The sequence below is a fragment of the Pseudomonas sp. Root562 genome (genome assembly GCF_001427125.1).
Classification (GTDB): domain Bacteria; phylum Pseudomonadota; class Gammaproteobacteria; order Pseudomonadales; family Pseudomonadaceae; genus Aquipseudomonas.
This window is the reverse complement of the sequence record NZ_LMGK01000023.1, coordinates 56,745-114,415: the sequence shown is the minus strand read 5'-3', so window position 1 is coordinate 114,415 and position 57,671 is coordinate 56,745. Positions and strand designations below refer to the sequence as shown.

At 58.2% G+C, this 57,671-nt stretch carries 50 protein-coding genes (2 of these 50 cut by a window edge); 32 read left to right on the top strand and 18 right to left on the bottom strand.

Annotated features, from left to right (window positions below):
* Positions 1 to 723 carry the 5' portion of a helix-turn-helix transcriptional regulator gene (locus tag ASD60_RS20085; protein ID WP_056855691.1) on the bottom strand. Its footprint begins 9 nt before the window's first position, so 723 of the gene's 732 nt are visible here — the first part of the coding sequence; it begins with the start codon at positions 721 to 723; the stop codon falls past the left edge of the window.
* Positions 724 to 1,044: 321 nt separating this feature from the next.
* Here ASD60_RS20085 and ASD60_RS20080 point away from each other — a divergent pair, with 321 nt between their 5' ends.
* A complete protein-coding gene (locus tag ASD60_RS20080) occupies positions 1,045 to 1,821 on the top strand; it encodes a ferredoxin--NADP reductase (RefSeq protein WP_056855690.1) in 777 nt (258 codons plus the stop codon).
* A 44-nt stretch (positions 1,822 to 1,865) separates the two neighbouring features.
* Here ASD60_RS20080 and mscL read toward each other — a convergent pair whose 3' ends face one another.
* Complete coding sequence (gene mscL, locus ASD60_RS20075) at positions 1,866 to 2,279, bottom strand: large-conductance mechanosensitive channel protein MscL (protein ID WP_056855689.1); 414 nt, start codon at positions 2,277 to 2,279, stop codon at positions 1,866 to 1,868.
* 666 nt (positions 2,280 to 2,945) lie between these two features.
* Between mscL and radA the strand changes: the two genes are divergently transcribed.
* The gene (gene radA / locus ASD60_RS20070) at positions 2,946 to 4,313 is read left to right on the top strand and encodes a DNA repair protein RadA (RefSeq protein WP_056855688.1); all 1,368 of its coding nucleotides are present in this window, start codon (positions 2,946 to 2,948) and stop codon (positions 4,311 to 4,313) included.
* 46 nt (positions 4,314 to 4,359) lie between these two features.
* Here radA and ASD60_RS20065 read toward each other — a convergent pair whose 3' ends face one another.
* Positions 4,360 to 4,728, bottom strand: coding sequence for a PilZ domain-containing protein (locus ASD60_RS20065; protein ID WP_056855687.1), 369 nt, complete (start codon positions 4,726 to 4,728; stop codon positions 4,360 to 4,362).
* A gap of 159 nt (positions 4,729 to 4,887) precedes the next feature.
* On the opposite strand from ASD60_RS20065, the gene ASD60_RS20060 reads away from it, so the two are divergent.
* The 4 genes from ASD60_RS20060 (at position 4,888) to lanM (ending at position 11,859) form a co-directional block, all read left to right on the top strand.
* Entirely contained in the window at positions 4,888 to 6,954 is a 2,067-nt protein-coding gene (locus ASD60_RS20060) for a carbon starvation CstA family protein (RefSeq protein WP_056855686.1), read from the top strand.
* A gap of 15 nt (positions 6,955 to 6,969) precedes the next feature.
* On the top strand, positions 6,970 to 7,167 hold the full coding sequence (locus tag ASD60_RS20055) for a YbdD/YjiX family protein (RefSeq protein ID WP_007895266.1): 198 nt from the start codon (positions 6,970 to 6,972) through the stop codon (positions 7,165 to 7,167).
* Between the two features lie 122 nt (positions 7,168 to 7,289).
* Positions 7,290 to 8,261, top strand: coding sequence for a GTPase (gene yjiA / locus ASD60_RS20050; RefSeq protein WP_130905854.1), 972 nt, complete (start codon positions 7,290 to 7,292; stop codon positions 8,259 to 8,261).
* A gap of 523 nt (positions 8,262 to 8,784) precedes the next feature.
* Entirely contained in the window at positions 8,785 to 11,859 is a 3,075-nt protein-coding gene (lanM, locus tag ASD60_RS20045; protein WP_082557626.1) for a type 2 lanthipeptide synthetase LanM, read from the top strand.
* A 117-nt stretch (positions 11,860 to 11,976) separates the two neighbouring features.
* Here lanM and glyA read toward each other — a convergent pair whose 3' ends face one another.
* Positions 11,977 to 13,230: a serine hydroxymethyltransferase gene (gene glyA / locus ASD60_RS20040; protein WP_056855683.1), complete on the bottom strand. Its 1,254-nt coding sequence runs from the start codon at positions 13,228 to 13,230 to the stop codon at positions 11,977 to 11,979.
* Between the two features lie 354 nt (positions 13,231 to 13,584).
* Positions 13,585 to 17,433 carry a sensor domain-containing protein gene (locus ASD60_RS20035; RefSeq protein WP_056855682.1) on the bottom strand — a complete coding sequence of 1,283 codons (3,849 nt, stop codon included), beginning with the start codon at positions 17,431 to 17,433 and terminating at the stop codon, positions 13,585 to 13,587.
* 285 nt (positions 17,434 to 17,718) lie between these two features.
* Here ASD60_RS20035 and ettA point away from each other — a divergent pair, with 285 nt between their 5' ends.
* On the top strand, positions 17,719 to 19,383 hold the full coding sequence (ettA, locus tag ASD60_RS20030; protein ID WP_056855681.1) for an energy-dependent translational throttle protein EttA: 1,665 nt from the start codon (positions 17,719 to 17,721) through the stop codon (positions 19,381 to 19,383).
* A gap of 369 nt (positions 19,384 to 19,752) precedes the next feature.
* A complete protein-coding gene (gene gdhA / locus ASD60_RS20025; protein WP_056855680.1) occupies positions 19,753 to 21,090 on the top strand; it encodes an NADP-specific glutamate dehydrogenase in 1,338 nt (445 codons plus the stop codon).
* On the opposite strand, the gene ASD60_RS20020 is transcribed toward gdhA, so the two are convergent.
* The 3 genes from ASD60_RS20020 to ASD60_RS20010 form a co-directional block, all read right to left on the bottom strand.
* The gene (locus ASD60_RS20020) at positions 21,087 to 21,581 is read right to left on the bottom strand and encodes a GreA/GreB family elongation factor (protein WP_056855679.1); all 495 of its coding nucleotides are present in this window, start codon (positions 21,579 to 21,581) and stop codon (positions 21,087 to 21,089) included. The two genes, gdhA and ASD60_RS20020, sit on opposite strands and share 4 nt — an antisense overlap.
* Positions 21,582 to 21,656: 75 nt before the next feature.
* On the bottom strand, positions 21,657 to 23,510 hold the full coding sequence (locus ASD60_RS20015; RefSeq protein WP_056855678.1) for an Lnb N-terminal periplasmic domain-containing protein: 1,854 nt from the start codon (positions 23,508 to 23,510) through the stop codon (positions 21,657 to 21,659).
* 96 nt (positions 23,511 to 23,606) lie between these two features.
* A complete protein-coding gene (locus ASD60_RS20010) occupies positions 23,607 to 24,095 on the bottom strand; it encodes a DUF3015 domain-containing protein (protein ID WP_056855677.1) in 489 nt (162 codons plus the stop codon).
* A 278-nt stretch (positions 24,096 to 24,373) separates the two neighbouring features.
* Here ASD60_RS20010 and ASD60_RS20005 point away from each other — a divergent pair, with 278 nt between their 5' ends.
* Positions 24,374 to 26,812, top strand: coding sequence for a Lon protease family protein (locus ASD60_RS20005; protein WP_056855676.1), 2,439 nt, complete (start codon positions 24,374 to 24,376; stop codon positions 26,810 to 26,812).
* Between the two features lie 321 nt (positions 26,813 to 27,133).
* A complete protein-coding gene (locus ASD60_RS20000) occupies positions 27,134 to 27,475 on the top strand; it encodes a PA4575 family protein (protein ID WP_056855675.1) in 342 nt (113 codons plus the stop codon).
* Between the two features lie 6 nt (positions 27,476 to 27,481).
* Here ASD60_RS20000 and ASD60_RS19995 read toward each other — a convergent pair whose 3' ends face one another.
* On the bottom strand, positions 27,482 to 29,311 hold the full coding sequence (locus tag ASD60_RS19995; protein ID WP_056855674.1) for a hypothetical protein: 1,830 nt from the start codon (positions 29,309 to 29,311) through the stop codon (positions 27,482 to 27,484).
* 169 nt (positions 29,312 to 29,480) lie between these two features.
* On the opposite strand from ASD60_RS19995, the gene ASD60_RS19990 reads away from it, so the two are divergent.
* The 3 genes from ASD60_RS19990 (at position 29,481) to ASD60_RS19980 (ending at position 31,154) form a co-directional block, all read left to right on the top strand.
* On the top strand, positions 29,481 to 29,969 hold the full coding sequence (locus ASD60_RS19990; protein WP_007970904.1) for a TIGR00645 family protein: 489 nt from the start codon (positions 29,481 to 29,483) through the stop codon (positions 29,967 to 29,969).
* A 137-nt stretch (positions 29,970 to 30,106) separates the two neighbouring features.
* A complete protein-coding gene (locus tag ASD60_RS19985) occupies positions 30,107 to 30,415 on the top strand; it encodes a DUF6482 family protein (RefSeq protein WP_056855673.1) in 309 nt (102 codons plus the stop codon).
* A gap of 121 nt (positions 30,416 to 30,536) precedes the next feature.
* Positions 30,537 to 31,154, top strand: coding sequence for an FKBP-type peptidyl-prolyl cis-trans isomerase (locus tag ASD60_RS19980; protein ID WP_056855672.1), 618 nt, complete (start codon positions 30,537 to 30,539; stop codon positions 31,152 to 31,154).
* Positions 31,155 to 31,282: 128 nt separating this feature from the next.
* Here the strand turns inward: ASD60_RS19980 and ASD60_RS19975 are convergent, their stop codons facing one another.
* The 3 genes from ASD60_RS19975 to ASD60_RS19965 form a co-directional block, all read right to left on the bottom strand.
* Positions 31,283 to 31,540 carry a PA4570 family protein gene (locus ASD60_RS19975; protein ID WP_056855671.1) on the bottom strand — a complete coding sequence of 86 codons (258 nt, stop codon included), beginning with the start codon at positions 31,538 to 31,540 and terminating at the stop codon, positions 31,283 to 31,285.
* 207 nt (positions 31,541 to 31,747) lie between these two features.
* A complete protein-coding gene (locus ASD60_RS19970; protein WP_028624609.1) occupies positions 31,748 to 32,089 on the bottom strand; it encodes a zinc ribbon domain-containing protein YjdM in 342 nt (113 codons plus the stop codon).
* 177 nt (positions 32,090 to 32,266) lie between these two features.
* Entirely contained in the window at positions 32,267 to 33,235 is a 969-nt protein-coding gene (locus tag ASD60_RS19965) for a polyprenyl synthetase family protein (protein WP_056855670.1), read from the bottom strand.
* 240 nt (positions 33,236 to 33,475) lie between these two features.
* Between ASD60_RS19965 and rplU the strand changes: the two genes are divergently transcribed.
* The 5 genes from rplU to ASD60_RS19940 all read left to right on the top strand — a co-directional run bounded on the left by rplU (position 33,476) and on the right by ASD60_RS19940 (position 37,262).
* Positions 33,476 to 33,790, top strand: a complete 315-nt coding sequence (gene rplU, locus ASD60_RS19960; protein ID WP_003176051.1) for a 50S ribosomal protein L21 — start codon at positions 33,476 to 33,478, stop codon at positions 33,788 to 33,790.
* A gap of 35 nt (positions 33,791 to 33,825) precedes the next feature.
* Positions 33,826 to 34,083: a 50S ribosomal protein L27 gene (gene rpmA, locus ASD60_RS19955; protein WP_003281574.1), complete on the top strand. Its 258-nt coding sequence runs from the start codon at positions 33,826 to 33,828 to the stop codon at positions 34,081 to 34,083.
* Between the two features lie 195 nt (positions 34,084 to 34,278).
* Positions 34,279 to 35,502 carry an Obg family GTPase CgtA gene (gene cgtA, locus ASD60_RS19950; protein ID WP_056855669.1) on the top strand — a complete coding sequence of 408 codons (1,224 nt, stop codon included), beginning with the start codon at positions 34,279 to 34,281 and terminating at the stop codon, positions 35,500 to 35,502.
* A 167-nt stretch (positions 35,503 to 35,669) separates the two neighbouring features.
* Positions 35,670 to 36,788: a glutamate 5-kinase gene (gene proB, locus ASD60_RS19945; RefSeq protein WP_056855668.1), complete on the top strand. Its 1,119-nt coding sequence runs from the start codon at positions 35,670 to 35,672 to the stop codon at positions 36,786 to 36,788.
* Positions 36,789 to 36,800: 12 nt separating this feature from the next.
* Entirely contained in the window at positions 36,801 to 37,262 is a 462-nt protein-coding gene (locus ASD60_RS19940) for a CreA family protein (protein WP_056855667.1), read from the top strand.
* 134 nt (positions 37,263 to 37,396) lie between these two features.
* On the opposite strand, the gene rpsT is transcribed toward ASD60_RS19940, so the two are convergent.
* The gene (gene rpsT, locus ASD60_RS19935; protein WP_020798646.1) at positions 37,397 to 37,675 is read right to left on the bottom strand and encodes a 30S ribosomal protein S20; all 279 of its coding nucleotides are present in this window, start codon (positions 37,673 to 37,675) and stop codon (positions 37,397 to 37,399) included.
* Between the two features lie 252 nt (positions 37,676 to 37,927).
* On the opposite strand from rpsT, the gene murJ reads away from it, so the two are divergent.
* The 6 genes from murJ (at position 37,928) to ispH (ending at position 45,445) form a co-directional block, all read left to right on the top strand.
* Positions 37,928 to 39,466, top strand: coding sequence for a murein biosynthesis integral membrane protein MurJ (murJ, locus tag ASD60_RS19930; RefSeq protein WP_056855666.1), 1,539 nt, complete (start codon positions 37,928 to 37,930; stop codon positions 39,464 to 39,466).
* A gap of 141 nt (positions 39,467 to 39,607) precedes the next feature.
* Positions 39,608 to 40,558: a bifunctional riboflavin kinase/FAD synthetase gene (gene ribF, locus ASD60_RS19925; protein ID WP_056855665.1), complete on the top strand. Its 951-nt coding sequence runs from the start codon at positions 39,608 to 39,610 to the stop codon at positions 40,556 to 40,558.
* Positions 40,559 to 43,390, top strand: coding sequence for an isoleucine--tRNA ligase (gene ileS / locus ASD60_RS19920; RefSeq protein ID WP_056855664.1), 2,832 nt, complete (start codon positions 40,559 to 40,561; stop codon positions 43,388 to 43,390).
* Complete coding sequence (lspA, locus tag ASD60_RS19915; RefSeq protein WP_056855663.1) at positions 43,383 to 43,895, top strand: signal peptidase II; 513 nt, start codon at positions 43,383 to 43,385, stop codon at positions 43,893 to 43,895. The genes ileS and lspA overlap by 8 nt, the downstream gene beginning before the upstream one ends.
* A 7-nt stretch (positions 43,896 to 43,902) precedes the next feature.
* Positions 43,903 to 44,340 (top strand): FKBP-type peptidyl-prolyl cis-trans isomerase, encoded by a 438-nt coding sequence (gene fkpB, locus ASD60_RS19910; RefSeq protein WP_172668667.1) that lies wholly within the window; start codon positions 43,903 to 43,905, stop codon positions 44,338 to 44,340.
* Between the two features lie 157 nt (positions 44,341 to 44,497).
* Complete coding sequence (ispH, locus tag ASD60_RS19905; RefSeq protein ID WP_056855662.1) at positions 44,498 to 45,445, top strand: 4-hydroxy-3-methylbut-2-enyl diphosphate reductase; 948 nt, start codon at positions 44,498 to 44,500, stop codon at positions 45,443 to 45,445.
* Here the strand turns inward: ispH and ASD60_RS19900 are convergent.
* Positions 45,414 to 45,971 (bottom strand): GspH/FimT family pseudopilin, encoded by a 558-nt coding sequence (locus ASD60_RS19900; RefSeq protein WP_056855661.1) that lies wholly within the window; start codon positions 45,969 to 45,971, stop codon positions 45,414 to 45,416. The two genes, ispH and ASD60_RS19900, sit on opposite strands and share 32 nt — an antisense overlap.
* Before the next feature lie 130 nt (positions 45,972 to 46,101).
* Here ASD60_RS19900 and ASD60_RS19895 point away from each other — a divergent pair, with 130 nt between their 5' ends.
* From ASD60_RS19895 to thiO, 7 genes are read left to right on the top strand one after another with little or no spacing between them, the layout of a single operon-like run.
* Entirely contained in the window at positions 46,102 to 46,575 is a 474-nt protein-coding gene (locus ASD60_RS19895; protein WP_056855660.1) for a GspH/FimT family pseudopilin, read from the top strand.
* Positions 46,572 to 47,021: a type IV pilus modification protein PilV gene (pilV, locus tag ASD60_RS19890; protein ID WP_056855659.1), complete on the top strand. Its 450-nt coding sequence runs from the start codon at positions 46,572 to 46,574 to the stop codon at positions 47,019 to 47,021. Before ASD60_RS19895 ends, pilV begins: the two co-directional genes overlap by 4 nt.
* Positions 47,018 to 47,731 (top strand): PilW family protein, encoded by a 714-nt coding sequence (locus ASD60_RS19885; RefSeq protein WP_056855658.1) that lies wholly within the window; start codon positions 47,018 to 47,020, stop codon positions 47,729 to 47,731. The genes pilV and ASD60_RS19885 overlap by 4 nt, the downstream gene beginning before the upstream one ends.
* Positions 47,732 to 47,742: 11 nt before the next feature.
* Positions 47,743 to 48,210, top strand: a complete 468-nt coding sequence (locus ASD60_RS19880; RefSeq protein ID WP_130907843.1) for a pilus assembly PilX family protein — start codon at positions 47,743 to 47,745, stop codon at positions 48,208 to 48,210.
* A complete protein-coding gene (locus tag ASD60_RS19875; RefSeq protein WP_056855656.1) occupies positions 48,197 to 51,280 on the top strand; it encodes a pilus assembly protein in 3,084 nt (1,027 codons plus the stop codon). The genes ASD60_RS19880 and ASD60_RS19875 overlap by 14 nt, the downstream gene beginning before the upstream one ends.
* A gap of 14 nt (positions 51,281 to 51,294) precedes the next feature.
* Positions 51,295 to 51,696, top strand: a complete 402-nt coding sequence (locus ASD60_RS19870) for a type IV pilin protein (RefSeq protein WP_056855655.1) — start codon at positions 51,295 to 51,297, stop codon at positions 51,694 to 51,696.
* 53 nt (positions 51,697 to 51,749) lie between these two features.
* On the top strand, positions 51,750 to 52,850 hold the full coding sequence (gene thiO / locus ASD60_RS19865; RefSeq protein ID WP_056855654.1) for a glycine oxidase ThiO: 1,101 nt from the start codon (positions 51,750 to 51,752) through the stop codon (positions 52,848 to 52,850).
* A gap of 59 nt (positions 52,851 to 52,909) precedes the next feature.
* Here the strand turns inward: thiO and ASD60_RS19860 are convergent, their stop codons facing one another.
* The 4 genes from ASD60_RS19860 to ASD60_RS19845 form a co-directional block, all read right to left on the bottom strand.
* A complete protein-coding gene (locus tag ASD60_RS19860; protein WP_056855653.1) occupies positions 52,910 to 54,241 on the bottom strand; it encodes a sigma-54-dependent transcriptional regulator in 1,332 nt (443 codons plus the stop codon).
* A gap of 2 nt (positions 54,242 to 54,243) precedes the next feature.
* Positions 54,244 to 55,833 (bottom strand): sensor histidine kinase, encoded by a 1,590-nt coding sequence (locus ASD60_RS19855; RefSeq protein WP_056855652.1) that lies wholly within the window; start codon positions 55,831 to 55,833, stop codon positions 54,244 to 54,246.
* Positions 55,823 to 56,056 carry a PP0621 family protein gene (locus ASD60_RS19850; RefSeq protein ID WP_056855651.1) on the bottom strand — a complete coding sequence of 78 codons (234 nt, stop codon included), beginning with the start codon at positions 56,054 to 56,056 and terminating at the stop codon, positions 55,823 to 55,825. The genes ASD60_RS19855 and ASD60_RS19850 overlap by 11 nt, the downstream gene beginning before the upstream one ends.
* Positions 56,057 to 56,192: 136 nt before the next feature.
* Positions 56,193 to 57,215 carry an outer membrane protein assembly factor BamD gene (locus tag ASD60_RS19845; RefSeq protein ID WP_056855650.1) on the bottom strand — a complete coding sequence of 341 codons (1,023 nt, stop codon included), beginning with the start codon at positions 57,213 to 57,215 and terminating at the stop codon, positions 56,193 to 56,195.
* A 151-nt stretch (positions 57,216 to 57,366) separates the two neighbouring features.
* Here ASD60_RS19845 and rluD point away from each other — a divergent pair, with 151 nt between their 5' ends.
* Positions 57,367 to 57,671, top strand: partial view of a 23S rRNA pseudouridine(1911/1915/1917) synthase RluD gene (gene rluD, locus ASD60_RS19840; protein ID WP_056855649.1) — the 5' end (the start) only. Its footprint extends 658 nt past the window's final position; only the first 305 of its 963 coding nucleotides appear in the window; the start codon lies at positions 57,367 to 57,369; its stop codon lies off the right edge, out of view.

The window sequence follows — 57,671 nt, the reverse complement described above, 5'->3', positions numbered from 1 at the left end:
CGCGTCGCCAGTCAGATAGCCTTCCTTGACAGCGGCAATCACGGCCGAAATTTTGTTATTGACCCCGAGTTTGCGGATGGCTTCCTGTACATGGAAGTTGATCGTCCGTGCACTGAGGTTGAGAATCCTCGCGCTTTCGTAGGCTGTCTTGCCATCGGCCGCCAATTTCAGCACGTCGACTTCCCGTGGCGTCAGATGCGGGGTTTGGGGCCTCTTGGCAGCTTTGGGCATCGCCTCCAGCATCAGTTTGTGTAAATGATTGCCAATGAATACCGAAAAACCGAGGTTTTCGTACAGCTCCCACGCACTGATCGGGCAATGACTTCTGGCAAGACTCAAGATAGAGCACAAGCCACTGTTCTCGTTATGAACGGCTTGTGACCAACCATGCTGCATTCCCTGTTGCTCCATGGTGTCCCATATCCATGGCACGTCATGGAAGAGTTCCTCGGTCCACAGGATGGGCAGCGTGGATTGATTGCAATGTGCTATTACCGGATCAATCAAACTGAACTTTGTGTGTTCATATTCACTGTTCCATTGCTTAGAGTAATTGTTCAATTGCACAGGTTGAAATTGATCATTCACCGGTAAGCAACTTGCTGAAAAAGCACAAAATTTGTACCCGATATTTTTTGCGAAACTCAACGCAACCCGATAGGCGCTATCCATATCCGTTGTGTTGGATAACTGAATGAGTTGTAGCTCCTTCCACCGTTCCATTATCGGCTCCATGTATGAACTCGCGTGTGGGCGCTTTGGATCCAAGCGATCGGCGCGAGTGGAAGTGTAGGATGATTCTTACATCGTGTTGAGATTTTTTTGCTTGGCTAAACCAGTTTTAAACATGTGTCTGGTTCTATAACGCCACTGACGTTTAAGTATGTTGATTTTAATATCATCAATTAACCGAGCAGTTAGTTGTGCTGGGCGAGCTGAATTAATTGAACAAGTTTTTTTCACCCTAAAGGCACCACAAACCATCGGTGTTTCTACCTGTCTATTTGCGCGACACTGGGAGCGTCTGTTGAATGGAGCGTCCCAATGACAGCCAGTGAAGAAAAATTTACCCGCCAGACCTTGCTCGACGTCCAGCCATTGACCCCGAACCTGTTCACGCTTCGGTCGACAAGGGACGCCGGGTTTCGTTTTCGTGCAGGCCAGTTCGCCCGACTGGGCGTGACCAAGGCCGATGGCAGCACAGTCTGGCGAGCCTATTCCATGGTGTCATCGCCCCATGACGAGTTTCTGGAGTTCTTTTCCATCGTCGTTCCGGGAGGCGAGTTCACCAGCGAACTCAGTCGATTGGGGGTTGGCGATACGTTGCTGGTCGACCGACAGGCCTTCGGTTACCTGACCCTCGACCGATTTGTCGATGGGCGTGATCTGTGGCTGTTATCCACGGGGACTGGAATTGCGCCGTTTCTGTCGATCCTGCAGGACTTTGAAGTCTGGGAGAAATTCGAACGCATCATCCTGGTCTATAGCGTGCGCGAATCCCGCGAGCTGGCGTATCAGGAGCTGATCGCGGGGCTGGCCCAACGCGAGTATCTGGAGGAGTTCGTACACAAACTGCAACTCATCAACACTGTCACGCGCGAGTTGCACCCAGGCGCGCTCAACGGCCGCATTACCACGCTGATCGAAAACGGCGAATTGGAACGCGCAGCCGGGGTGGCGCTGACGCCTGAGCACTCGCGGGTCATGCTCTGCGGTAACCCGCAAATGATCGATGACACACGCAAATTGCTCAAACAGCGCGATATGCATTTAAGCCTCAGCCGCCGCCCCGGGCAGGTAGCGGTGGAGAATTTCTGGTAAAAAAAAACGGTGCCTCGGGGGGCGCCGTTTTTGTTTGCGAATAATCAGGGCTGTCTGTTCTGCGCCTTGAGCAGGTCGCGAATCTCACCCAGCAGCTCTTCTTCCTTGGTCGGAACCGGCGGCAGGGTCGGGGCAACAGCTTCTTCGCGCTTGAGACGGTTGATGGCCTTGACGCCCATGAAGATCGCGAAAGCGACAATGATGAAGTCGATCAGTGTCTGAATGAACTTGCCGTACGCCAACACCACCGCCGGGACGTCGCCCTGCGCGGCCTTGAGCGTAATGGCCAGGTCACTGAAGTCCACCCCGCCGATCAGCAGCCCGATGGGAGGCATGATCACATCACCGACGAACGACGACACAATCTTGCCGAAAGCGGCGCCGATAATGATACCGACGGCCATGTCGATCACATTGCCTTTGACCGCGAAGGCCTTGAACTCGTTAAGCACGCCCATAGGTTATTTCCTTGTTACAGATGAGTTGGTGAACGCAGTGTAAATCAGCCAAATGCTTCCTGCCCGAAACAACTGCTTACGATGCTCGCCTGCAATCGACCGGACCGACGGCGAAAAGTTTTAGCGAGCCTTGCCTGCCACCGGATGGCTTGAGCTTTCTGGATCAGGCTTTGTGGACTGATGATGCAGTAATCAGTGTGAACAAAAGGTTGGTGGCGAATCAATATCAGCCGCTATTCTGATGATCTTTTACACTTCCATAACAATAAAGGACTGACGGTTTGGCTGGATCAATCCGCTCGGAGTTTCGAAGGCTTGATATAAAATCTTATCCGTTATAAGTGTGTGGTTATTGATGGGGGTTTTTGATTGCATTTTTGTTGAAAATTGTACGCTCAGATTTAAAGCGGTTAAGTGTTGTACAAGTTTTAATGACAGTTGATTAGGGGGGCTGGTATTTATTTCGGATAGTTTGTACAGGTTGTTAAAGGCGTTTGGATTGGAAGTGTGTGTACCGTTCACAGCTTTATTTAATGTAAGTGATGATATTTGCCTGGCCCCCTCACTCTCGGAACAGTCAGATACGATCGCTGATTCATTCCGACAACAGCATCGCACTGATCGCCGTCACCTGAGCTATCATCGCGATTTTTGCCGGGAGTTCAGATGGCCAAGGCCAAGCGCATGTACGGCTGCACCGAGTGCGGCTCAACCTTCCCGAAATGGGCCGGCCAGTGTGGCGAGTGTGGCGCCTGGAATACGCTGACTGAAACCATGGTGGAAAGCGGCGGGGCGGCGGCACCCAGCGGACGCACGGGCTGGACCGGTCAGCAGGCGCAGATCAAAACCCTGGCCGAAGTCAGCGTCGAGGAGATCCCGCGCTTTTCCACCGCCTCCAGTGAACTGGACCGGGTGTTGGGCGGCGGCCTCGTCGACGGCTCCGTGGTGCTGATCGGTGGTGATCCGGGCATCGGTAAATCGACCATCCTCCTGCAAACCCTGTGCAACCTCGCCAAAAGCATGCCGGCCCTGTACGTCACGGGGGAAGAATCCCAGCAGCAAGTGGCCATGCGTGCCCGTCGTCTTGGCTTGCCCCAGGATCAATTGCGGGTCATGACCGAAACCTGCATCGAAACCATCATCGCCACGGCGCGCCTCGAGAAGCCCAAGGTCATGGTGATCGACTCGATCCAGACGATTTTCACCGAGCAGTTGCAATCCGCGCCGGGCGGTGTGTCCCAGGTGCGTGAAAGCGCGGCCCTGCTGGTGCGTTATGCCAAGCAGAGCGGCACGGCGATTTTCCTGGTGGGCCATGTCACCAAGGAAGGAGCTCTGGCCGGCCCGCGTGTGCTGGAGCACATGGTCGATACCGTGTTGTATTTCGAAGGCGAGTCCGATGGCCGTCTGCGCTTGTTGCGAGCGGTGAAAAACCGATTCGGTGCGGTCAACGAACTGGGTGTGTTCGGCATGACGGACAAGGGCTTGAAAGAAGTCTCCAACCCATCGGCGATTTTTCTGACTCGAGCTCAGGAAGAAGTGCCAGGCAGTGTGGTCATGGCGACGTGGGAAGGCACCCGGCCGATGCTGGTAGAAGTTCAGGCGCTGGTGGATGACAGCCATTTGGCCAATCCGCGGCGCGTTACCCTGGGCCTGGACCAAAATCGTTTGGCGATGTTGCTGGCGGTGCTGCACCGACATGGCGGCATTCCGACCCATGACCAGGATGTGTTCCTCAACGTCGTCGGCGGCGTGAAGGTGTTGGAAACCGCCTCTGACCTGGCGTTGATGGCGGCAGTCATGTCCAGTTTGCGCAATCGGCCGCTGCCTCACGATTTGCTGGTATTCGGCGAGGTCGGCCTGTCCGGCGAAGTGCGACCGGTGCCCAGCGGTCAGGAGCGCTTGAAAGAGGCTGCCAAGCACGGGTTCAAGCGGGCAATCGTGCCCAAGGGCAATGCGCCGAAGGAAGCGCCAGCGGGGTTGCAGATCATTGCCGTCACCCGTCTGGAGCAGGCGCTCGACGCACTGTTTGAATAGTCTTTGATTCTGAGAGGGCGGGCTTGCCCGCTCTCACTGGGTGCTGTCATGGCGTAATCAGGGCACCCAGCTCTCGTTCAAGCTCAGCCTCGTCTGCGAGGTTCAGCTCAATCAGTCGCCGCAGGCGCTCAATGGATTCCAGGCTGATGTGCCGGCAGACAAACCCTAACTGGCCGTTTTCTTCATGGGCCAGCTGCACATCCATCTCGATATCGATGTCATCGCTCAGATGAATGTCGACGAAAAAGTCCTGCGTCGCATCACCCAGCCAAGGTTCAGGGCGTTCGATCAATAGCCCTTTGAGCGACAGGTCGATCAGCTTTACCGGCCAGATGTACTCGCCTTGGCTCAGCTCAGTCCTGGCATCGAAGGCGATGCGTTTGAAGCGACGGCGGTCGGCGGGGTGTTCGCTCATGGCGCAATCCTCTGGATGTTCGCTGACTATAGACCCGCATCGTTGAAACCTGCCAGCCAGGACAAGGGCTCTAGACCAATGTTGGCTATGGTCTTTGCCGTCAGGAGAGCTAAACTCGACGTGGCTGTCTTTCTTGTCCACTCTGGCTGGAATAATAAAATGAAAAATAATAATAGCCTGCTACGCCATTTACCCTGGCTGGTGCTGGCAATCGTAGGGGCGTGCGCTCTGGGTGTAGTGGCATTGCGCCGAGGTGAGGCAATCAATGCCTTGTGGATTGTGGTCGCTGCTGTGGCCATCTATCTGGTCGCGTACCGCTACTACAGTCTGTTTATCGCCAACAATGTGATGCAACTCGACCCGCGACGGGCCACCCCCGCCGTACTCAACAATGATGGTCTGGACTATGTGCCGACCAACAAACACATCCTTTTCGGTCACCACTTTGCGGCCATTGCTGGCGCGGGACCGCTGGTCGGTCCGGTGCTGGCGGCGCAGATGGGCTATCTGCCTGGCACGCTGTGGCTGATCGCCGGCGTGGTGTTGGCCGGTGCCGTTCAGGACTTCATGGTCCTGTTCATGTCCACCCGCCGCAACGGTCGTTCGCTGGGTGACATGGTCCGTGAAGAAATGGGCCGCATCCCCGGCACCATCGCGCTGTTCGGCTGCTTCCTGATCATGATCATCATCCTCGCCGTGTTGGCGCTGATCGTCGTCAAAGCCTTGGCCGAGAGCCCGTGGGGGATCTTCACGGTGATGGCGACCATCCCGATCGCGATGTTCATGGGCATTTACATGCGCTACATCCGCCCGGGCCGCATCGGTGAGATCTCGGTCATCGGCGTGCTGTTGCTGCTGGGTTCGATCTGGCTTGGAGGAGAAATCGCCGCTGACCCGGTGTGGGCCAAGGCCTTTACCTTCACTGGCGTGCAAATTACCTGGATGCTGATCGGCTACGGTTTCGTCGCGGCAGTGTTGCCGGTGTGGCTGATCCTGGCGCCGCGTGACTACCTGTCGACCTTCCTCAAAATCGGCACCATCGTTGCCTTGGCCATCGGTATTCTGGTGACCATGCCAGAGCTGAAAATGCCGGCGCTGACCCAGTTCGTCGATGGCACTGGACCGGTGTGGAAGGGCGGCCTGTTCCCGTTCCTGTTCATTACCATCGCCTGTGGCGCGGTATCGGGTTTCCACTCGCTGATTGCTTCCGGCACCACGCCGAAACTACTCGATAACGAAGTCAATGCCCGTTACATCGGTTATGGCGGCATGTTGATGGAGTCGTTCGTGGCAATCATGGCGATGGTCGCCGCTTCGGTGATCGAGCCAGGGGTGTACTTCGCCATGAACAGCCCGGCGGCTGTGGTTGGCAGTGATGTCGTGTCCGTGGCGACGGCGGTCAGCAACTGGGGCTTTGCAATTACTCCCGAAGCGCTGCAAGCGGTCGCCCATGACATTGGTGAAACCACCATCCTGGCCCGTGCCGGTGGTGCGCCGACCCTGGCGGTGGGTATCGCGCAGATCCTGCACAGCGTGCTGCCGGGTGAAAACACCATGGCGTTCTGGTACCACTTCGCGATCCTGTTCGAGGCGCTGTTTATCCTCACGGCGGTAGACGCTGGTACCCGTGCCGGTCGTTTCATGCTGCAGGACTTGCTCGGCTCGTTCGTGCCGGCGCTGAAGCGCACCGAATCCTGGACTGCCAACTTGATCGCCACTGCCGGTTGTGTGGCGATGTGGGGCTGGTTGTTGTATCAGGGCGTGATCGACCCATTGGGTGGCATCAACACCTTGTGGCCGCTGTTCGGTATCTCCAACCAGATGCTGGCCGGTATCGCGCTGATGCTCGGCACCGTGGTGCTGATCAAAATGAAACGCCAGCGTTATGTCTGGGTCACCATGTTGCCGGCGGTGTGGCTGCTGATCTGCACCACGACGGCGGGCTTCATCAAGCTGTTCGACGCCAACCCGGCAGTCGGCTTCCTGGCCCTGGCGAAAAAATACAGCGATGCCCTGGCCAACGGCCAGATCCTCGCCCCGGCCAAGGACATCACTCAGATGCAGCACGTGATCTTCAACGCCTACACCAACGCAACGCTGACCGCGCTGTTCCTGTTCGTGGTGTTCAGCATCCTGTTCTATGCGCTCAAGGTCGGCATCGCCGCCTGGGGTAAAAAAGAACGCACGGATAAAGAGTCGCCCTTCCAGGCATTGCCGGATGCGTAATCGAGGATCTGCAGCATGTTCAATGACCTGAGTCGCCTCGGTAAATACCTCGGTCAGGCCGCACGCCTGATGGTCGGCATGCCCGACTACGACAACTATGTCGAGCACATGCAAACCAAACACCCGGACAAACCGGTAATGAGCTACGAGATGTTCTTCCGCGAACGTCAGGAAGCCCGTTACGGTGGCAAGGGTGGGCCGAAGTGCTGTTGAAGCACCACGCTTAGGTAACACACCACTGTAGGAGCACGGCTTGCCGGCGATAGCGATCTTCAGGACGCCATCGCTGGCAAGCCAGGCTCCTACAGTTTTTTCAGTGTATGGGAGACCTTCCTTTGCTACCCCCTATCCCGGTAACAATCCTCAGCGGGTTCCTCGGCGCCGGTAAAACCACTTTGCTGCGCCACCTGCTGAAAGCCGAGCACGGCCTTAAAATCGCCGTGATCGAAAACGAATTCAGCGACGCCGGTGTCGATACCCAACTGCTGGGTGACGAGCCGGTACAAGTGATGACGCTGTCCAACGGTTGCGTCTGCTGCACCATCCACACCGACCTGACCAAGGCCCTGTACCTGCTGCTCGAGCGTCTCGACGGCGGCGACATCGTATTCGACCGGCTGGTGATCGAATGCACCGGCCTGGCCGACCCGGCGCCGGTGGCGCAAACCTTCTTCATCGATGAAGAATTGCGAGAACGCTATATCCTCGACGGCATCATCACCCTGGTGGACGCGGCACATGCCGAGACCCACCTGACACAGACCATCGCCCAGGCCCAGATCGGCTTCGCCGACCGCTTGCTGGTGAGCAAGCGCGATCTGGTGGACGAGCCGACCTTTAACGCATTGAGCGAACGGCTGACCCGGATCAATCGTCGGGCTCCGATCCGTGTGGTCGATCACGGCAAGATCGACCTGGCCGAAATGCTCGACGTACGTGGTTTCAATCTCAATGCTGACCTTGGCGGTGGCGTGAGTCTGCGTCCGGTAAGCCAGGCGCCCTCCATCGACCGCATTAGCAGCCTTGTGCTGCGTAGCGACAAGCCGCTGGATATCGACAAGCTCAGCGAGTTCATGAACGAGCTGCTGGAAGACCACGGCAAACAACTGCTGCGCTACAAAGGCGTGTTGAACATCGCTGGCGAACCGCGGCGCATGGTGTTTCAGGGCGTGCTGAAGCTTTACGGTTTCGATTGGGACACCCCATGGGCCGAGGGCGAAGCGCGTGAGAGTGTGATCGTGTTTATTGCCGACGATTTACCGGAAGAAAAGATTCGCGAAGGTTTTGCGCGAGTTGTCTCGGATTAAAAAAGTACGGGCAGTAATGGCGGCAGGGACGCCGGCTCAAATAGGTGTTTTTATTGAAGGCATTTGTTTTATTTGCTATTTGATGGTGCGTGATTTTTTGTGTGTCAGGTTCATAGTGGGTTGAGATTTGTAAGGGGCTGCGTGTCGAGTTTGTTGAATTCCGGGGCGGTGTCATTATTTTATATTGGCTGTTGGATGTAACGAAATATGCGATGTCTTGCTTTACATTTTGTTCTAAATTGCGGCTTTACGTGTTGCGGTCAAGTGCTAAAGTCGCCGTCGTCAATTCAGACAAATGTATATCTCAGGAGAAATCCCATGCAAGAGCAAATTATGGATCTGTCGGGTGAGTTGGATGCCGAGTTCGAAGCGTATGCAAGTTCTGGTCAGGCAGATGTCGGAGGGGAAACAATGTGCACTAATGTGTCTTGTGGAACCCTGCAGTGTACTGTTCTAGGCTGCTGCTAACCGATCTCCATGCAGGGCGGGCACGTCCCGCTCTGCTTGTCTTGGGTGTTTGGCGATGTTGACCGATAATTTGAATATTAATGAGTTGAAAGCAAAAAATACCGTTCCATCCCCTGAAACACTGCGCAAGACAATAGAACTGCTGCACGCGGATGACAAGGCTGTACTGCGATACTTTGGAGTTGATCGACAAGCGCTTATAAAGAATTTGGCATATTATTCATCGGGTGCGTATCGGGGAAGTTGCTGTTTTATTCCGCTGCTTAATGAAAGAGTTGACGATCTTGCCTCGTTGCCTTTCGAAGCGCATGACAGTGATAGCGAAGGGTTTGGTTTTTTTCATGCCTGTTGGTATGTTTATCTGAAACATGTTTTCAAAAGTGACCAAAAATATACGCAAGCTTGTGAATGGATTAATGTCGAAGCCTTCTTGCTCAGCGCTCGCGCAAGTATCATTTCGAATATCAGATACTTGGCCGAAAAATCGCTTGTTCACCAATTGAACAGCCGGATCGCCGAGAGCCCCGAACTGGATCTACAGGCATTCAACCGAGAGTTCTCAGAAGGCGCCTTAGTGCCGTTCCTGGCTGCCTACCCGGTATTGACCGATCTGTTGTTTCAGCGAATCGACGACACTGTGGCTTATCTTTACAAGGTCATCGATCACTTCAGCCAGGATATCGAACGACTCGTAGCGGCCTTCCCGCTTTCCGACCGACGCATCGACTCCATCGTCCTGGGGCTGGGCGACTTCCACTCCAATGGTGAAACAGTCTGCTTCGTTCAGGTCGGCGACCGATCACTGGTGTACAAACCCCGCAGCAACCGGGAAGCGTTGTTTTACGGGGCATTGCTTGAGCAATTGCGTGCGAGCAGCGGTAATGCGTGCTTTGACGTTTATGCCCCGGTCATGGTGTCGCAGGACGATCATTGCTGGATTGAAAAAATCGAAAACCGGGAATGCGAAAACGTAGGCGATCTGGATATTTTTTTTCAGCGTCTGGGCGCCCAGGTTGCAGTGATCCACGCCTTGAACGGCATCGACTTTCACTACGAAAACATCATTGCCTGCGGCAGCAGTCCGGTCATGATCGATCTGGAGTGTTTGTTCACCCCGTCCATGATTGATTTGAGAACGCCATTGGCGCACAGCCGCGCCCTGTTCAAAACGATCAAGCTCAATGGGCAATCCGTTTTTTCAAGTGGCTTCGTGCCTTACACCCCGGATTCAGACAATGATTACAGCGGTCTTAGCCGCCAGCAGCACTTCACGGGGAAGAGAAAACAGCTGGTTCGCGAGCAACGCTTTTATCGATTGAAATCCGTTGAATTCGACAGTCGGCCGGTCATCCGGCACTTGCCGGTTTTCGCTGGCACGACGCATTCGGTCGCTGATCACCAGGCCGCATTTTTTCTGGGTTTCGAGCGCGCCTACGATGAATTGATGAACACTCGGGAAGCCGTGCTTGAGCTGCTCGCGCAACATGCCGCCTCACTGAAGACTCGCGTCCTGATGAAAAATACGCAGCGCTATGCGGATTTCATCGCGATGATGCTTCATCCGCGTTTTACTCAGTGTCGCGTTCAACAGGAGTTGTTGCTGGCGACCCTGTGGTCAGACTTGCCTGAGACACTCAACGATTATGAGATACCTCGGCATGAAATCAGGGATCTGAAAAAAACCGACGTCCCTTGTTTCACCTTGCCATTGTTATCCAGCCACTTGATCAATGCCCATGGCGAGACTGTTGCTTCCCTGGCGATCGAGAACTCGTTCGACAGTTGCCGCCGCAAGCTGGAGAGTTTCTCGTCAAGCGATAAAGCCTTTCAGAGGCATGTATTGCAGATGTGCCTGTTTCCCGTGGCAAGCGAAGCCTTGCCTATGAACCGCGAACATCAACTTAACGTCGTGCCAGACCTGAGTTCGGCGCAGTATGTGCGTTGTGCGATGAAGATTGCTGAGGCCATCGCAAAGGTGCGTATTGACGGTGAGCAAGGGGATGCAGGCTGGAGGTTCATGGATACGCACCCTCGTACAAGCCGCCATTTCATTTCACCCATGGGCTGCGGTGTATACAACGGCATGGGCGGCCTGGCGATTTTCTACTTGAGCCTGTACCGGATCACCGGTGAATTGCCTTATCTGGAGGATGCCGAACGCATTCTGTGCTCCATGGCCCTGTCCCACGGGCACTTCGCCAGTGAACTGACAGTCAGTGCCTATTTCGGCCTGTCCTCCTACTTATACGTGTTGGTCAATTATCGACTCATGACTGGTCGTCTGACGTACGAGACAAAGGTCGATGAATTGCTGGGCAAACTGGCAGATATCCCGAGCACAGCCGATGAGTTCGATTTCATTCATGGCTGGTGCGGGGCGGTGACTGTACTGGTGAACCTTTATCAGCTTGAACAGCGTGAGACATTGCTCCCCCTGATCGAACGTTTCTCGCAATCGATCCAATCGGCAGTGACGCTGGATAACGGAGTGTTGTTGTTAAAAAACACGGGCAAGCCGCTGTGGACAGGTTTTTCCCATGGTATTTCCGGTGTTCTGTACGCATTGGGCAAGGTGTGGGACGTGACTCGCGATCCGCTGTTGGCTCAGTTGATCGCACAGTACGTACGGGCTGAAAATCGCCTCACTGTCGAGGGGTACTGGCTTGATTTACGTGAAAACGCGAAGTCTTCGTCCACCATCAAGTGGTGTCATGGCGACGCGGGTATTCTGATTGCCCGGCGTTGGTTGATACGTACGATGGGCGGCACGCTGGATGGCGACACCCGGGATTTGCTCGAACAAGACGCCGAGCGTTGTGAGCGCCACCTTTGGGAACAGGGGCTGGGTTCGGGCTACAGTTTGTGTCACGGCGATTTCGGCAATCTCATGTGCTTGCTGAGCGAGTACCGTGACACGGGCAACGCACCGGGCATTGCCAGGGTCATGGGGGCGCTCTCTCAGGTGCTCCATAACTTCCTCGATGAAGACTTCTTGGGGGAGGGCAGTGTCCCGGACCTGGGGCTGATGCTGGGGATTACGGGTGTCGGTCAGGCCCTGCTGAATGCGGTAGAAGGCGGTTTGCCTGATGTGTTATCCATGAAGTTCGCGCAGCCGACAGTCGAGCCTTGAGCGCAAAGGCGTCAGGATCAGCTTGATAAAGAGCGGCGCTGACCAGGTTGATTTGTCGACGAAAAAAAACCGGCCAGTTTCCTGGCCGGTTTTTCAACTGCGGTTCAGCAACGCTGATTAAGCGCCGTACACTGGCAGCTTCTTGCAGATGGCCTTGACCTTCTCACGAACGGCGTCGATCACCGCTTCGTTGGAAAGATCTGCCAGGATGTCGCAGATCCAGCCGGCCAGTTCCTTGCACTCTGCTTCCTTGAAGCCGCGAGTGGTCACTGCCGGAGTGCCGAAGCGCAGGCCGGAGGTGACGAACGGGGAGCGTGGGTCGTTTGGCACGGAGTTCTTGTTCACGGTGATGAACGCTTTGCCCAGCGCGGCGTCGGCGTCTTTACCGGAGATTTCCTGCTTGATCAGCGACAGCAGGAACAGGTGGTTTTCAGTACCGCCGGAAACCACGTCGAAACCGCGCTCGATGAACACGCCGGCCATGGCCTTGGCGTTCTTCACCACTTGTTGCTGGTAAGCCTTGAACTCAGGCTGCAGCGCTTCCTTGAAGCAGATTGCCTTGGCAGCGATCACATGCTCCAGCGGGCCGCCCTGGGCGCCCGGGAATACGGCGGAGTTCAGCTTCTTCTCGATGTCGGCATTGGCGCGAGCCAGGATCAGGCCGCCACGTGGACCACGCAGGGTCTTGTGGGTGGTGGTGGTCACGACGTCAGCGAATGGAACCGGGTTCGGGTAGACGCCCGCGGCAACCAGACCGGCCACGTGGGCCATGTCGACGAACAGGTAGGCACCCACTTTGTCGGCGATTGCACGGAAGCGCGGGAAGTCGAGGATCTGCGAGTAGGCAGAGAAACCGGCCACGATCATTTTCGGCTTGTGCTCGACTGCCAGGCGCTCGACTTCGTCGTAGTCGATCAGGCCGTTGGCATCGATGCCGTACTGGATGGCGTTGTACAGCTTGCCCGAAGACGAAACGCTGGCACCGTGGGTCAAGTGACCGCCGTGGGCCAGGCTCATGCCCAGGATGGTGTCACCGGCCGACAGCAGCGCCAGGTAGACAGCGGCGTTGGCTTGCGAACCGGCGTGCGGTTGAACGTTGGCGTAATCGGCGCCGAACAGTTCTTTGGCGCGGTCGATGGCCAGTTGCTCGACGACGTCGACGTACTCGCAACCACCGTAGTAGCGCTTGCCTGGGTAGCCTTCGGCGTACTTGTTGGTCAGCACCGAGCCTTGAGCTTCCATCACCGCAGGGCTGGTGTAGTTTTCCGAAGCGATCAGCTCAATGTGCTCTTCCTGGCGCTGAGCTTCTTGCTCCATGGCGGCAAAGAGATCGGCGTCGTACTTGGCAATAGTCAAATCACGGCTGAACATGGCGGTCCTCAAGGATCGGGGGCGGAAAAGGGGGGCATTCTAACCCAATGGGTTTTAGATGGCATATGAAACGGCATCATGTCGCAGACAAGTGGGCTTCATGACCGGATATGCGGCACCTGTGCCGGCCCCATCGCTGGCAAGCCAGCTCCCACAGGGTCTTGTGTTGTTGATCGTTCCCACGCTCTGCGTGGGAACGCCTCACTGGACGCTCTGCGTCCGCTTCGCATGTGACGCGGAGCGTCACGGGCTGCATTCCCACGCGGAGCGTGGGAACGATCAATTCACGACCGACACGGACATTGTGGGAGCTGGCTTGCCAGCGATGAGGCCCGGCTGTTTCACCACAACGTCTCAGTCGAACATGAACAGCGCATCATTGCTGAACTGCACTTCAAACTGCCCGGCCGGCATCGGGCGGCCGAACAGGTAGCCTTGAACCTCGTCGCAACCGTGCTCCCTGAGGAAATCCAGCTGCTCATGGGTTTCCACGCCCTCGGCGATCACCGCCAGGTTGAGGCTGTGGGCCATGGCGATGATCGCGCGGGCAATCTGCGCGTCCTGTTCGCCGGATGGCAGGCCGTCGACGAAGGTGCGGTCGATTTTCAGCACGTCGATCGGGAACTGCTTGAGGTAGTTGAGCGATGAATAACCGGTGCCGAAGTCATCGACAGCAATGCTCAGGCCAAGATTTTTCAGGCCGTCGAGAATCTGCATCGCCTCACTGACTTCTCGCATCAGGATACTTTCGGTCAGCTCCAGTTCCAGGCACGCCGGCGGCAAGCCGGTTTCCTTGAGAATGGTGGCGATCCGCATGCCGAGTTGGCCGTCGGAGAATTGCCGCGCGGAAATGTTCACCGACACCTTCGGCACGCGCAATCTGGCCTGATGCCAGGTCTTGAGTTGACGGCAGGCTTCACTGATCACCCAGTCACCCACATCCACCACCAGGCCGAGCTCTTCCAGCACCGGAATGAAGTCCCCTGGCGGTACCAGGCCACGGCGCGGATGGCGCCAGCGCAGCAGGGCCTCGGCGCCGGTCAAACGTTTGCCGTCGCCGCTGAATTGCGGCTGGTAATACAGCACGAATTCATTCTGCTCCAGAGCGTGGCGCAGGTCGCTTTCCAGCTCCAGGCGCTCAAGGGCGCTGGCGTTCATGTCCGCCTGATAGAACTGGAAGTTGTTCTTGCCGCGTTCCTTGGCGTGGTACATCGCCGTGTCGGCGTTCTTCATCAGCTGGCTGAGTTCGTTGCCGTCCTGCGGGCTCAGGGCGATGCCAATACTGGCGGTGACGAAGAATTCGCGGCCTTCGAGCACGAAGGGTTTTACCAGGCTGGCGAGAATCTGTTCCGCTACGTGAATGGCCCGGTTCAAGGCAATTTCACGATTGGCGCGCGGTTGCAGGAGCAGGGTGAACTCATCACCGCCCATGCGCGCCACGGTGTCGTCATCGTCGACGCAACCGAGCAGGCGTGTCGCCATTTCCTTGAGCATGCGGTCGCCGGCGGCGTGGCCCAGGGAATCGTTGATCGGTTTGAAACGGTCCAGGTCGAGGAACATCAGCACCACCCAGGACTTCTGACGTTCGGCCGCTTGCAGCGCCGTGTGCAAGCGGTCCTGGAACAGCGTGCGGTTAGGCAGGTGCGTCAGTGCATCGTAATAAGCGAGGCGATGAATCCGCTGCTCGCTGGCCTTGCGCTCGCTAATGTCGCTGAAGAAGCACACGTAACTGGCGAGGTCGCCTTCGTCGTCCAGCACAGCGGTGATGCCAACCCACGCCGGATAATGCTCACCGTTGCGGCGCCGCAACCAGACTTCGCCTTCCCAGGTGCTGTGCTGATTGAGTTGCATGAGCACATAACGCAGGTGAGCTTCCTGCTGCTCGTCGACGGTCAGCATGTTCGGCAACTGGTCGAGTACTTGTTCCACGGCATAGCCACTGACACGGCTGAAGGCTTCGTTGGCCTGGACGATGTAGCCGGCTGGGTCAGTGATCAGGATCGCCGAGGTCGAATGCTCGAAAACCGTAGCGGCCATGCGCAGGTCCTTTTCGGCGCGACGTTGCTGACTGATATCACGTCCGACACCGAGCACGCCTTCGAAGGCGCCGTGCTCGTCCCAGACCAGCACCAGGCGCAACTCGATCGGGATCTTGCGACCGTCTGCGCGCAGGCAGTCAAACAGGAACAGTTGGGTCTGCACCTGGTTGCGCAACAGTGCCAACTGGTCGGGCTGGTCCAGGGCTTTGCCGACCCGTTCCATCAGGCTGTAGATACCGGTCAGTTGGTGAGGGTTGGCAATGGTCGATTGCCAGCCATTCTGGAAAATCCACTCGGCGTCGTAGCCGAGTACGGCTTGCACCGACGGGCTGACATAATTGAGGGCCATGCGGCTGTCGGTGGAGAAAATCACATCGCTGATGCTTTCCGCGAGCATCCGGTAACGCTGCTCGCTGTCGCGCAGGGACTCGCTGGCTTCGATCTGTTCGGTGACGTCCTTGGCCACGCCGATGATGCGCGTCACCTGGTCATGCTTGTCCCGCGCCAGGGCCTGTTCACGAATGTCGAAGCGCCGCCATTCACCGTCGCGGTGACGAAAGCGCAATTGGCATTGCAACAGTTGGCTGTAACCACCCAGGCGCTGGCTCTGGCGTGAACGGTGGTAGAAGTCGGCATCGTCGGGATGCAGGAGGATCTCCCAGAAATACTCGCCCATCTGCTGCAGTTCAGCGCGGTTGTAGCCCAGCGTCTGGCCCAGATGGTGATTGCTGAAGATCATCCGCTGGCTGATCACGTCCTGCACGTACAAGTGATCGGGCACGGTACGCACCACATCCGACCAGAACCCTTCGCGCTCTTGCAAAGACAGCTCGATGAGCTTGCGGCTGGTGATGTCGGTGATGCTCAGGATTACCGCTTTATAGTCGGCCAGGTCTTGCGGCAGGCGCAGCACCAGCCACAGGTGCTGATCGCGGCCTGTGGCGTCCTGCAGTTTGATCTCCAGTTCCAGCTGCTCCTGCCGGTTGAGGAGCGCTTCGAGCACCTTATTACCGATGGCACTGCCGTCCAGCGGGTTGCCGTCTATCAGCAAGTCCCAGGCCTGTTGGGTGGTGTTGACATTGAGCAGTTGCAGGGCCACCTGGTTGACCTCGGTAATCCGCAGTTCTTGCAGCAATTGCCGACGTTGTTCCGGATCGGCAAGCCAGGTATGCAGTTGCTCGTTACTGTGCAATCGGGCTTTGTCGAATACGTTCTTGAGGCTGGCCACATCGAGCACGCACAGCGCAACACCGGTGCCCTCGAAAATCTCCTGATAGCGGCGCCGGCCTTCATGTAATTGGCGCTGGCGGCGGCGCATGTTCAGTAGAACGATGAACGGCAGCATCGAGAAGGCCAGCCCCAGCAGGCATTTGCCGATAAAGGCGGGCAGCAGTTCTTCGAGCACGCGGTGGCGATCGAACAGGCCGCGCAGTTGCCAGTCGCTGCTGCTCAGGGGAACCGTCAGCACACTGTTGGTCAGGTCGTCCTGGGTCAGCGTGCCTGGATTGACCAGCGGCAGTGATTCATCACGACTGATGATTTGGTGATTGAAGCGGTTTTCCACCAGCCATAATGGCCGGTCACCTGCTTCATTGAGCTTGGTCAAGGTCGTGAAAAACGTTGGTTTCAGGCGCAGGGCCCAATAGCCGCGGGTACTGCCGCTGGCTTGATGCAGCAACAGGTGCACCACCGAGCCATCGATGGCATTGCTGAAGTAATGAGGCTGGGCACGACTGCGCCGGACCAGCTCGGCCAGATAGTCGGCATCTTCGCTGTTGCTGGCGCTGTCATTCAGGATCCTGCCCGAGGGGCTCAGCAAGGCAAGGCTGATCAGATCGGGCAGGGACTTTTGCAGCTTGCGCAGCAACTCCTGCTGTTCGTCGGCTGTTTGCGGCTGTTCGACAATCGGCAGCAGATTGAGGGCGATCCGCGCGTTGAGCGCCATGTTCAGACTGACTTGCGCTGCCAGGTCAGCAGTGTAGTCGATGGTGTACTGGCGCTGGGTTTTCTGGGTTTCGCGCAACTGATCCAGGAGCTGCCAGAACATCAGGGCGAGCAGCATCAGCACCAGTGTCGCGAGCGCGCCTTTGAGGGTGCCGCGCAGGGGCGAGCCGGGCGCCGCAGTGGGGGCACTGGTGATCAGGGACGAAGGGACGTTGGACAAACTTTAATCCTGCGGTTTGGCTGGACTGGCGCGACGTGCACTATAAGCCGGACGCCCGAAGGGCGGCTAGCATGCCTTGAGTTGTGGCAAAGTGCCAGCCCCGCTCGGCTGGACGGCCACCTGTCATTCAGGTAGCTTTGCCGGTTACGCGGGAGCGTTCCAGCTCCTAGAATCAGACTTCTTTCAGCGCGCACGCATTGCCCTCGTCAAGCGTAGAACGCGCACGGTCTGGCCCGGGCATCGCCTGCGCTCCAATCATTCATAGTCACTGACCCAAGGTTCTCCATGGCTCAATACGTATTCACCATGCATCGGCTGGGTAAAGTTGTTCCGCCGAAGCGGGAAATCCTGAAAAACATCTCGTTGTCGTTCTTCCCGGGCGCCAAGATCGGCGTACTCGGCTTAAACGGCTCGGGTAAATCCACGCTGCTGAAAATCATGGCCGGCGTCGACACTGAATTCGACGGCGAAGCTCGTCCGATGCCGGACCTGAATATCGGTTATCTGCCGCAAGAGCCACAACTTGATCCGACCAAGACCGTGCGTGAAGTGGTCGAGGAAGCGGTCAGCGTGATCAAGGACGCCCAGGCACGCCTGGACGAGGTCTATGCGGCCTACGCCGATCCGGATGCCGACTTCGACAAACTGGCCGCTGAACAGGCCAAGCTCGAAGCGATCCTGCAGGCCAGCGACGGCCACAACCTCGAGCGTCAGCTGGAAGTCGCCGCCGATGCGCTGCGTCTGCCGGCCTGGGATGCCAGGGTCGAACACCTCTCCGGTGGTGAAAAGCGCCGTGTGGCCCTGTGCCGTCTGCTGCTGTCCGCGCCGGACATGCTGCTGCTCGACGAACCGACCAACCACCTGGATGCCGATTCCGTCGCCTGGCTGGAGCACTTCCTGCACGACTTCCCGGGCACCGTGGTCGCGATCACGCACGACCGTTACTTCCTCGACAACGTCGCGGGCTGGATCCTGGAACTCGACCGCGGCGCGGGCATTCCTTATGAGGGCAACTATTCGGGTTGGCTGGAAGCCAAGTCCGATCGTCTGGCCCAGGAATCCAAGCAGCAGTCGGCTCACGAAAAAGCCATGAAGGAAGAACTGGAATGGGTGCGCAAAGGCGCCAAGGCCCGCCAGTCGAAATCCAAGGCTCGTCTGCAACGCTTCGAAGAAATGCAATCGCAGGAATTCCAGAAGCGCAGCGAAACCAACGAGATCTACATCCCGGCCGGTCCACGCCTGGGCGACAAGGTCATCGAGTTCAAGAACGTTACCAAGGGTTATGGCGATCGCGTGCTGATCGACAACCTGTCGTTCTCCATGCCTAAAGGCGCCATTGTTGGCGTGATCGGCGGTAACGGTGCTGGTAAATCCACCCTGTTCCGCATGCTGATGGGCAAGGAAACTCCGGATTCGGGCAGCATCGAAGTCGGTGAAACCGTGCAACTGGCTTGTGTCGACCAGAGCCGCGAAGACCTGGACGGCAGCAAGACCGTCTTCCAGCAGATCTCCGACGGTTCCGACCAGATCCGCATCGGCAACTACGAGATCCCGTCGCGTACCTATGTCGGTCGCTTCAACTTCAAGGGCGGCGACCAGCAGAAGTTCGTCAAGGACCTGTCCGGTGGTGAGCGTGGTCGCTTGCACCTGGCGCTGACCCTGAAGGAGGGCGGCAACGTCCTGCTGCTCGACGAACCGTCCAACGACCTCGACGTTGAAACCCTGCGTTCCCTGGAAGAAGCCCTGCTGGACTTCCCGGGCGCCGCCATTGTGATCTCTCACGATCGGTGGTTCCTGGACCGCGTCGCGACGCACATCCTGGCGTACGAAGACGATTCCCAAGCGGTGTTCTTCGAAGGTAACTACACCGAATACGAAGCCGATCGTAAAAAGCGTCTCGGCGAAGCGGCTGCCCAGCCGCATCGTGTACGGCACAAGAAACTGGCCTGATTGGGTTGGTTGCATAAAGAGCGGAGCCTTCGGGCTCCGTTTTTTTTTGCCCGGTTTTTTTCAGGAATACTGCGGTGAATTCATCGCTGGCAAGCCAGCTCCCACAGGATTTTTGTCATGCCCGGAAATGTAGTCACCGCTGACACTGTGGGAGCTGGCTTGCCAGCGATGGCGATATAACTGTTGGTGCATAATTTGAGTCTGATCTCACCATTCAAGTGCAAAATAGGGCTAAAAACCGGTCTGATTTATATCCTGTGCACCATTTAATTTCATAAAAGCGACATTTTGCTCTGTTCCTGTGCGCGATCCGTTTGTTAAAGTCCGGCGCAATCTCTCCCAACGACAATAAATTTGCCGAGACTCTTCATGATCGAATCCGTCGAATCTTTCCTGGCGCGCCTGAAAAAACGCGACCCGGATCAACCCGAATTTCACCAGGCTGTCGAAGAAGTCCTGCGCAGCCTGTGGCCGTTTCTCGAAGCCAATCCGCATTATCTGACCTCGGGCATTCTGGAACGCATCTGTGAACCGGAGCGGGCAGTCGTGTTTCGGGTTTCCTGGGTCGATGATCATGGCAAGGTGCAGGTCAACCGTGGCTTCCGCATCCAGATGAACAGTGCCATCGGTCCGTACAAGGGCGGTTTGCGCTTCCATCCTTCGGTTAACCTCGGCGTGCTGAAATTCCTCGCCTTCGAGCAGACCTTCAAGAACTCGCTGACGTCGCTGCCCATGGGCGGTGGCAAGGGCGGTTCGGACTTCGACCCCAAAGGCAAAAGCGATGCCGAAGTCATGCGCTTCTGCCAGGCCTTCATGAGCGAGCTGTACCGGCACATCGGCGCCGACGTTGACGTGCCGGCCGGAGACATCGGCGTCGGTGCCCGCGAGATCGGTTTCCTGTTCGGTCAGTACAAGCGCTTGAGCAACCAGTTCACCAGCGTGCTGACCGGTAAAGGTCCAAGCTACGGCGGCAGCCTGATCCGCCCGGAAGCGACGGGTTTCGGTTGCGTGTACTTTGCCGAGGAAATGCTCAAGCGTCGCGAGCAAACCGTCGAGGGCAAGCGTGTGGCGATTTCCGGTTCCGGCAACGTCGCCCAATACGCTGCGCGCAAGGTCATGGACCTGGGTGGCAAGGTGATCTCGCTGTCGGATTCCGAAGGCACGCTGTACTGCGAAAGCGGTTTGACCGAAGAGCAATGGAGCGCGGTGCTGGAGCTGAAAAACGTCCAGCGCGGGCGCATCAGCGAATTGGCCGGCCGTTTTGGTCTTGAGTTCCTTGCCGGGCAACACCCGTGGGGGCTGAGGTGCGATATCGCGCTGCCTTGCGCCACGCAAAACGAACTGGATGCCGAGGCGGCTCGCGCTCTGCTGCGCAATGGCTGCATCTGCGTGGCCGAGGGCGCGAACATGCCAACCACGCTGGAAGCAGTGGACCTGTTCATCGAGGCGGGGATCCTGTTCGCCCCGGGCAAGGCGTCCAATGCCGGTGGCGTTGCCGTCAGCGGTCTGGAGATGTCGCAGAACGCCATGCGTCTGCTGTGGACCGGCGGTGAGGTGGACAGCAAGCTGCACGCGATCATGCAGTCGATCCACCACGCCTGTGTGCATTACGGCGAAGAGAACGGTCAGGTCAATTACGTCAAGGGCGCGAACATCGCCGGCTTCGTCAAAGTCGCCGATGCGATGCTTGCTCAGGGTGTGGTTTAAGCCGGTTCGATGCGGATCACTGCAATCACTTGATCACCGGCCGGGCGTTGCCACAGCACCTCGTCACCGAGTTGTGCGCCGAGCAACGCCCGACCCAGTGGCGAGCCCCAATTGATCAGGCCATGGGCAGCATCGGCCTGATCTTCGCCCACCAATTGCACCCGGTGTTCGCTGTCATGCTCATCGGCGTAGGTCACCCAGCTGCCGATCTGCACTTTTTCGGTTGAAGTGGCGACAGCTACAACCTGTGCGCTGCTCAATCGCTGCTTGAAGTAGCGCAGGTCCCGTTCGAGGTCGACCAGGCGTTGTTTGTCGGTCTGGTCGATCCTGGCCGATTGTTCGGCATGCAGCGCTTGCAGCTCGGCGACTTTTCCCTGCAACAACTTCAACCCTTGCGGCGTGACGTAGTTGGGTTGCGCACTGACCTGCCGTTCAACTGGCTGATCGGCTTGCGCGGCGGCGTTATCTTCATTGACGAAGGCGCGACTCATGGTTTTCTCCCGTTATAGGGTTTGGGCCATGGTTGCTGGCATTTGGTTTCTTTGAATGTCTGAAAGCGACTCAAATCAGTAGTGATACCACTTCATTTCAAGCATCACTTCGTTCTCTGGCGAAGCCAGGTGGCTGAATTCGCGCTGGGCGCTCAGGCGCAGGCCCAGGTTGCGCGATAGCTCCCATTGCTGGTTCAAGCTGATGGAGCGGCGCACTTCGCCATTGGTGAAGAAATCGCCCCTGGTCTCAAGGCTCAAGTTACCCAGCGGGTTTTTCCAGAGCAGGCCGGTGTTGAAACCTGCTGCCGGAGAAATGAATTCGGCGAAGTCATTGTTGTGCTCCACCCGCACAGTGCCCAAGGCAAAGCCGAGCATGTCGTCGGCCAGTTGCCAGGTGCCGCCGCCACCGCCATTGACGTGGCTGACCAGGGTTTCATCGTCATGCTTGCCCGGCACCCGTTCCAGGCCGCCGGTCACTTGCCACGACAGCGGTTGCAGCAACTCGTTGCGCGGGGTCAGGGAGCGGATGGTCGCCAGGTCCAGTTGCTGCACCTGCCAATCATTGCCTTCGTATTGGCGCAGCTTCAGTTGCAGGATTTCGATCTGCGCGCCAAGGGGGAAGCTTTCCGAGTTGTCGTTGAGGTCGTGATAGGCCATGCGCAAACCGTATTCGCCAAAGGCGCGGTCGCCACGGGTACCTAGACCGGCCTGCCACGTGCGGGATTCATGACCATCCTCTGGCAGGCCGGGTTGCGGGATGTCCAGTTCCGGTGCCGGGTTCTGGTTGATCGCCCGCAGCAGTTCGAAGCTGCGCTGTGCCCGCTGCGGATCGCGTTCCTGGCCGTTGGCGCGATAGCGTTCAAGACGATAGGCCGCGTCGATGATCAGTGCCTGGCGCGCGCGAGGCTGGGCCTTGAACGCCGGGGTTTGCAGTTGCTTCTGGTCGGCGCTGACTTTCAGCACCCATTGTTGTTCTTCATCGGACAACGGCTCGGCGCGGCTCAACAACTCCCGTTCGCGGGATGGACGATACTCGATCGACTCGACCAGCCCTGCGTCTTTCACCGCTTTGACGGTGTCGGTGGGAATGGCGGTCAGAGGGAATTGTTCGGTCAGGCGCAGGCTCGGGCGGGCCACTTGCAACAGTTCCAGCAGGCGATAGGAGCAGTTTTCGTCGAAGAAGAAGTAGTCGAACTTGATCTGCTTCAACTCCCAGACATGCTCGACCATGCGCGCGGTTTCCTGCTGGGTCAGGTTGAGCCGGTATTCCCACAGGTCGCGGTTTTCCAGGCTGCGGTATTCCGAGAGTTTTTCCTGATACGGCACCAGGGCAAACAACCCCGGGTAACCGCCCATCAAGCCTTTCCAGGCATAGAGAATGCTGTTGTCCGAACCTTCGATGTACGCACCGAAGTTGATTGCGTAGCTGAGCAGCGAAGTCTTGTCGCTTTGCACATCCGCCTGATCGATACGCAACAGGGTGTGGCCGAACATCGAGGAAGGGCTGTTCAAATACGCCGCGGGGAAGATCATTACCGCGCTGTGGGGCGAGACATCCTTGAACCATTGCTTGAATTCGGCGCAGTCCAGGACTGGCAGATCTGTCAGGTTGAGCTGTGTTTTGAGCCAACGGGTGCGCGCCGGATAAACGCATTGAGCGTGCTGCTCGCCCGCGCTGGCGGGCGCGTACAGCGCTTGCACGGTGGCCGCCAGTTCACGGTCCGGGTGTGCGTTGCCATCGGCGGCAAGGAAGAACTTCGGATCGCTGACATAGCTGCGCCAGCCGCCGAGCTTGGCGGTTTCGTAATGGCCCAGTGAAATCCAGAAAGGGTCGTTGGCCAGTTGCTGCAAACGTTGATTGTCGATAACGGGCGCGGCGGACAGCGGGGCGCAGACACAGAGCGCCAGCCAGGCAAGGCGTTTGAGCATAGTCGGCAACTTAAACAGGAAAAAACAAAGACCCCGAAGAAGGGCAGGTCGAAAAAATAAAAGCCCGCTCTCCGAAGAGAAACGGGCTGATCGAGCTTAAGCCTGAGTAGCGTACTTGGCCAGACGAGGATCGCTCTTCAGCACGGCCAGGGTGTTGGTATGCACATCTTCTGCAGTCACGTCAGCCTTGCTGAAGATCTGCTGGAAGTGCTGGTGAGTGACGGCGGCGAAGTGCGCACGGTCTTCCGGCGCCACGCCCAGTACCACGGCGTAAGTAGTCAGCGCTTCGCCCTGACCCTTGGCCATGTCTTCGGACAGCTCGTTCATCATGCCATTCATGGCAAACCAGGATTTGCCGCCATAGGTCAGCGACGCGTTGGTGGAGCAACCGTTGGTACCGGAAGTCATACCGAAGGTTGCGTTGCCGGAAGTGCCGTTGGTGGTGGATGCCAGGAAGTGAGCCGGGGTGCCACGCTGACCTTCGAACAGCATGTTGCCCCAACCGCAATCCGGGCCGCCTGGCGCCTGAGCCATGGCGTTGATGGATACAGCGGTGAAGAGAGTACCGAGAAGAATCCGTTTCATAGCTTTGTTCTCTTTATGTGCATACCAATGGACAAGGGGTCTGACGGCGTTCCGACGTCAGTTGGGCCGGTTATAAGTCCAGCCGCGCAGTTTGGAGTTTAGGCACGATCGCGCAGTTCCGTGATTTTTTGCAAAACATTCGTTGAAAACAGTGATTTGACGCAAGCTCATCGGGGCGCAGCGACTTGTCTATGCTTTGGCCGCAGGCGCTCCTTGCCAGTCAGGCACAGGCAGCGCCAGAATGCCGCTATCTGCCCCGCCTGATGTAAGGAAGCCCGATGCCTGATCCTGTTGCTGCCAGCTTGCGTCTAGCGCCCGAAGCGCTGACCCGTCCGTTTTCCGCTGAACAGTTCAGCTTCTCTACCACCAATGATCTGGAGCCCTTTCGCGGTGTGCTTGGCCAGGAACGTGCGGTCGAAGCCTTGCAGTTCGGTGTGGCCATGCCACGCCCCGGTTACAACGTGTTCGTCATGGGCGAGCCCGGCACCGGCCGGTTCTCCTTCGTCAAACGCTACCTGAAAGCCGAAGGCAAGCGCCTGCAGACCCCGGCGGACTGGGTCTACGTCAATAATTTCGATGAGCCGCGCGAGCCGCGTGCCCTGGAACTGCCGTCGGGCACCGCCGGTGCCTTCATGGGGGATATCAACGGCTTGATCGATAACCTGCTGGCGACTTTTCCAGCGGTGTTCGAACACCCGTCCTACCAGCAGAAAAAAAGCGCCATCGACCGCGCCTTCAACCAGCGCTATGACAAGGCGCTGGACGTGATCGAGCGCCTGGCCCTGGAAAAGGAAGTCGCGCTGTACCGCGATGCCAGCAACATCGCCTTCACACCGATGAGCGAAGGCAAGGCGTTGGACGAAGCGGAGTTCGCGCAGTTGCCGGAAGCCGAACGCGATCGATTCCACGACGACATCTCGGCTTTGGAGGAGCGCTTGAACGAAGAGCTCGCCAGCCTGCCGCAATGGAAGCGTGAATCGAGCAATCAACTGCGCCACCTCAACGAAGAAACCATCACCCTGGCCCTGCAGCCGCTGCTGTCGCCGTTGTCGGAGAAGTACGCCGAGAACGCCGCCGTGTGCGGGTATTTGCAAGCGATGCAGGTGTATCTGCTCAAGACCGTGGTCGAGCAATTGGTAGACGACAGCAAGACCGACGCCGTCGCCCGCAAATTGCTCGAGGAACAATACGCACCGAGCCTGGTGGTCGGCCATTCGGCCAGTGGCGGCGCGCCCGTGGTGTTTGAACCGCACCCGACCTACGAAAACCTGTTCGGCCGCATTGAATACAGCACCGATCAGGGCGCGCTGTACACCACCTATCGGCAATTACGCCCGGGTGCACTGCATCGCGCCAATGGCGGTTTCCTGATTCTCGAAGCGGAAAAAATGCTCAGCGAGCCTTTCGTGTGGGATGCGCTGAAGCGAGCCCTGCAATCGCGCAAACTGAAAATGGAATCGCCGCTGGGCGAAATGGGCCGTTTCGCCACTGTCACGCTGAACCCGCAGCACATTCCTTTGCAGGTCAAAGTCGTCATCATTGGTGCCCGTTCGCTGTATTACACGCTGCAGGACCTCGATCCGGACTTCCAGGAAATGTTCCGCGTGCTGGTGGACTTCGACGAAGACATCCCGATGGTCGACGAGAGCCTGGAACAGTTCGCCCAGTTGCTCAAAACCCGCACTTCCGAGGAAGGCATGGCGCCGCTGACCGCCGATGCGGTTGCACGTCTGGCGACCTACAGTGCGCGTCTGGCCGAGCATCAGGGGCGCTTGTCGGCGCGTATTGGTGATTTGTTCCAATTGGTCAGCGAGGCGGATTTCATTCGCCATCTGGCTGGCGATGAAATGACCGACGCCGGGCACATCGAACGTGCGCTCAAAGCCAAGGCTACCCGCACCGGGCGCGTGTCAGCGCGGATTCTCGATGACATGCTGGCGGGGATCATCCTGATCGATACCGATGGCGCGGCTGTCGGCAAGTGCAACGGCTTGACGGTGCTGGAGGTCGGCGATTCGGCCTTCGGCGTGCCGGCGCGGATTTCCGCCACGGTGTACCCGGGGGGCAGCGGCATCGTCGACATCGAGCGCGAGGTCAACCTCGGCCAGCCCATTCACTCCAAAGGCGTGATGATCCTCACCGGATACCTGGGCAGCCGTTACGCCCAGGAATTCCCGTTGGCCATTTCCGCCAGTATCGCCCTTGAGCAGTCCTACGGTTATGTGGATGGCGACAGCGCTTCACTCGGTGAGGCATGCACACTGATTTCGGCCTTGTCGAAAACCCCACTCAAGCAGTGCTTTGCGATTACCGGTTCGATCAACCAGTTCGGTGAAGTACAGGCAGTGGGAGGAGTCAACGAGAAGATCGAAGGCTTCTTCCGTCTGTGCGAAGCCCGCGGGTTGACGGGCGAGCAGGGGGCGATCATTCCCCAGGCCAACGTCGCCACGCTGATGCTGGATGAAAAAGTGCTGGCGGCGGTGCGCGCCGGGCAATTCCACGTTTATGCGGTACGCCAGGCCGATGAGGCGTTGAGCCTGCTGGTGGGTGAGCCTGCGGGTGAGCCGGACGAGAATGGCGAATTCCCTGAAGGCAGCGTCAACGCGCGGGTGGTGGAGCGCTTGCGGGTCATCGCGGAGATGATCAACGAGGACGACCTGAAGGAAGCCGAGAAGGAAATGGCGATCGAGGCGTTGGTGGAGGCCAAACCGGCTTGATGCAAGCCTGAACTTCGCACCGATCCACTGTAGGAGCGAGCCTGCTCGCGAAAGCGGACTGACATTCAACATTATGTTGTTTGGCACACCGCCATCGCGAGCAGGCTCGCTTCTGCATTTTTACACGGTGTATTCAACAAAAAAACGCCATCACTCTGGCGTCAATATTCACACTATGACCATTCGGCGCCTTCTGGTGTCGATTGGTCTGCAACTCGTTCTTTTCTTCTATTCTCTGCTCAAGGACAAGGACAGTAATCACTGGATCGAAACAGCCTTTCCCATGAGGGCTGAATACCGGATCGACCGAGGGTCGCCGCCATGTCGCGCAACCTCTGCCTCACTCGTCAATGCCTGGGTCTCGTGACCCGTATCGAATGCGCCATCAAGCCGCTGGCCGGGGATACGGGGATGTGGACCTTGCTCTTCGCCGCCGGAATGGCTGGCGAGCAACCTTCAGCCATCAAAGCCCAAGGCCCGTTCCATGGCCCCTTTGCGGCTGAAACCATCCTCGACACCATTGTTGAAAGCCTGACACTGCACGGCTATGAGCTGGCCGATGATCCGCAAATCTGGTGCCTGCATCTGCAAGCCCAGCTGCGGGAAATCAATGGCGGCCGCTGCCGTAACGTGGGTGGCTTCGAATTTCGTCCCGAACACTGACTTCTGCTATTCGGGCAGTTTGCTCAAGTCGGCCTTGTCGAGTCTGACCTCGAAACCGTAGGGCACGGTGGCGAGGTCAGTTCGTTGATAGGTCTCCAGGCGTGTGGGCTGCCCATAGAAGTAATGCACGGCAAACAGCGCCGGCCCTTCTGCGCTCGCGAGATGATTGACCGCTAGAATTTCCTTGAGGTAATTGCCGCTCTCATCCTTGGTGAAAAAGCGCCAGTCCTGTTCGGGAAATTTCTTGAGATCCACCACTAGCGTATTGCCTTTGAACTCCAGCCCCTTGGGCAATTGATGGGCATCGAAGGTCTTTTTGTCGATGGTCGCAAGAAACAACGGTATGGAGCCCACCACATAAGCCGGTGTTTCCGGGAACAGGTTCAGATCGTAGGTGATGCTGCCGCGTAATGGGTCGACCTGATAGGCCTGCGGTGGCAATTCAATGGGTTCATCTCGTTTGCCACGGCTGTCCTCGGTGAAGAAACTGACCGGGCTTTCACCGGGGTTGAATGACGTCCCCAGCAACTCGTCATTGAAGCTTCTCAAGTGATTGAATTCGATTCGCGCGGCGCTGGGGTCTTCGACCGATTGGCTGATGCTCACACCTTTTTTCAGTTGTTCCTCAGTCAGCGTTGCCCCCTTGAGCCATGTCGAGGCCTGGTCGTCATATACCACCACCGGCAGGTTCAGCGGTTGGATGGCCTTGTCCGTGGTGCTGCGGTCGAAACGGCGTACCGGCAGGTTCAAGTCCTTGCGGGTCACCGTGGCGCTCGAGAAGTCCAGCAGGCTGACTTCGAGGGTTTCGATGGGACCGTTGAAATACACTTTTGAATAACGGTGGGTTTGTTGTTTCTCGAAGTTGCGTTGCTCATCATCGAGTTGTTTTTCCAGCGCCTCGCTCCAGACCTTTTGTTGCTGCATCTTCGCCAGCTGCTTTTGGTAGAAGGCGATTTGTGTAGCGGTTTCGTTGATTGAGCCAGAGCGTGAGAGAAATTGCCCGGTGGCGTCCCGGGCCTGGACGATCAATGGGTTCAGCGGGGTTTCCCCGATCTCGGGGGCTTGTGGCGCACTGTTGCTGAACTCGACTTCGGCATAGTTGGTGCCCAGCTTGATCAAGGTGACGCTCAGGTTGTCATTGGTGCGGGTCTGGCCCTCGTCCTTTTTCGTCAGGTCGAAGCTATAGAGCCGGCGAGGTGCGATGACCTCCACCGTGCCTTGCAGGCTGACCGGCTGAGGCTGATTCTTGATGTCGACGTCGAGCCCGTCGATGAAGGGATAGGCCACCGTCAGGTCATCAGGGTTGGTCAGGTTTGAACTCGACGGACTCAACTGAATGCCGGGATCGGTTTCCGACCATTCCGGCTGAAAGGCTATCACCCGTTTATTGCTCAGGGTCACCGACTGCCATTGCAGCCCATGAGGGAAAATGAAGGCCGCCGGAATACTGAAATTGAAGGGGAATACCGGCTGCAGGTCGGTCAGGTAATCTGAACTGGAATCTTTATGCAGTACGAACAGGCCGTTGATGTAGGTATCGACCAGCGCTTGTGGCGTGGGGTAGTGCTTTAGCACGGCGAGGACGTCTTCGCCGTACTCGGTTTCCAATGGTTTGCTGTCGAGCTTGAGTTGCGCCCGTTCAAGCAACAGCAGCGAACCGCCGAGCTCGGCCACGGCATCCTTGAGTTTCGGATCCTCGATCGCATCCAGCGATTTTTCGAACTGCGCAGTCTTTTCCTCGAGGCTCACCTGGCGTTTCTCTTCGCTGGGCGAACAGCCGCTCAGCAGCACGGCCAGGCAGATTCCGGCACTCGTCAGGGGTAGTCGCACATCCATTTCCAGTCTTCCTGTCCGATATCACGGCAATATCAATGATCTGGACACTAGCAGAAAACGTTGCCACACACCGCGCAGGTGGCAGATTCCCGGTGGTTTATGGCCGCTTCTGAGGAAGGGCAGGTGGCTGTTATACTCGCGTCCATTTTCAGACCACCTGTGAGATTCAATGGAACGCTTTATCGAAAACGCAATGTACGCATCCCGCTGGTTGCTGGCGCCGATCTACTTTGGCTTGTCCCTTGGGTTGTTGGCGCTGGCGCTTAAATTTTTCCAGGAAGTCTTCCACGTCATACCCAATGTATTTTCGATGGCCGAATCGGACCTGATTCTGGTTCTGCTGTCGTTGATCGACATGGCGCTGGTGGGCGGTTTGCTGGTGATGGTGATGATTTCCGGTTACGAAAACTTCGTCTCGCAACTGGACATCGACGACAGCAAGGAAAAGCTCAACTGGCTGGGTACCATGGACTCTTCGTCGCTGAAGATGAAAGTGGCCGCCTCCATCGTGGCCATTTCGTCCATCCACCTGCTGCGCATCTTCATGGACGCCAAAAATGTCGATCCCGAGCATTTGCAGTGGTACGTGATCATCCATATGACCTTCGTCGTGTCAGCGTTCGCCATGGGTTACCTGGATAAAGTGACCAAGCACTGATCACCTGTTGCTGATCGCTGTGCCGCCGCCCGTCTGTTGCAGAAACAGACGGGCGGCGTCGTTTTTGGCTTGTGCTTTGAGGTGCCGAGGCATATGCCTGTAGATGTCTTGGTTCGCCAATGCGTGAGGTGTGTTTCATGAACCTGCAAGAGTTGAATGCTTATGCCGTCGCCGGGAAGGTCGATGAGCTGAACCTGATCTCGCTGGAGGGAGGCATCTATTTGCTGGAGGCACGGATGCATGGCGCGGCGTATCCGTTGAGCGATACCCACGGCCACATGATGCACCTGCGATCAGTGGAGCACGCCCGTGATGTGCTGCGCTCCTTTCCCAAGCTGAACTTCAATCTGGTGCACACTCTGGTGCATGACGAGATGTGCGGGCTGGGTGGCATTGAAGAAAGCCTGAAAGTGCCGATCGAGCAGCGTTCACCGCATCAGGGCTGATGCCCCTGATCAACGCTATGGCAACTGTGCTAGTCTGCTGGCCCTTTTGGTTCCGGGCGTTCCGGGACGCGCTGTGCACGCACGGCAAGTTCCCGGGCCGTCCGCACAGCGGAGCAGTGTCATGTCCGAAGTAAATCTGTCCACCGACGAAACACGCGTCAGCTACGGTATCGGCCGTCAGTTGGGCGACCAACTGCGCGACAACCCGCCACCGGGCGTCAGCCTGGACGCGATCCTGGCCGGCCTGACCGACGCGTTTGCCGGTCTGCCTAGCCGTGTCGGCCAGGAAGAAATGTCCGCGAGCTTCAAGGTGATTCGCGAAATCATGCAAGCCGAAGCAGCAGCCAAGGCTGAAGCGGCCGCTGGCGAAGGCCTGGCCTTCCTGGCTGAAAACGCCAAGCGTGACGGCATCACCACCCTGGCCTCCGGCCTGCAGTTCGAAGTACTGACTGCCGGTGAAGGCGCCAAGCCATCCCGTGAAGACACCGTGCGTACTCACTACCACGGTACCCTGATCGACGGCACTGTGTTCGACAGCTCCTACGAGCGTGGCCAGCCTGCAGAATTCCCGGTTGGCGGCGTGATCGCTGGCTGGACCGAAGCCCTGCAACTGATGAATGCCGGCAGCAAATGGCGCCTGTACGTGCCGAGTGAACTGGCTTACGGCGCTCAAGGCGTTGGCAGCATTCCGCCGCACAGCGTTCTGGTGTTCGACGTCGAACTGCTCGACGTTCTGTAAGGCCGATTTCCTGTAGGAGCGAGCCTGCTCGCGATGGGCGTCAACGATGACGCGGGCATTCTGAATGAACGCGGTGTCTTTGAGTTTTTCGCGAGCAGGCTCGCTCCTACAGAGTCTTGCGGCGTTTTTCATACTTCTATCTTGTGGTGCAACTCGTGTGTCGGGCGCAATGCTCGGGCATAGCAGAACAGAAACAGGTTGCGCACCACTTCCTTGAGCACCACAGGCTCGCTTGAGCTCAAGCCGTTGAGGTCCAGGTCACCCTGATCCTGAAGTTCGTTCAACGCTTCCTCTTCCAGTACGGCACAGACTTCCCCGGTTTCCCGATGAAGGATCCTGAGGTAAGGGTGCGGGCGATCCAGCCAGGCATCGATCAAATAAGTCATGGGTTCTCATCTCCATTGATGGTTTTCAATGAGAATAATTCCTATTCAATAAATAGCAAGGATCGATTAGAGGTTTGCGCTTTTTTCCGGGCAAAGATTGCGTAAGGTCAAAACGGCTGGCCTTTGGCTATTGCGTAAAATTGCTGGGTGGGACGGGAGAGGGCGAAGCACCATCCCACGCTTGGCGCGGGATGGAATACAGCAATATCAGACTTTTCTGACGAACTCGGATTTGAGTTTCATCGGGCCGATGCCGTCGATCTTGCAGTCGATGTCGTGATCGCCATCGCACAGGCGGATGTTCTTGACCTTGGTGCCGACCTTGACCACCAGGGACGTGCCCTTGACCTTGAGGTCCTTGATCACGGTAATGGTGTCGCCGTCCTGCAGGACGTTGCCGACCGAATCCTTTTTCACCGCGTCATCGGATGCCGCTTCGGCTTCGCCGGTGGCGGACCATTCGTGGGCGCACTCAGGGCAGATCAGCTGGGCGCCGTCTTCATAGGTGTATTCGGAATTGCATTTCGGGCAGGGTGGCAACGTGCTCACTAAGGCTCCTTGGATTCAGGATCGCTAAAAAGCGCACATTGTATAGGGTTTTTAGCGGGTGAGGGGCGACACCTGAATTGTAGGGGCGAAGCTTGTCCGCGGAGGCGATCTACCAGTCGACATCAATTTGACTGACAAATTGCCTTCGCGGCAAGCCTCGCTCCTACGAAGGGAGTATCAGTGCGTGCGGGCTACCGAAAACTCGCTCAGTTCAACCAGCGCATCGCGATACTCGCTCGGCGGCAGCACTTCGAGGCATTTGATCGCTCGGGCCACATAATCGCGAGCCAGTTGTGCGGTGTATTCCAGCGAGCCCGAGGCTTCCACGGCTACGCGGATGCTCTCCAGGTCTTCGATGCCGCCTTTCTGGATCGCCTTGCGCACCAGGGCGGCCTGTTCCGGCGTGCCTTCGCGCATGGTGTAGATCAGCGGCAGGGTCGGCTTGCCTTCGGCCAGATCGTCACCGACGTTCTTGCCCAGGGTTTCGGCATCGCCTTTATAGTCGAGCAGGTCGTCGACCAGTTGGAAAGCCACGCCCAGGTGATCGCCGAACATGCGCAGTGCTTCGCTCTGCTCGGGCGTTGCGCCGGCCAAGGCGGCGGCGCTGTGGGTCGAGGCTTCGAAGAGCATCGCGGTTTTGCCGCGGATGACTTCCATGTAGGTTTCTTCGGTGGTGCTGGCGTCACGAACCTTCGACAGCTGCAAGACTTCGCCTTCGGCGATGATGCGCGTGGCTTGCGAAAGGATCTTCATCACGGGCATGGAGCCCAGTTCGACCATCATTTCGAATGAACGCGAATACAGGAAGTCGCCGACCAGTACGCTGGGTGCATTGCCCCACATGGCGTTGGCGGTCGAGCGGCCTCGGCGCATGCCGGACATATCGACCACGTCGTCATGCAGCAAGGTAGCGGTGTGCAGGAATTCGATGGTGGCGGCCAGCAGTCGCAGGTCATCGCCTTCACGTCCCAGGGCCTTGCCAGACAGCAGCACCAATAAAGGACGCAGGCGCTTGCCGCCGGCCGAGGTAATGTAATCGCCGATTTTCGATACCAGCGGCACTCGGGAAGTCAGCTGCTTCTTGATGATGCCGTCGACGGCGCTAAAATCGTCCGCCACCGCGCGGTAGAAAGCTTGGGGTTGCATCAGCGACAGTCGCTCCAGAAGGGTTGCGCGGCATGCTAGGACCCACGTCCGGGCCTGTCAAGGCGCGATGGACGGCCTATTGCAAGGCGCTCGTGCCTTGCGTACAATCGCGCACCCTGAACTTCCTGGGCAGCACCTGCCTTACGCAATTGCAAGCGGGCCTTCCAGCCCCATGCAGCCATGCCAGCCAATACCTCTTCTTATAAAGAGCTGGGTGAGCAGGATTATCGGAGAAATACCATGTCTTATGCAGTAATCGTTACTGGCGGCAAGCAGTACAAAGTCGCCCCAGGTGAATACCTGAAGATCGAAAAACTGGAAATCGCTACCGGCGAATCCGTTACCTTTGATCGCGTTCTGTTGGTTGCCAACGGTGACGACGTGAATATCGGTGCTCCAGTTGTTGCTGGCGCTACCGTTGTGGCTGAAGTGATCTCCCAAGGTCGTCACGATAAAGTCCGCATCATCAAGTTCCGTCGTCGTAAGCACCACATGAAGCGTATGGGCCACCGCCAGTGGTACACCGAGATCAAAATCACCGGTATTCAGGCTTAATTTCAGCCTAATTCCTCACTAGGAGAATTGAACTCATGGCACACAAAAAAGCTGGTGGTAGTACCCGTAACGGTCGCGACTCAGAAGCCAAACGCCTTGGCGTGAAGATGTATGGCGGCCAGGCTATCAAAGCAGGCAACATCATCGTGCGTCAGCGCGGCACCCAATTCCACGCTGGCTACGGCGTTGGCATGGGTAAGGATCACACCCTCTTCGCTAAAGTCGAAGGCGTGATCAAGTTCGAAGTAAAAGGCGCCTTCGGTCGTCGTTACGTGAGCGTAGTCGCAGCTTAATTGCGCGATCGCTGGAAAAGCCCTGTCTCGCGACGGGGCTTTTTCGTTTGTGGGGTGAGTCTCTTGCAAAGCTGTTTGTATGGGCTGTCGGCGTACGATGTAGGTGTCGTGGTTTGGGGTCGCTGCGCTCATTTTTGCAAGAGTCTTATGTCTTGATTGTTTTTCGGCTCGTCCGTATGGCGAGAGGCGTTTGTTATGAAGTTTGTTGATGAAGTATCGATTCGAGTAAAGGCCGGTGACGGCGGCAATGGCTGCATGAGTTTCCGTCGCGAAAAATTCATCGAAAACGGTGGCCCTAACGGCGGTGATGGCGGTGATGGCGGTTCCATCTACATGATGGCCGACGAGAACCTCAACACCCTGGTCGACTACCGTTACACCCGGCACTTCGATGCCGAGCGTGGCTCCAACGGCGGCAGCACCGACTGCACCGGCAAGAAGGGCGAGGATCTGATCCTGCGTGTACCTGTGGGTACCACGGTGATCGACTCTGCCACTCAAGAAGTGATCGGCGACCTGACCAAGGCCGGCCAGAAGCTGATGGTGGCTCATGGTGGCTGGCACGGCCTGGGCAACACCCGTTTCAAATCCAGTACCAACCGTGCGCCACGCCAGACTACGCCGGGCAAGCCGGGTGAGCAGCGTGACCTGAAGCTGGAAATGAAAGTGCTCGCGGACGTCGGTCTGCTGGGCTTGCCGAACGCTGGTAAAAGTACCTTTATCCGTTCGGTATCGGCCGCCAAGCCGAAAGTGGCCGATTACCCGTTCACAACCCTGGTGCCGAACCTGGGGGTGGTCAGCGTCGATCGCTGGAAAAGCTTCGTGGTCGCGGACATCCCGGGTCTGATCGAAGGCGCTTCCGATGGCGCGGGTCTGGGGATTCGCTTCCTCAAGCACTTGTCGCGTACCCGTCTGTTGCTGCACCTCGTCGACATGGCGCCACTGGATGAAACCAGCGCTCCGGACGCCGCCGAAGTCATCGTCAACGAGCTGACCAAATTCAGTCCGTCGCTGGCTGAGCGCGATCGCTGGTTGATCCTGAACAAGTGCGACCAGATCCTCGATGAAGAGCACGATGCTCGCGTCAAGGAGATCGTCGATCGTCTGGAGTGGACCGGTCCGGTCTATGTGATCTCGGCCATCGCCAAGCAGAACACCGAGCGTCTGTGCCACGACATCATGCGTTACCTGGAAGATCGCGCCGATCGCCTGGCCAACGACCCGGCCTACAAGGAAGAATTGGCCGATCTCGATCAGCGCATTGAAGATGAGGCGCGTGCCCAGCTGCAGGCGCTGGACGATCAGCGTGCTCTGCGTCGCAGTGGCGTGAAGTCGGTCCATGACATCGGTGACGATGATTGGGATGAAGAAGATGTGGATGACGAAGACGGTCCGGAAATCATTTACGTGCGTGACTGATTCGTTGCGATAAACTTAAGCGCCGCTCAATCGAGCGGCGTTTTAGTATCTGGAAATCGTCGATGGTCACTCATAACCACGAATAACCACGAATAACCACGAATAACCACGAATAACGTCACGGGCAGTGCCAGGTCGCGCTGTCCTCAAAGCAAAGGTTGAAGATGATGCGGAGCAAGGTGACAGGTGCGCAGCGTTGGGTCGTGAAGATCGGCAGCGCTTTGCTGACGGCGGACGGCAAAGGCCTGGATCGCGCGGCAATGGGTGTCTGGGTAGAGCAGATGGTGGCCCTGCATGAGGCGGGCGTCGAGCTGGTGCTGGTGTCCTCCGGGGCGGTGGCGGCCGGTATGAGCCGTCTGGGCTGGACCTCCCGACCCAGTGCAATGCACGAACTCCAGGCCGCTGCGGCAATCGGTCAGATGGGGCTCGTGCAGGCCTGGGAGTCGAGCTTTGCCGAGCATGGTCGGCACACGGCGCAGATTCTCCTGACCCACGACGACTTGTCTGACCGCAAGCGCTACCTCAACGCCCGCAGTACCTTGCGTGCGCTGGTTGAGCTGAAAGTGATCCCTGTCATCAACGAGAACGACACCGTGGTCACCGACGAAATCCGTTTCGGCGACAACGATACCCTGGCGGCGCTGGTGGCCAACCTGGTCGAGGCTGATTTGCTGGTGATCCTGACCGATCGCGACGGCATGTTCGACGCCGATCCGCGCAACAATCCCGATGCACAGCTGATCTACGAAGCGCGCGCCGATGATCCCGCACTTGATGCGGTGGCGGGTGGTACGGGTGGTGCGCTGGGTCGTGGCGGCATGCAGACCAAGCTGCGCGCGGCGCGTCTGGCGGCGCGTTCCGGGGCGCATACCATCATCGTTGGTGGGCGTCTTGAGCGTGTGCTGGATCGCCTCAAGGCTGGCGAGCGCATTGGCACCTTGCTCTCGCCGGAGCGCGGCATGCTGGCGGCGCGCAAGCAATGGCTGGCCGGGCATCTGCAAACCCGTGGCACCCTGGTGCTCGATGCGGGGGCTGTGACGGCGTTGTCTAAGGGCAATAAAAGCTTGTTGCCGGTTGGGGTCAAGCTGGTCCAGGGCAGTTTCCGTCGCGGCGAAATGGTGGTTTGCGTGGCGCCGGACGGTCGTGAGATTGCCCGTGGCCTGGCCAACTACAGCGCGCTGGAAGCACAAAAAATCATCGGTCAGTCGTCTGATGCGATTGTCGGTCTGTTGGGTTACATGGCGGAACCGGAACTGGTTCACCGCGATAACCTGATTCTGGTCTGAAGGAATACCTGAATGCGCGTGGCAAAAGGATTGTTGGGGCTGCTGTTGGCAATGCCGTTGTTGGCTTCGGCCGAGGAGATTGGTCAAGTGTCGACGGTGTTCAAATTCGTCGGCCCGAATGACCGGATCGTCGTCGAGGCGTTTGATGATCCCAAGGTCGAAGGTGTGACCTGCTATCTGTCGCGCGCCAAGACGGGCGGCGTGAAGGGGGGTCTTGGCTTGGCTGAAGATCGTGCCGAAGCGTCCATCGCTTGTCGCCAGGTGGGGCCGATCAGTTTCAAGGGTGAGCTCAAGGATGGCGACGAGGTGTTCAAGGAGCGCACGTCGCTGGTGTTCAAAACCATGCAGGTGGTGCGTTTCCTCGACAAGAAGCGCAATACGCTGGTGTATCTGGTGTACAGCGATCGCTTGATCGAAGGCAGTCCGCAGAATGCGGTGACGGCGATCCCGATCTTGCCGTGGGCTCAGCAGTGATTTGAAGATTGTCTTCGTGGCCAGGCCTCGCTCCTGCAGGGTGGGGCTTGCCCGCGAAGGTGTGGATTGATGCGCACCAAATCGCAGGCAATAAAAAACCGACCCTGAGGTCGGTTTTTTAATGAACGAGTCGCTTAGGCAGCAGCGGCAACGTTCAGGGCCTTAACGTGGCCATTCAGGCGGCTCTTATGGCGAGCAGCCTTGTTCTTGTGGATGATGCCTTTATCGGCCATGCGGTCGATAACTGGCACAGCCAGAACGTAAGCAGCTTGAGCTTTTTCAGCGTCTTTTGCGTCGATGGCTTTAACTACATTCTTGATGTAGGTACGAACCATGGAACGCAGGCTGGCGTTGTGGCTGCGACGCTTCTCAGCCTGTTTTGCACGTTTTTTGGCGGAAGGTGAGTTGGCCACCGTCGAGCTCCTCGAAAGACTTTTTAGGAAATAGCAAACAAAATAGGCCGCGAATCATGCCGATGAGTTGAGGTCTTGTCAAGGGCGGTTGAGACGTTCCGCTAAGTGGTAGGTACTACACCTCTGGATATTTCTTTCCAGCGTGCGACCTGTAAACTCGCGAGCTTTGGCTCTGTGCTGTTGCGGCGCGGAGTATCGCATAAGTAGGCGCATTGTTCGCCTGCTGTTTATCGACAGGCACAAACTCTTTCAATGAATCTGCTCAAATCGTTGGCCGCCGTCAGCTCTATCACGATGCTTTCCCGGGTTCTCGGGTTCGTTCGAGACACCCTCATTGCGCGGGCATTCGGCGCGGGAATGGCGACCGACGCCTTTTTCATCGCCTTCAAGCTGCCAAACCTGTTGCGACGGATTTTCGCCGAGGGCGCGTTTTCCCAGGCCTTCGTGCCGATTCTCGCCGAATACAAAAGTCAGCAGGGCGATGAGGCGACGCGAACATTCATTGCTTACGTTTCGGGCCTGCTGACACTGGTGCTGGCGTTGGTCACTGCGGTGGGCATATTGGCTGCGCCATGGGTCATCTGGGTAACAGCACCGGGTTTTACCGATACCCCGGAAAAATTCGAGCTCACCACTGACCTGTTGCGGGTGACCTTTCCTTACATATTGCTGATCTCCCTTTCATCGCTGGCAGGCGCAATCCTCAATACCTGGAACCGTTTTTCGGTGCCGGCGTTCGTGCCGACGCTGCTCAATGTCAGCATGATTGTCTTCGCGCTGTTCCTGACCCCGTATTTCGATCCGCCGGTAATGGCACTGGGTTGGGCGGTGTTGGTGGGTGGTCTTGCGCAGCTGCTCTATCAACTGCCGCATCTGAAAAAAATCGGCATGCTGGTGCTGCCGCGCCTGAATTTGCGCGACACCGGTGTCTGGCGAGTAATGAAGCAGATGCTGCCGGCGATTCTCGGGGTGTCGGTGAGTCAGATCTCGCTGATCATCAACACTATTTTCGCTTCGTTCCTGGTCGCAGGTTCCGTGTCCTGGATGTATTACGCCGATCGTTTGATGGAATTGCCGTCCGGTGTGTTGGGTGTGGCGCTGGGGACAATCCTGCTGCCGACCCTGGCCAAGACCTACGCCAGCAAGGATCGCCAGGAATACTCACGCATTCTTGATTGGGGGTTGCGACTGTGCTTTGTGCTGGTGCTGCCTTGCGCTCTGGCATTGGCGATTCTGGCCGAACCGCTCACGGTTTCGCTGTTCCAGTACGGTCAGTTCGATGCCCATGACGCCGCCATGACCCAGCGTGCGTTGATCGCCTATTCCGTCGGTTTGCTCGGGATCATCGTGATCAAAGTGCTGGCGCCGGGCTTTTATGCGCAACAAAACATCCGCACGCCGGTAAAAATCGCAATTTTCACTCTGGTGGTCACTCAGCTGTTCAACCTGTTGCTGATCGGCCCGCTGGCGCACGCCGGCCTGGCGCTCGCCATCAGCGCTGGGGCCTGTCTGAATGCCGGGCTGCTTTTCTATCAATTGCGCAAGCAGCAGATGTATCAGCCGCAACCGGGCTGGGCAAAGTTCGGCTTCAAGCTGGTGATTGCGGTGGTGGTGATGTCCGGCGTATTGCTGGCCGGGATGCACTTTATGCCGGCCTGGGGCGAAGGGCAGATGCTTGAGCGTTTCCTGCGTCTCGGAGCTTTGGTGGTTGCCGGTGTGGTTGCCTATTTCGGCATGTTAATGTTGATGGGCTTCCGTTTGCGCGACTTCAACCGCAAGGCGTTGGGCTGAGGATAAAACCTCGATATCTGTCATGAAAAAACGGCACGGGCCGGCATTTCTGTCGGCTCGATTACTTTGGGATACGGTGTTGCCTGTCGTCGGCCGCCGGGTGTGGTTATAATCGACCACTTTATGAGCAAGAAGCGCGTTATGCAGCTGGTTCGAGGCCTCCACAATCTGCGCCCCCAGCATCGGGGCTGTGTCGCCACTATTGGCAACTTTGACGGTGTACACCGTGGCCACCAGGCTATCCTGGCGCGGCTGCGTGAGCGTGCGCTCGAGTTGGGCGTGCCCAGCTGCGTGGTGATTTTCGAGCCGCAGCCGCGAGAGTTTTTCGCTCCGGACACCGCACCGGCCCGTCTGGCCCGCCTGCGTGACAAACTGCAGCTGCTGGCTGGCGAAGGCGTCGACCGGGTCTTGTGCCTGGCGTTTAACCATCGCCTGAGCAAACTCAGCGCCAGCGAATTCGTCGATACCATTCTGGTGGACGGCCTCGGTGTACAGCACCTTGAAGTCGGTGACGACTTCCGTTTCGGCTGTGACCGGGTAGGCGATTTCGATTTCCTGCAACAGGCCGGCGTCATGCAGGGCTTCACCGTTGAAGCGGCGCAGACCGTCGAGCTCGATGGCATTCGCGTCAGCAGTACCCAGGTGCGTAACGCACTGGCGGCTGCCGATTTTGCCCTCGCTGAACGTCTGCTCGGGCGCCCGTACCGGATTGCCGGTCGCGTGTTGCATGGCCAGAAACTGGCGCGCCAACTGGGTACGCCCACTGCCAACATTCAACTCAAGCGCCGTCGTGTGCCGCTGACAGGCGTTTACCTGGTCAGCGTCGACCTCGATGGCAAGACCTGGCCGGGTGTCGCCAATATCGGCGTTCGACCTACGGTTCAGGGGGATGGCAAAGCCCATCTCGAAGTTCATCTTTTAGATTTTGCCGGCGATCTGTATGACCGGCGTATGACGGTGGTTTTCCACCAAAAGCTGCGTGAAGAGCAGCGTTTCGCCTCTCTGGAGGCGCTTAAGACGGCGATCAATGCGGATGTCGCCGCCGCCCGTGCCCTGTCGCACCTAGCGCCAATCGCTAATGAAGAGCCTTAAATGACCGACTATAAAGCCACGCTAAACCTTCCGGACACCGCCTTCCCAATGAAGGCCGGCCTGCCACAGCGCGAACCGCAGATTCTGCAGCGCTGGGACAGTATTGGCCTGTACGGAAAGTTGCGCGAGATTGGCAAGGATCGTCCGAAGTTCGTCTTGCACGACGGCCCTCCGTACGCCAACGGCACGATCCACATCGGTCACGCACTGAACAAGATTCTCAAGGACATGATCATCCGCTCGAAGACCCTGTCGGGCTTCGATGCGCCGTATGTTCCTGGCTGGGACTGCCATGGTCTGCCGATCGAACACAAAGTCGAAGTGACCCACGGCAAGAACCTGGGCGCGGACAAAACCCGCGAACTGTGCCGGGCTTATGCCACCGAGCAGATCGAAGGCCAGAAATCCGAATTCATCCGTCTGGGCGTGTTGGGCGACTTCGCCAACCCGTACAAGACCATGGACTTCAAGAACGAGGCCGGTGAAATCCGTGCCTTGGCTGAAATCGTCAAGGGCGGTTTCGTGTTCAAGGGCCTCAAGCCCGTAAACTGGTGCTTCGACTGCGGTTCGGCCCTGGCTGAAGCGGAAGTCGAGTACGAGAACAAGAAGTCTTCGACCATCGACGTCGCGTTCCCGATTGCCGATGAAGCCAAGCTGGCTGCCGCTTTCGGTCTGCCGTCGCTGGCCAAACCTGCGTCGATCGTGATCTGGACCACCACCCCGTGGACCATCCCGGCCAACCAGGCGCTGAACGTTCACCCGGAATTCAACTACGCGCTGGTCGACATCGGCGACAAGCTGCTGGTATTGGCTGAAGAACTGGTCGAGGCCTGCCTTGCGCGCTATGGCGTTGAAGGCTCGGTCGTCGCGACCACCACCGGTAAACAACTGGAACTGATCAACTTCCGTCACCCGTTCTACGACCGTCTGTCGCCGGTTTATCTGGCTGATTACGTTGAACTGGGCGCAGGCACTGGCGTGGTTCACTCCGCGCCAGCCTACGGCGTGGACGACTTCGTGACCTGCAAGAAATACGGCATGGTCAACGACGACATCCTCAATCCAGTGCAAAGCAACGGCGTGTACGTGCCATCGCTGGAGTTCTTCGGCGGCCAGTTCATCTGGAAGGCCAACCCGGCCATCGTCGACAAGCTGGCCGAAGTCGGCGCGCTGCTGCACACCACTGTCATCGAACACAGCTACATGCACTGCTGGCGCCACAAGACCCCGCTGATCTACCGCGCCACTGCGCAGTGGTTCATCGGCATGGACAAAGAGCCCACCAGCGGCGACACCCTGCGTGTGCGCTCGCTCAAAGCCATCGAAGACACCAAGTTCGTCCCGGCCTGGGGCCAGGCGCGCCTGCACTCGATGATCGCCAACCGTCCGGACTGGTGCATTTCCCGTCAGCGCAACTGGGGCGTGCCGATCCCGTTCTTCCTGAACAAGGAAAGCGGCGAGCTGCACCCACGCACCGTCGAGCTGATGGAAGAAGTCGCCAAGCGCGTCGAAGTCGAAGGCATCGAAGCCTGGTTCAAGCTGGACGCCGCCGAGCTGCTGGGCGCCGAAGCGCCGCAGTACGACAAGATCAGCGACACCCTCGACGTCTGGTTCGACTCGGGCACCACGCACTGGCACGTCCTGCGCGGTTCGCACCCGATGGGCCACGAGAGCGGCCCGCGCGCCGACTTGTACCTGGAAGGTTCGGACCAGCACCGTGGCTGGTTCCACTCGTCGCTGCTGACCGGTTGCGCCATCGACAACCACGCGCCGTACCGCGAGCTGCTGACCCACGGTTTCACCGTCGACGAGTCCGGCCGCAAGATGTCCAAGTCCCTGGGCAACGTGATCGCACCGCAAAAGGTCAACGACACACTGGGCGCCGACATCATGCGTCTGTGGGTCGCGTCTACCGATTACTCCGGTGAAATGGCGGTATCCGAGCAGATCCTGCAACGCAGTGCGGACGCCTACCGGCGTATCCGTAACACCGCGCGCTTCCTGCTTTCCAACCTGACCGGTTTCAACCCGGCCACCGACCTGCTGCCGGCTGAAGAAATGCTCGCGCTGGACCGTTGGGCCGTGGACCGTACCCTGCTGCTGCAACGCGAGTTGCAAGAGCACTACGGCGAGTACCGTTTCTGGAACGTGTACTCGAAGATCCACAACTTCTGCGTGCAGGAGCTGGGTGGTTTCTACCTCGACATCATCAAGGATCGCCAGTACACCACTGGCGCCGACAGCAAGGCCCGTCGTTCGTGCCAGACCGCGCTGTTCCACATCAGCGAAGCGCTGGTGCGCTGGATCGCGCCGATCCTGGCGTTCACCGCCGACGAGCTGTGGCAGTACCTGCCGGGCGAGCGTAACGAATCGGTCATGCTCAACACCTGGTACGAAGGTCTGACCGAACTGCCGGAAGGCTTCGAACTGGGTCGCGCCTACTGGGATCGCATCATGGAAGTGAAGGTGGCGGTCAACAAGGAAATGGAAATCCAGCGTGCGGCCAAGGCCGTCGGTGGCAACCTGCAAGCCGAAGTGACGCTGTTCGCCGAAGACGCCCTGAGCGCCGACCTGGCCAAGCTGAGCAACGAGTTGCGCTTCGTGTTGATCACTTCGACCGCCAGCGTTGCGCCGTTCGTACAGGCGCCTGCCGACGCAGTGGTCACCGAAGTCAGCGGCCTGAAACTGAAAATCGTCAAATCGGCCCACGCCAAGTGCGCCCGTTGCTGGCACTGCCGTGAAGATGTCGGCGTGAACCCGGAACATCCGGAAATTTGCGGTCGTTGCGTCGACAACATCAGCGGCGCCGGCGAGGTTCGTCACTATGCCTAATGCCGTTGGTCGCTTCGGGCGACTGGGCTGGCTCTGGTTGAGCTTGCTGGTTCTGGTCATCGACCAGGCCAGCAAGTTCTACTTCGAAGGCAGGCTCGAGATGTACCAGCAGATCGTGATCATTCCCGATTACTTCAGCTGGACCCTGGCCTACAACACTGGCGCGGCATTCAGCTTTCTGGCCGACAGCTCCGGCTGGCAGCGCTGGTTGTTTGCCCTGATCGCGATTGGGGTGAGTGCGGTGCTGGTGGTGTGGCTCAAGCGTCTGGGGCGTAACGAGACCTGGCTGGCGGTTGCGCTGGCGCTGGTGCTCGGTGGCGCGCTGGGCAACCTGTATGACCGCATTGCCCTGGGCCATGTGATCGATTTCATCCTGGTGCACTGGCAAAACCGCTGGTACTTCCCGGCGTTCAACTTTGCCGACAGTGCAATTACGGTCGGTGCGGTAATGCTGGCACTGGATATGTTCAAAAGTAAAAAGACCGGAGAAACCGTTCATGACTGAACAGGTATTGGCTGAGCAACGCATCGGCCAGAACACGGAAGTCACCTTGCATTTCGCATTGCGCCTGGAGAACGGCGACACGGTGGACAGCACCTTCGACAAAGCCCCGGCGACCTTCAAGGTCGGTGATGGCAACCTGTTGCCAGGTTTCGAAGCGGCACTGTTCGGTTTCAAGGCGGGCGACAAGCGTACCCTGAGCATCGAGCCGGAAAACGCTTTTGGCCAGCCTAACCCGCAAAACGTGCAGATCATCCCGCGCTCACAGTTCCAGGACATGGACCTGTCGCCAGGATTGCTGGTGATCTTCAACGATGCGGCCAATACTGAATTGCCGGGTGTGGTCAAAGAGTTCGATGACGCGCAAGTGACCATCGACTTCAACCATCCGCTGGCTGGCAAGACGTTGACCTTTGACGTGGAAATCATCTCCGTCAAAGCGCTGTAACTGACCGGATTCGGTCAACTGTAGGAGCGAAGCTTGCTCGCGAAGGCGTCATCACATCCAGCATTGATGTCGACTGATCTGCCGCTTTCGCGAGCAAGCTTTGCTCCTACAGGTTTGTAATGATCTAACTTCTTGCGCGCAAGACACGAGGCACAGCATGCAAATCAAACTCGCCAATCCCCGTGGCTTCTGCGCCGGTGTGGACCGGGCGATCGAAATCGTCAACCGCGCCCTGGAAGTCTTCGGGCCGCCGATCTATGTGCGCCATGAAGTGGTCCACAACAAATTTGTCGTCGAAGACCTGCGCAACCGTGGCGCGATCTTTGTCGAGGAGCTGGATCAGGTACCGGACGACGTGATCGTGATCTTCAGTGCCCACGGTGTTTCCCAGGCGGTGCGCACCGAAGCTGCCGGCCGTGGCCTGAAAGTATTCGATGCCACGTGCCCGCTGGTGACCAAGGTGCACATCGAAGTCGCACGCTACAGCCGCGACGGTCGCGAATGCATCCTCATCGGCCACGCCGGGCACCCGGAAGTCGAAGGCACCATGGGCCAGTACGATGCCAGCAATGGTGGCGCGATCTACCTCGTCGAAGACGAAAAGGATGTCGCCGCGCTGCAAGTGCATAACCCCGAGAAACTGGCGTTCGTGACCCAGACAACCTTGTCCATGGACGATACCAGTCGCGTCATCGATGCCCTGCGTACGCGTTTCCCGGCCATCGGTGGGCCACGCAAGGACGACATCTGCTACGCCACGCAAAACCGTCAGGATGCGGTCAAGCAACTGGCCGACGAATGCGATGTGGTGTTGGTTGTCGGCAGCCCGAACAGCTCGAACTCCAATCGCCTGCGTGAGCTGGCCGAACGCATGTCGACCCCGGCCTATCTGATTGATGGCGCTGAAGACCTGCAAAAGAGCTGGTTCGACGGTGTCGAACGTATCGGCATTACGGCTGGCGCCTCTGCACCGGAAGTGCTGGTGCGCGGCGTGATCCAGCAGTTGCAGGCCTGGGGCGCTACCGGTGCCGATGAGCTGGCCGGTCGTGAGGAGAACATCACGTTCTCCATGCCTAAAGAGCTGCGCGTCCGCTCCCTGCTTTAAGCGTTTTTCCTTCTGCGCACAACGCCTGCTCAGCCTTCGCGCTGCGCAGGCTGACGCGTCCGCTCGGCGCCAGTACCACCTGATACTGACTGACCGCTTCGCGCGCAGCGCAAACATGTAATGTCCCCGCCTGAAATTCTCCCTGGGCGAACTGTGGTTCGCCCAGATGGCTGAAACGCACGAACTGGCTGACAGGTCGGTTACCGACGATCGGCATCGGCGTGGCGCTTTGACGCTCGACCAGCAGCGGATTGCCGGGGTCTTTGTGCCCCTTGCCACTGATATCCAGAATGATTCGCCAACCCTGGCCCCAGTCACCGTTGATGGAATGAATCATCACGCTTTGATGGCGGGCGATCGCCTCGGTTCTGGCGGTGCGGATGTCACTGTACAGCGACTGCGCAGCCTGCTCGCGAAGGTTCGATTCGGTAACTGCCGCGAATGCCGGACTGACCAAATGCAGAACAATCCCGACAATCGTCAGTCCCATAAGCAGTTCAATCAGGCTGAAACCGTGCTGACGCATGATATCTCCCTCCCTGGAGTGGCGTGATCTGTGCGCTCCCTGCGCGACTGATGGCAAATCTACCGCGCTGGGGCGGTGGAATGTTCTAGCGTGTAATTGCAGGTATAGCCGACGGCAACGGAGGGCACCGATGCAACATCATTCAAAAGGTTTCACGCTGGTCGAGTTGTTGATCGCGCTGGGGATCTTTCTGGTGCTGATCACTTTGGCCGTCCCGGCGTTTACCCGCTCGGCCCAAACGACAAAGGCCGACACTGAAATCGGCGACCTGCAACGCAGTCTGAATTTCGCTCGCCTCGAGGCCATCGACCGAGGCGTGACGACGCGGCTGCGGCCCAAGGCAGGCGACGGCGTCTGGACCGGAGAGTTAGCGGTTTATGACGGTACTGGCACTGCGGCCAATGTATTGCGGGTTGTTCCAGCGATGAGCAGCGGAGCGACTCTGACGCTAACCTCAGGGGTGAACCCCATTGATTTCAACAATCTGGGCGGGCTGGCGTCATCGTCCACGGCGGTGGTGATCAGTTATGTGCTGGGGTCGCAAAGCAGGACGCTGAATGTGTGTTTGAACGGACGAATTCTATTGGGTGGAAATTGCGGATGAGGCCATGGAGCAAGCATGCACAGGACGGCATGACATTGATCGAAGTTCTGGTTGCGTTGTTGATATTGAGCGTCGGGCTGTTGGGGGCGGCAGCTTTTCAATTGAATGCGCTGAAATACACCGACAGTGCGCGGATGACCAGCCAGGCCAGTTTCATCGCCTACGACATGATGGACCGTATCCGCGCCAACTCCGCTGCCGATTATACCGTGACACCTCCGACTTCCGGCAACCTCAACGTAGCCCGGGACCAGGATCTGTACGACTTCACCAGCAATATCGTCAATTTCGGCGGTCCCACCGCCACGGGCAGCATCGCACTCAATCAGCGGGTTTATACCATCACCATCACTTGGGATGACTCCAGGGCCGCCAATAGCGCCAATGCACGTCGCAGTTTCGTCCTCACCAGCCGTGCCACCGTTGACCCGGTATCGACGCCATGATCCGCCGGCAAAGAGGCTTCGGCCTGATCGAATTGCTGGTCGCCCTGGCTTTGAGTCTGGTGGTGGTCCTGGGCGTGGTGCAGATTTTCATCGCGTCGAAAAACACCTACGTCAGCCAGAACGCCGCCGCTGCGATGCAGGAAGACGCGCGTTTCGTGCTGAGCAAGATGATTCAGGAAATCCGCATGGTGGGCATGTTCGGTTGTCTGGGGACGATCACGGACGCCAGTACGCCGGGTGATTTCAACGCGGCACAAATCACACCGATCAGTTGGGATAACGCCAACCTCAAGCTGACTCTGGTAACGGCGGATGTCGGAAGCAGCGGCGGGACGCCGACCTGGACGGTGATATCCGACTGTCGAAACACTGCAACGGCATACAGCGACCTGCGCGCGCCGGCTTCGGGGCAGCTGGCATTCCCGATTCGACGGTTGATCTACAGCTTGAAGAACGGCCAGTTGACCATGGGTGTAGGCCGAGGCACGCCGGCCCAGCAGGTCCTGGTGGACAACGTCAGCGCCTTCAATGTGAGCTTTGGCCTTGCCAGCTCTGCTGCCGACTCGTCGGCTTCCAGTTACAGCAGCAACCCGTCCGACCCGGCACGCATCCGCAGCGTGCGATTGAGTTTGACCCTCACCGATCCGAACAACCGGGTCAGTAACCAAACCTTCAACGTGGTTGCCGCGTTGCGCAACCGACTGCCATGAGCGGGGGACAAATGATGGCGTTTCACGCCCAGCGCGGCATGGCATTGCTGGTCAGCCTGGTTTTCTTGCTATTGCTGACGCTAATCGGCATTTCATCGATGCAGAACGCCACCTTGCAAGAAAAAATGGCCGGCAGCGTAAGCCTGCGCAATCAGTCATTCCAGACCGCCGAAGCGGCGTTGCGCGTGGGTGAAAGCGCAGTGCAACTCGAGAGCTTCACACTGGCAGTGTGCAGCGGCACCAGCCAATGTGCGCCGCCGGCCGAGTCATCGACCATCAAGGCTGCCGGTTTCAATTCAACCTCAGGGGTGACCTGGATCGCTTCGGGCAATGGCTTCTACGGGGTGCAAAACATTGGCACCACCCTGACGGCGGTGAACGTGCCGAGCAACACCTCGGCAACCTTGTACCGGGTAACTGCCGTGGGCATCGCGGGCAACTCGCGCAGTGTGGTGGAGAGCATTTATGCGAAGTACTGAAAGGCGCACGCGGCATTGGCAGTTAATTTGCGGTGCTGTTTTGGGCCTGTATCTGGCGGCACCGACCTACGCCTTCACGCCTTCGGACTCACCTTTGTTAAGCGCCGCAGCGGTCGCGCCAAACGTGATGTTGATGATCGACGATTCAGGGAGCATGAATAACATCATCTGGGCGCCGGGATTCGATCCCACGGTCAATCGCGCGCAGATCGCGATCTGCGGTTCCAACTCGTCATGCCTCAGTGGCCAGAACCTGGACATGAGCGACACCAATATTTCCCTGTCGAGCCTGAACCGGGGCGGTTGCCCGAACAACGGCAATTGGTACGGTTTCTATCGAGGCTTTCTCGGGCTGACACCGATTTGCCTGAAACTGCCCGACCCGGTCGGCAATGAAAACACCCGGTATACCGCAAATTATCTGGCGTATCTGTTGGGGCTGGCCAACGGTTCGAGCCGGGATTTCACCTCGGGCGCCAATGCAATTCCCGATGAGTATCGGATCAGCGTCGCTCAGGATGTCTCGAAGAATCTGGTCACCAGCAATCGCTCATTGCGTATCGGACTTGCGACGTTCAATTCCCCCATCAGCAATAACCCGGGCAACGGTGGCTACATCGCCCGGGCGGTCAGCGATCTGTCGGTGGATGCCAACTACAACGCGCTGATTGCCTCGATCAATGGCTTGAGTGCCGTGGCCAACACACCGTTGGCGGAAGCCTATTACGAAGTGACGCGATACATGCGCGGCATGGCGCCGTACTACAACTCCACGCCGGCGACCTATACCAGCCCGATCCAGTATCGCTGCCAGAAGAACTACGGGGTGGTCATTACCGACGGTTTGCCCACCTACGACCGGACGTTTCCCACCAACGATCCGCTGGGTGGCACTCGTCTGCCGAACTGGGACGGCAACAGCGCCAACGACGGTGACAACCTCAGCGGTGACGGCGAGGGCGACACCCTCTATCTGGACGACATCGCCAAATTCGCCTTCGACATCGACATGCGCTCCACCGGAACCGATCTGGCCGGCAAAAGCTGGAACGCGACAGATTTCCCCAAGCAAAACATGAACACCTACACCGTGGGTTTCACCGCGGCGAACCAGATGCTGTCGGATGCTGCCAACTACGGTCAGGGCAAGTACTATCAGGCTACCGACAGCACCGGACTGAATGCCGCGCTGTCCTCCGCGCTGAGCGAAATCACTTCCAAGGCGGGGTCCGGTGGCAGTGGCGTGACCAGTGGGACGATTCTCGGCAGCGGTAGCAGCTTCTTTCAAACCAGCTATGACCCCAAGGATTGGCGCGGCACCATCAAGTCCTACGGCTTCACCGCCAGTGGCACGGTCAACACCAGTGCGGTGCAGTGGACCACCGACACGGCCATCGTGCCTGGCGCCACGGCGCCGATCTATCAGTCCTGGAACAGTCAAACCAACACCGTCGTGACGTTGGCCTATGCCAACTTCTCCACAGCGCAACAAACCACCCTCAATCAAGGCCTGCCCAGCGGTATCACCGGCAGCGATCTGGTGGAGTGGAGCAAGGGCACCAACAAGACCGGGTTGAAAGTACGCAGTGTGTTGCTGGGGGATATCATCAACTCGCCGCTGGTCCTGGCGTCACCCACGGACAAAACCGCCTCCGACCTTTCCGGCGACAGCACCTACAGCGCTTATCTGGCCACCAAAGCGGCCAACATGAATGCCAGCCTGGTGGTCAACGCCAACGACGGTTTCGTTAACGTCATCAACTCCACCAGCGGCGCACGACGCTACGCCTACATGCCGTCGAGTGTGTTGCCGTCGCTGCGCTACATCGCCGATACCGGCTACATCAACGGCGTCAGCCACAAGTTCCTGGTGGACGGGCAGGTGGGCGTGTTCGATGCCCAACTCAACAGTGCCTGGAAAACCCTGGCGCTTGGTGGCACCGGGGCGGGAGGGCGGACCTTCTACGCCTTGCAACTGTTCGATGCCTCGGCGGGCAATGCGACCAGAGCGTTGTGGGAAATCAGCGCGCCGACCAGCGCAAACACCGCAAACGCTTTCAATGATCTGGGTTATGCCTACGCCCGTCCGGAAGTGGCACGCTTGGCCGACGGTCGTTGGGCTGCGTTCATTTCCAACGGCTACGGCAGCAACTCCGGGGTCGCAGCCCTGTACGTAGTGGATGTCCGCGACGGCTCGCTGATCAAGAAAATCGTCGTCGACGGCAGCGAGACCAGCAACGGTTTGTCCTCGGTGAAGCTCAGGGTCAACTCGCAGAACGTGGTGCAGGCCGCTTATGGCGGGGATTTGAAGGGGCGGCTGTGGAAGTTTGACTTGAGCGGTACTTCTACCGACACCTGGGGCGTGGCGTTTTCCGGCAAGCCGTTGTTCACCACGGCGGGTGGTACGACCCAGCCCATCACCGCGCAACCCTTGCTGGCGGATAACTCGCTGGGTGGCAAAGTGGTATTTTTCGGCAGCGGAAAATTCAACGAAACGGCGGACAAGACCAACAAGGATTTGCAGGCGTTCTACGCGGTTTGGGATGCGGACGGTGGTTCCGGGCAGATCACCACCTCGAGCTTGCAGGCTCAGGCGGTGACGGGTGTGTTCTCGGGTAGCTCAGGTCAGTTCATCACCACCAGCCAGAACGAGGTGACTTATCCAGCGGAAAAGGGCTGGTACCTGCCATTGGTGTACAACAACGTGTTGACCGGTGAACGGGTGATCAATCAGGCCAATCTGATACTGGGTCGGATCGTCTTTACCACGGCCAGTGTCGACACCACGGACCCGTGCGCGAGCTTCGGCACCGGCAAACTGGTCGAACTCGATGCGTTCAGCGGTAAGATGCTCAACTATGCGGTGCTCGACACCAATAGCGACGGCGTGGTCGACAGCAACGATACCGTGTCCGCGGGTGTTATTTTCACCGGAGGCAATCCGACCTTGAACGCCATCGTCAATGGCGGGACACGCAAAGTGGTGAACGATTCCAGTGGCGGCATTACCACGCTGGTGGAAAAATCCGGCGGTGGCAGCCGTCGCATCATGTGGCGACAAATACAGTAAGTGAGAGTTGAGGCATGCACAGATCCAACCGCGGTTTTACCCTGATCGAAATCATGATCGTGATTGCGATCATCGGGATTGTCATGACCATCGCTGCACCCAGTTTCACCGAGTACCTGAAGAAGGGCCGTCGTGCCGAAGTGGCCGGCCTGCTTTCCGAGCAGGCGCAGATTCTCGAGCGTTTCTATACACAAAAGAATGTGTATACCGGCGTTGCCGGCCTGAGCCCTGGCAATGATTACTACACCATCACGTCGACCCTGACCGACCAGACTTTCCTGCTGACGGCGGTGCGCAAGGCCGGTACAGCCATGGCGACCGACAAGTGCGGTGATTTCACGATCACTAATACAGGCGTGCGCGGCATGGTCAACGCCACGGCCGGCCTGACCACCAAGGACTGCTGGGGTCGCTGAGGTTTTTCGGGCGCCTTTTGCGTCCACTGTCTATTTATCGGTTGGATCACAATATGAACAGGCAACAGCAAGTGGTGATTGTCGGTGGCGGGGTAATCGGCCTGCTGACGGCATTCAATCTCGCGTCCGAAGTGCAGAGCGTTGTGCTGCTGGACCGTTCGAATGTCGGTCAGGAGTCGTCCTGGGCGGGTGGCGGCATTGTTTCGCCGCTCTATCCATGGCGTTACAACCCGGCAGTTACCGCGCTGGCTCATTGGTCCCAGGACTTTTATCCACAGCTGGGTGAGCGCTTGTTTGCTGCCACCGGGGTCGATCCAGAGGTGCATACCACCGGTCTGTATTGGCTCGATCTGGATGACGAGGCCGAGGCGCTGGCCTGGGCAGTGCGCGAGAACCGTCCGTTGCGGGCTGTGGATATCTCGGCGGCGCACGATGCGGTGCCGGTGCTGGGCGGTGGTTTTTCCCGGGCCATCTACATGGCTGATGTAGCCAATGTACGCAATCCGCGTTTGGTGAAATCGCTCAAGGCAGCACTGCAGGCACTGCCGAACGTGACGATTCATGAGCAGTGCGCGGTCAGTGGCTTTATTCGCGAAGGTGAAAAAGTCGTCGGTGTACAGACTTCTGGCGGTGCGATTCATGGCGATCAAGTGGTCTTGACCGCGGGTGCCTGGAGCGGTGATTTGCTCAAGGGCCTGGGCCTGGAATTGCCGGTCGAGCCGGTGAAAGGGCAGATGATTCTCTACAAGTGCGCGGCGGATTTTCTGCCGAGCATGGTGCTGGCCAAGGGGCGTTACGCGATTCCCCGACGCGACGGGCACATTCTGATCGGCAGTACGCTGGAGTATGAAGGCTACGACAAGACGCCAACCGAATCGGCGCTGGAGAGCCTCAAGGCCTCGGCGATTGAGCTGATCCCGGCGTTGGCGGATGCCAAAGTGGTCGGGCATTGGGCCGGTTTGCGCCCGGGTTCGCCGCAAGGTATTCCCTACATTGGCCGGGTGCCCGGGTTTGAAGGCTTGTGGCTCAACTGCGGGCATTTCCGCAATGGGCTGGTGCTGGCGCCAGCGTCGTGCCAGTTGTTTGCCGATGTGATGTTGGATCGCGATCCGATTATTGACCCGGCGCCGTATGCTCCGTCCGGGCGGATTTGACCGTCAGGAATTAGTTGCTTGTCAGATTGCCATCGCGGGCTTGCCCGCGATGGGGGCCCTCAATCCAACCCTAATTTTTTCAGCCTGTAACGCATCGACCTGAATGAAAGATTCAACCGCTGAGCCGCCGCCGTGCGGTTCCAGCGGGTTTCTTCCAGTGCCTGAAGAATCAGCTGGCGCTCGACGTTTTCCAGATACATTTCCAGATTGTCGATTTGCGTCAGATCCGGCACCCCGCCCTCAGGCGTGCAATTACCCTCGGCCAATCGCAGGTCGCCGGCCTCGATCTGTTTGTTTTCGCAGAGGGTGTGCGCTCGTTCGAGCATGTTTTCCAGTTCCCGCACATTACCGGGGAAACGGTAATTTTTCAGTGCGTCGAGTGCTTGCGGGTGCAGTTTTGCCGGCGCTTGACCCGTATCGGCTGCCAACCGTTTGAGTACGTGGCTGGCCAATGGCTCGATGTCGTCACGGCGTTCGCGCAGGGGCGGCACTCGTAGCTCGATCACGTTCAAACGGTAGTAGAGGTCCTGGCGAAAGCGTTCCGCGGCGACTTCGCCACCAAGGTCTTTATGCGTGGCGCAAAGAATGCGCACATCGACCACCTCTTCCTGCTGGCCGCCGACGCTGCGTACGGCTTTTTCCTGGATCGCCCGCAGCAGTTTGACCTGCATTGGCAGCGGCAGGTCAGCCACCTCGTCGAGAAACAGCGTGCCGCCATGCGCAGCCTGGAACAGGCCGGGCTTGTCTTCGATGGCGCCGCTGAAGCTGCCTTTGCGATGCCCGAAAAACTCGCTTTCCATCAGTTCCGACGGGATCGCTCCGCAATTGACCGGGATAAAGGGTTGGTTGGCACGTGGGCCACGGTCATGGATCAGCCGCGCCACCAACTCCTTGCCGCTACCGGATTCGCCGCTGATGTACACCGGAGCCTGGCTGCGCGCCAATTTGTCGATCTGCTTGCGCAAGTTGCGCATGGGCAACGAATCGCCCAACAACCGTCGGTCGATGGCGACGCCAGGAGAGGGCAGGAGCAGGGCGCTGTTGACCAGTTCCCGCAAGCGGTTGAGATCCACCGGTTTGGTCAGAAAGTCGAAAGCGCCGGCCTTGAGCGCGTTGATTGCCGTATCAACGTTGCCATACGCCGTGATCATGGCCACCGGGATCTGTGGATAACGTTGCTGGATGTGCTGCACCAGCTCCAGGCCGGTGCCATCGGGCAGGCGCATGTCGGTCAGGCACAGATCGAATGTTTCACGCTTGAGCAGAGCCAGGGCCTCGCTCGCGTTACGCGCACTGTAGGTATCGAGTTTCATCCGTCCCAGGGTGATTTCCAGGAGTTCGCGGATGTCCGGTTCGTCGTCGACGATCAGGACTTTTTGCCGTGGGCTCATATTCAACTTTGTTTCCGTCCGTGAGCAAAGGTGATGCGAAAGCAGCCGCCGCCTTGGCGTGGTTTGAAGTCTAGGCGTGCCTGGTTGCTTTCGCACAACTCACGGGACAGATACAGCCCAAGGCCGGTGCCCTGGTGGCTGGTGGTGAAAAACGGTTCGAACAGTTGCGCCTGATGGTCCGGCGTCACACCGGCCCCGTCATCGAGCACTTCGAGGATCGGCAACTGGCTGTCGGGATCAATGAACAATTCAAGCCAGACTTGCGCCAGGTCGTGGTTTTGCGCGCTGTGGCGCCAGGCGTTGCGTATCAGGTTGTCGATGATCTGGTGCAATTGGTCCGGGTCCATCAACGTCTTGAAGTCGCCGGGGCCGATGTTCAGGTGTATCTGTTGACGCTCGGTCGCGGCCTCGCGAATTTCAGTGACGAACTGTTGCAGCCACGGCTTCAGGTCGAGGCGCTGCGCCACGGTTTGTTGGCGGCGGGACATTTGCAGGACGTTTTCGATTACCCGATTCATTCGTTGAGAGTGGTCTTGAATAATCTGCGTCAGACGTTGATCGGCGCTGTTCAGTTCCTCTGATTCTCGCAATAGCTGTGCGGCGTGACTGATGGCGCCCAGCGGATTGCGTATTTCATGGGCGATACCGGCGGTCAGGCGGCCAAGGGCGGCGAGTTTCATTTGTTGGGCTTGTTGGGCGATTTGCGCGATATCTTCGAGAAAAACCAGGGTCTGGTGTTGTGGGCTCGGGTCCAGGGCGATGAAGCTGGGTTGCAGCTCCATGCCGCTGCTGGCGATTTTAAGGCTCTGGGGGCGCAGCGTCGGGTTGTTGAGCCACAGGTGCAGACGCTCGACGAGCGACGGTAGGAGCTCGTCGATCAGTCGGCCTTCAAGGCGATCACAACCCAGCAGGGTCAAGGCGCCGTGATTGGCCAATTGCACTCGGCGCTGATCGTCGAGCACCAGGATGCCGGTGCGCATGCGTTGCAGGATCAGCGCATTGAGTGCTTCGAGGCCGATGACTTCGCTGGCCTTCTGCTCCACCAGCGTTTCGCTGACTTCCAGGCGTCGGGCCAGGCCCTGTACCAGCAACGCTGCGGCAAAACACAGGGCGCCGAGGGTACTGACTTGCAAATAGTCGTTGGGACTGGCGCGATGGCTGAAATTCAACAGCAAGCTTGAACCGACGATGCCGATCGCTGCGAGGGCGGCAATCAACAGGCCGATGCGCCTTCGCAACAAGGTATTGCTGATGGCCACTGAGACGATCAGCAAGTTGCCGATGGCGCTCGCCACACCGCCGCCGGCGTAGAACAGGCCGCACAGCAGAAAGATATCGAGCAGTGCCAGGCTGAACAGTTGTGCCGGTCGACGGGTGTTCTCGAAGAAGACCACCAGCACAATATTCAGCACCAGGTACAACCAACTGCCAATGCGCAGTAAATCGTCGTTGGCTGACGTCAGCAACCGATTATCCATGTTGCTGGAGATCAGCAGCACCAGGATGATGCCGACGCTTAAACGGTAGAGATGATAGAGGCGCAGCAGGCGCTGGGCCTGCTTGTCGCTGTGACTGGATGCCTCAGCGATCACTGGAACCGGGGCCTTGCTCAAGATGAGCCTGGCTGCAATACCACTGTTGTTGAAGGTTCAGTGCGCGATCGCGTGGCAGGTGCACACCGCAATGAGCACAACGGACCATTGGCGCTGCTTCCAGCTCGGCATTGGATTTGGGAGAGGAGGCCTGGCCCTTGTACTTGCGCCAGAACCACACCGCGGCGGCAATCACGGCGATCCAGAAGAGTATACGAAGCATGATGAGCTGCTTTATTGGCTGATGAACAGGCAGTTTAGCCGGGGACATGACAGGCGCACAGCGCATTCGCCAACCACAAAAAAAACCCAATAAAAAAGGGAGACTCAAGCGTCTCCCTTTTGTACCGCCGGTCGTGTCAGTCGAACACGCCGAAGGTCATGTAGCTGAACCACGAACGGTCTTCGTTGTTGCCTTCAGCTTCGTGTTCCTCTTCCTCGATCACTTCGCCATCTGCGTCTTTAGGCTTGAGTTCGTTCGGAATGGCGTCCTTCGCGTCCTGGAACTGCTTCTGCACGTCCTGGTTGGCGCGGGTTTCTCCCGGCGGCAGCGGCGGACGGGATTCGATCAGGCCCAGGGTGGCCTTGCTCAGCCACGAACGGTTGTCGGCTTCGTCAACCGACGGTACGAACTGACCGTCCACCAACGATGGGTGGTTCGGGTAGTTGAGTTTCAGGGTTTCAAGGCTGGTGGCGGCCAGTTCGTCGAGATGCAGACGCTGGTAGGCCTCGGTCATCACCGCCAGGCCGTCGGCGACCGATGGGGTTTCCTGGAAGTTTTCCACCACATAGCGCCCACGGTTTGCCGCAGCGACATAGGCCTGACGGGTCAGGTAATAGTCGGCAACGTGGATTTCGTAGGCTGCCAGCAGGTTGCGCAGGTAGATCATGCGCTGCTTGGCGTCAGGCGAGTAGCGGCTGTTCGGGAAGCGGCTGGTCAGCTGGGCGAACTCGTTGTAGGAGTCGCGCGCGGCACCCGGGTCACGCTTGGTCATGTCCAGCGGCAGGAAGCGCGACAGCAGACCAACGTCCTGGTCGAAAGAAGTCAGGCCCTTGAGGTAATAAGCGTAATCGACATTCGGGTGCTGCGGATGCAGACGAATGAAACGCTCCGCAGCGGCTTTTGCAGCCTCGGGTTCCGCGTTCTTGTAGTTGGCGTAGATGAGCTCGAGTTGAGCCTGATCGGCATAACGACCGAACGGATAACGCGATTCCAGAGCCTTCAGCTTGGCGGTGGCGCTGGTGTAGCTGTTGTTGTCCAGGTCGGCTTGAGCCTGTTGGTACAACTCGACTTCACTCAGGTTTTCGTCTACGACTTCCTTCGATGAGCAAGCAGCGGTCAATGCGAGGATGGCGATCAGCAGCAGGTGTTTCACTTGCATGGCGGCTTGCGTCCCTATGACGGCCGCTGTCTTGGGCGTGGCCGTCCTGTTATGATGAGCGCCCCGTTGAATAGCCTCGGGGCAAAAGACGCCGTATTTAACCACAAGCGCGCAGCCGAAACCAAAGGCTGTGCCGACGCCTAGTCTGAGCATGTCCGATAAAATTGAACTTCGCGCAGAGGTGCCGTCCGAATTGGGCGGCCAACGCCTCGATCAAGTCGCCGCACAATTATTCGCTGAGCACTCGCGCTCGCGCCTTTCCGCCTGGATCAAAGACGGCCGCCTGACTGTGGATGGGGCGGTTATCCGCCCGCGAGACATCGTTCATGGTGGCGCCATTCTTGAACTCACTGCCGAGCAGGAAGCTCAGGGCGAATGGGTCGCTCAAGACATAGCCCTGGACATCGTCTACGAAGACGACGAAATCCTGGTGATCAACAAGCCTGCGGGCCTGGT

Coding starts and splice junctions, on each gene's coding strand:
- ASD60_RS20080 (WP_056855690.1), top strand. CDS start 1,045: ATGACAGCCAGTGAAGAAAAATTTACCCGCCAGACCTTGCTCGACGTC.
- mscL (WP_056855689.1), bottom strand. CDS start 2,279: ATGGGCGTGCTTAACGAGTTCAAGGCCTTCGCGGTCAAAGGCAATGTG.
- radA (WP_056855688.1), top strand. CDS start 2,946: ATGGCCAAGGCCAAGCGCATGTACGGCTGCACCGAGTGCGGCTCAACC.
- ASD60_RS20065 (WP_056855687.1), bottom strand. CDS start 4,728: ATGAGCGAACACCCCGCCGACCGCCGTCGCTTCAAACGCATCGCCTTC.
- ASD60_RS20060 (WP_056855686.1), top strand. CDS start 4,888: ATGAAAAATAATAATAGCCTGCTACGCCATTTACCCTGGCTGGTGCTG.
- ASD60_RS20055 (WP_007895266.1), top strand. CDS start 6,970: ATGTTCAATGACCTGAGTCGCCTCGGTAAATACCTCGGTCAGGCCGCA.
- lanM (WP_082557626.1), top strand. CDS start 8,785: ATGTTGACCGATAATTTGAATATTAATGAGTTGAAAGCAAAAAATACC.
- glyA (WP_056855683.1), bottom strand. CDS start 13,230: ATGTTCAGCCGTGATTTGACTATTGCCAAGTACGACGCCGATCTCTTT.
- ettA (WP_056855681.1), top strand. CDS start 17,719: ATGGCTCAATACGTATTCACCATGCATCGGCTGGGTAAAGTTGTTCCG.
- gdhA (WP_056855680.1), top strand. CDS start 19,753: ATGATCGAATCCGTCGAATCTTTCCTGGCGCGCCTGAAAAAACGCGAC.
- ASD60_RS20020 (WP_056855679.1), bottom strand. CDS start 21,581: ATGAGTCGCGCCTTCGTCAATGAAGATAACGCCGCCGCGCAAGCCGAT.
- ASD60_RS20015 (WP_056855678.1), bottom strand. CDS start 23,510: ATGCTCAAACGCCTTGCCTGGCTGGCGCTCTGTGTCTGCGCCCCGCTG.
- ASD60_RS20010 (WP_056855677.1), bottom strand. CDS start 24,095: ATGAAACGGATTCTTCTCGGTACTCTCTTCACCGCTGTATCCATCAAC.
- ASD60_RS20005 (WP_056855676.1), top strand. CDS start 24,374: ATGCCTGATCCTGTTGCTGCCAGCTTGCGTCTAGCGCCCGAAGCGCTG.
- ASD60_RS20000 (WP_056855675.1), top strand. CDS start 27,134: ATGTCGCGCAACCTCTGCCTCACTCGTCAATGCCTGGGTCTCGTGACC.
- ASD60_RS19995 (WP_056855674.1), bottom strand. CDS start 29,311: ATGGATGTGCGACTACCCCTGACGAGTGCCGGAATCTGCCTGGCCGTG.
- ASD60_RS19990 (WP_007970904.1), top strand. CDS start 29,481: ATGGAACGCTTTATCGAAAACGCAATGTACGCATCCCGCTGGTTGCTG.
- ASD60_RS19985 (WP_056855673.1), top strand. CDS start 30,107: ATGAACCTGCAAGAGTTGAATGCTTATGCCGTCGCCGGGAAGGTCGAT.
- ASD60_RS19980 (WP_056855672.1), top strand. CDS start 30,537: ATGTCCGAAGTAAATCTGTCCACCGACGAAACACGCGTCAGCTACGGT.
- ASD60_RS19975 (WP_056855671.1), bottom strand. CDS start 31,540: ATGACTTATTTGATCGATGCCTGGCTGGATCGCCCGCACCCTTACCTC.
- ASD60_RS19965 (WP_056855670.1), bottom strand. CDS start 33,235: ATGCAACCCCAAGCTTTCTACCGCGCGGTGGCGGACGATTTTAGCGCC.
- rplU (WP_003176051.1), top strand. CDS start 33,476: ATGTCTTATGCAGTAATCGTTACTGGCGGCAAGCAGTACAAAGTCGCC.
- rpmA (WP_003281574.1), top strand. CDS start 33,826: ATGGCACACAAAAAAGCTGGTGGTAGTACCCGTAACGGTCGCGACTCA.
- cgtA (WP_056855669.1), top strand. CDS start 34,279: ATGAAGTTTGTTGATGAAGTATCGATTCGAGTAAAGGCCGGTGACGGC.
- proB (WP_056855668.1), top strand. CDS start 35,670: ATGCGGAGCAAGGTGACAGGTGCGCAGCGTTGGGTCGTGAAGATCGGC.
- ASD60_RS19940 (WP_056855667.1), top strand. CDS start 36,801: ATGCGCGTGGCAAAAGGATTGTTGGGGCTGCTGTTGGCAATGCCGTTG.
- murJ (WP_056855666.1), top strand. CDS start 37,928: ATGAATCTGCTCAAATCGTTGGCCGCCGTCAGCTCTATCACGATGCTT.
- ribF (WP_056855665.1), top strand. CDS start 39,608: ATGCAGCTGGTTCGAGGCCTCCACAATCTGCGCCCCCAGCATCGGGGC.
- ileS (WP_056855664.1), top strand. CDS start 40,559: ATGACCGACTATAAAGCCACGCTAAACCTTCCGGACACCGCCTTCCCA.
- lspA (WP_056855663.1), top strand. CDS start 43,383: ATGCCTAATGCCGTTGGTCGCTTCGGGCGACTGGGCTGGCTCTGGTTG.
- ispH (WP_056855662.1), top strand. CDS start 44,498: ATGCAAATCAAACTCGCCAATCCCCGTGGCTTCTGCGCCGGTGTGGAC.
- ASD60_RS19900 (WP_056855661.1), bottom strand. CDS start 45,971: ATGCGTCAGCACGGTTTCAGCCTGATTGAACTGCTTATGGGACTGACG.
- ASD60_RS19895 (WP_056855660.1), top strand. CDS start 46,102: ATGCAACATCATTCAAAAGGTTTCACGCTGGTCGAGTTGTTGATCGCG.
- pilV (WP_056855659.1), top strand. CDS start 46,572: ATGAGGCCATGGAGCAAGCATGCACAGGACGGCATGACATTGATCGAA.
- ASD60_RS19885 (WP_056855658.1), top strand. CDS start 47,018: ATGATCCGCCGGCAAAGAGGCTTCGGCCTGATCGAATTGCTGGTCGCC.
- ASD60_RS19880 (WP_130907843.1), top strand. CDS start 47,743: ATGATGGCGTTTCACGCCCAGCGCGGCATGGCATTGCTGGTCAGCCTG.
- ASD60_RS19875 (WP_056855656.1), top strand. CDS start 48,197: ATGCGAAGTACTGAAAGGCGCACGCGGCATTGGCAGTTAATTTGCGGT.
- ASD60_RS19870 (WP_056855655.1), top strand. CDS start 51,295: ATGCACAGATCCAACCGCGGTTTTACCCTGATCGAAATCATGATCGTG.
- thiO (WP_056855654.1), top strand. CDS start 51,750: ATGAACAGGCAACAGCAAGTGGTGATTGTCGGTGGCGGGGTAATCGGC.
- ASD60_RS19860 (WP_056855653.1), bottom strand. CDS start 54,241: ATGAGCCCACGGCAAAAAGTCCTGATCGTCGACGACGAACCGGACATC.
- ASD60_RS19850 (WP_056855651.1), bottom strand. CDS start 56,056: ATGCTTCGTATACTCTTCTGGATCGCCGTGATTGCCGCCGCGGTGTGG.
- ASD60_RS19845 (WP_056855650.1), bottom strand. CDS start 57,215: ATGCAAGTGAAACACCTGCTGCTGATCGCCATCCTCGCATTGACCGCT.